This window comes from Flagellimonas crocea, assembly GCF_033441595.1.
GTDB lineage: Bacteria > Bacteroidota > Bacteroidia > Flavobacteriales > Flavobacteriaceae > Flagellimonas > Flagellimonas crocea.
The window spans coordinates 783,425-841,095 of record NZ_JAUZVX010000001.1; the positions used below are offsets into that span (position 1 = coordinate 783,425).

General features: G+C 42.3%; 51 protein-coding genes (1 of these 51 cut by a window edge). 19 read left to right on the forward strand and 32 right to left on the reverse strand.

Going from position 1 to position 57,671, the window contains the following annotated elements:
- Positions 1 to 152 precede the first annotated feature (152 nt).
- The 6 genes from SD449_RS03615 to SD449_RS03640 all read right to left on the reverse strand — a co-directional run bounded on the left by SD449_RS03615 (position 153) and on the right by SD449_RS03640 (position 8,243).
- A complete protein-coding gene (locus tag SD449_RS03615) occupies positions 153 to 1,892 on the reverse strand; it encodes a BspA family leucine-rich repeat surface protein (protein WP_318308806.1) in 1,740 nt (579 codons plus the stop codon).
- Positions 1,893 to 2,213: 321 nt separating this feature from the next.
- Positions 2,214 to 4,001 (reverse strand): BspA family leucine-rich repeat surface protein, encoded by a 1,788-nt coding sequence (locus SD449_RS03620; protein ID WP_318308808.1) that lies wholly within the window; start codon positions 3,999 to 4,001, stop codon positions 2,214 to 2,216.
- A 273-nt stretch (positions 4,002 to 4,274) separates the two neighbouring features.
- Positions 4,275 to 4,568 (reverse strand): hypothetical protein, encoded by a 294-nt coding sequence (locus tag SD449_RS03625; protein ID WP_318308809.1) that lies wholly within the window; start codon positions 4,566 to 4,568, stop codon positions 4,275 to 4,277.
- Positions 4,565 to 6,565: an NAD-dependent DNA ligase LigA gene (ligA, locus tag SD449_RS03630; RefSeq protein WP_318308810.1), complete on the reverse strand. Its 2,001-nt coding sequence runs from the start codon at positions 6,563 to 6,565 to the stop codon at positions 4,565 to 4,567. The genes SD449_RS03625 and ligA overlap by 4 nt, the downstream gene beginning before the upstream one ends.
- Positions 6,566 to 6,831: 266 nt before the next feature.
- Positions 6,832 to 7,758 carry a peptide chain release factor N(5)-glutamine methyltransferase gene (gene prmC / locus SD449_RS03635; RefSeq protein ID WP_318308811.1) on the reverse strand — a complete coding sequence of 309 codons (927 nt, stop codon included), beginning with the start codon at positions 7,756 to 7,758 and terminating at the stop codon, positions 6,832 to 6,834.
- On the reverse strand, positions 7,758 to 8,243 hold the full coding sequence (locus SD449_RS03640) for a GNAT family N-acetyltransferase (protein ID WP_225604665.1): 486 nt from the start codon (positions 8,241 to 8,243) through the stop codon (positions 7,758 to 7,760). Before SD449_RS03640 ends, prmC begins: the two co-directional genes overlap by 1 nt.
- A 31-nt stretch (positions 8,244 to 8,274) precedes the next feature.
- On the opposite strand from SD449_RS03640, the gene ribD reads away from it, so the two are divergent.
- Genes ribD through SD449_RS03660 form a run of 4 tightly spaced genes read left to right on the forward strand, consistent with a single transcriptional unit; the run spans position 8,275 to position 11,400 of the window.
- Complete coding sequence (gene ribD, locus SD449_RS03645; protein ID WP_318308814.1) at positions 8,275 to 9,327, forward strand: bifunctional diaminohydroxyphosphoribosylaminopyrimidine deaminase/5-amino-6-(5-phosphoribosylamino)uracil reductase RibD; 1,053 nt, start codon at positions 8,275 to 8,277, stop codon at positions 9,325 to 9,327.
- Entirely contained in the window at positions 9,320 to 9,922 is a 603-nt protein-coding gene (locus SD449_RS03650) for an HAD family hydrolase (protein WP_318308815.1), read from the forward strand. The genes ribD and SD449_RS03650 overlap by 8 nt, the downstream gene beginning before the upstream one ends.
- A complete protein-coding gene (locus SD449_RS03655) occupies positions 9,923 to 10,786 on the forward strand; it encodes an EamA family transporter (RefSeq protein WP_318308816.1) in 864 nt (287 codons plus the stop codon).
- A complete protein-coding gene (locus SD449_RS03660) occupies positions 10,786 to 11,400 on the forward strand; it encodes an IMPACT family protein (protein WP_318308818.1) in 615 nt (204 codons plus the stop codon). Before SD449_RS03655 ends, SD449_RS03660 begins: the two co-directional genes overlap by 1 nt.
- Before the next feature lie 130 nt (positions 11,401 to 11,530).
- On the opposite strand, the gene SD449_RS03665 is transcribed toward SD449_RS03660, so the two are convergent.
- Positions 11,531 to 11,929 (reverse strand): acyl-CoA thioesterase, encoded by a 399-nt coding sequence (locus SD449_RS03665; protein ID WP_225604668.1) that lies wholly within the window; start codon positions 11,927 to 11,929, stop codon positions 11,531 to 11,533.
- Positions 11,930 to 12,131: 202 nt separating this feature from the next.
- On the opposite strand from SD449_RS03665, the gene dnaA reads away from it, so the two are divergent.
- From dnaA to SD449_RS03680, 3 genes are read left to right on the forward strand one after another with little or no spacing between them, the layout of a single operon-like run.
- Entirely contained in the window at positions 12,132 to 13,556 is a 1,425-nt protein-coding gene (gene dnaA, locus SD449_RS03670; RefSeq protein WP_318308820.1) for a chromosomal replication initiator protein DnaA, read from the forward strand.
- 17 nt (positions 13,557 to 13,573) lie between these two features.
- Positions 13,574 to 14,026 carry a low molecular weight protein-tyrosine-phosphatase gene (locus tag SD449_RS03675; RefSeq protein WP_318308821.1) on the forward strand — a complete coding sequence of 151 codons (453 nt, stop codon included), beginning with the start codon at positions 13,574 to 13,576 and terminating at the stop codon, positions 14,024 to 14,026.
- Positions 14,027 to 14,030: 4 nt separating this feature from the next.
- Entirely contained in the window at positions 14,031 to 14,759 is a 729-nt protein-coding gene (locus tag SD449_RS03680) for an SAM-dependent methyltransferase (RefSeq protein WP_318308822.1), read from the forward strand.
- 47 nt (positions 14,760 to 14,806) lie between these two features.
- On the opposite strand, the gene SD449_RS03685 is transcribed toward SD449_RS03680, so the two are convergent.
- The 4 genes from SD449_RS03685 to dapF form a co-directional block, all read right to left on the reverse strand.
- On the reverse strand, positions 14,807 to 15,451 hold the full coding sequence (locus SD449_RS03685) for a hypothetical protein (RefSeq protein WP_318308824.1): 645 nt from the start codon (positions 15,449 to 15,451) through the stop codon (positions 14,807 to 14,809).
- Positions 15,452 to 15,610: 159 nt separating this feature from the next.
- The gene (gene mltG / locus SD449_RS03690) at positions 15,611 to 16,654 is read right to left on the reverse strand and encodes an endolytic transglycosylase MltG (RefSeq protein WP_318308826.1); all 1,044 of its coding nucleotides are present in this window, start codon (positions 16,652 to 16,654) and stop codon (positions 15,611 to 15,613) included.
- Positions 16,644 to 17,177 (reverse strand): GNAT family N-acetyltransferase, encoded by a 534-nt coding sequence (locus SD449_RS03695; RefSeq protein ID WP_318308828.1) that lies wholly within the window; start codon positions 17,175 to 17,177, stop codon positions 16,644 to 16,646. The genes mltG and SD449_RS03695 overlap by 11 nt, the downstream gene beginning before the upstream one ends.
- Positions 17,165 to 17,947, reverse strand: coding sequence for a diaminopimelate epimerase (gene dapF, locus SD449_RS03700; RefSeq protein ID WP_318308830.1), 783 nt, complete (start codon positions 17,945 to 17,947; stop codon positions 17,165 to 17,167). The genes SD449_RS03695 and dapF overlap by 13 nt, the downstream gene beginning before the upstream one ends.
- Positions 17,948 to 18,081: 134 nt before the next feature.
- On the opposite strand from dapF, the gene SD449_RS03705 reads away from it, so the two are divergent.
- The 8 genes from SD449_RS03705 to SD449_RS03740 all read left to right on the forward strand — a co-directional run bounded on the left by SD449_RS03705 (position 18,082) and on the right by SD449_RS03740 (position 29,308).
- A complete protein-coding gene (locus tag SD449_RS03705) occupies positions 18,082 to 19,482 on the forward strand; it encodes a trypsin-like peptidase domain-containing protein (RefSeq protein WP_318308831.1) in 1,401 nt (466 codons plus the stop codon).
- 125 nt (positions 19,483 to 19,607) lie between these two features.
- Complete coding sequence (locus tag SD449_RS03710; RefSeq protein ID WP_318308832.1) at positions 19,608 to 21,056, forward strand: glyceraldehyde-3-phosphate dehydrogenase; 1,449 nt, start codon at positions 19,608 to 19,610, stop codon at positions 21,054 to 21,056.
- 107 nt (positions 21,057 to 21,163) lie between these two features.
- Positions 21,164 to 21,772 (forward strand): tRNA (guanine-N1)-methyltransferase, encoded by a 609-nt coding sequence (locus SD449_RS03715; RefSeq protein ID WP_318308833.1) that lies wholly within the window; start codon positions 21,164 to 21,166, stop codon positions 21,770 to 21,772.
- Positions 21,773 to 21,862: 90 nt separating this feature from the next.
- On the forward strand, positions 21,863 to 22,540 hold the full coding sequence (trmD, locus tag SD449_RS03720) for a tRNA (guanosine(37)-N1)-methyltransferase TrmD (RefSeq protein ID WP_318308835.1): 678 nt from the start codon (positions 21,863 to 21,865) through the stop codon (positions 22,538 to 22,540).
- Between the two features lie 132 nt (positions 22,541 to 22,672).
- Positions 22,673 to 23,023: a 50S ribosomal protein L19 gene (gene rplS / locus SD449_RS03725; RefSeq protein ID WP_014031354.1), complete on the forward strand. Its 351-nt coding sequence runs from the start codon at positions 22,673 to 22,675 to the stop codon at positions 23,021 to 23,023.
- 622 nt (positions 23,024 to 23,645) lie between these two features.
- Positions 23,646 to 25,865, forward strand: coding sequence for an NADP-dependent isocitrate dehydrogenase (locus SD449_RS03730; protein ID WP_318308840.1), 2,220 nt, complete (start codon positions 23,646 to 23,648; stop codon positions 25,863 to 25,865).
- A gap of 145 nt (positions 25,866 to 26,010) precedes the next feature.
- On the forward strand, positions 26,011 to 28,410 hold the full coding sequence (locus SD449_RS03735) for a TonB-dependent receptor (RefSeq protein WP_318308842.1): 2,400 nt from the start codon (positions 26,011 to 26,013) through the stop codon (positions 28,408 to 28,410).
- 4 nt (positions 28,411 to 28,414) lie between these two features.
- Complete coding sequence (locus tag SD449_RS03740; protein WP_318308844.1) at positions 28,415 to 29,308, forward strand: DUF4249 family protein; 894 nt, start codon at positions 28,415 to 28,417, stop codon at positions 29,306 to 29,308.
- Between the two features lie 15 nt (positions 29,309 to 29,323).
- On the opposite strand, the gene SD449_RS03745 is transcribed toward SD449_RS03740, so the two are convergent.
- A complete protein-coding gene (locus SD449_RS03745; protein WP_318308845.1) occupies positions 29,324 to 30,643 on the reverse strand; it encodes a GntP family permease in 1,320 nt (439 codons plus the stop codon).
- Between the two features lie 57 nt (positions 30,644 to 30,700).
- On the opposite strand from SD449_RS03745, the gene SD449_RS03750 reads away from it, so the two are divergent.
- On the forward strand, positions 30,701 to 30,937 hold the full coding sequence (locus SD449_RS03750) for a DUF6095 family protein (protein WP_318308846.1): 237 nt from the start codon (positions 30,701 to 30,703) through the stop codon (positions 30,935 to 30,937).
- Here the strand turns inward: SD449_RS03750 and SD449_RS03755 are convergent.
- A complete protein-coding gene (locus SD449_RS03755; RefSeq protein WP_404828018.1) occupies positions 30,934 to 31,653 on the reverse strand; it encodes a DUF4294 domain-containing protein in 720 nt (239 codons plus the stop codon). The two genes, SD449_RS03750 and SD449_RS03755, sit on opposite strands and share 4 nt — an antisense overlap.
- 102 nt (positions 31,654 to 31,755) lie before the next feature.
- On the opposite strand from SD449_RS03755, the gene SD449_RS03760 reads away from it, so the two are divergent.
- Complete coding sequence (locus SD449_RS03760; RefSeq protein ID WP_318308848.1) at positions 31,756 to 32,844, forward strand: M42 family metallopeptidase; 1,089 nt, start codon at positions 31,756 to 31,758, stop codon at positions 32,842 to 32,844.
- Between the two features lie 82 nt (positions 32,845 to 32,926).
- Positions 32,927 to 33,475, forward strand: coding sequence for an NUDIX hydrolase (locus tag SD449_RS03765; protein WP_318308851.1), 549 nt, complete (start codon positions 32,927 to 32,929; stop codon positions 33,473 to 33,475).
- On the opposite strand, the gene hisS is transcribed toward SD449_RS03765, so the two are convergent.
- A complete protein-coding gene (gene hisS, locus SD449_RS03770; protein ID WP_318308852.1) occupies positions 33,459 to 34,847 on the reverse strand; it encodes a histidine--tRNA ligase in 1,389 nt (462 codons plus the stop codon). The genes SD449_RS03765 and hisS overlap by 17 nt on opposite strands.
- A 36-nt stretch (positions 34,848 to 34,883) precedes the next feature.
- Positions 34,884 to 35,357: a DUF6495 family protein gene (locus tag SD449_RS03775; protein ID WP_318308853.1), complete on the reverse strand. Its 474-nt coding sequence runs from the start codon at positions 35,355 to 35,357 to the stop codon at positions 34,884 to 34,886.
- 172 nt (positions 35,358 to 35,529) lie between these two features.
- Between SD449_RS03775 and SD449_RS03780 the strand changes: the two genes are divergently transcribed.
- Entirely contained in the window at positions 35,530 to 35,997 is a 468-nt protein-coding gene (locus tag SD449_RS03780) for a DUF4168 domain-containing protein (RefSeq protein WP_318308854.1), read from the forward strand.
- 75 nt (positions 35,998 to 36,072) lie between these two features.
- Here the strand turns inward: SD449_RS03780 and SD449_RS03785 are convergent, their stop codons facing one another.
- From SD449_RS03785 to SD449_RS03865, 17 genes are all read right to left on the reverse strand, one after another.
- Positions 36,073 to 39,564, reverse strand: coding sequence for a T9SS type A sorting domain-containing protein (locus tag SD449_RS03785; RefSeq protein ID WP_318308856.1), 3,492 nt, complete (start codon positions 39,562 to 39,564; stop codon positions 36,073 to 36,075).
- Between the two features lie 3 nt (positions 39,565 to 39,567).
- Complete coding sequence (locus SD449_RS03790; RefSeq protein ID WP_318308857.1) at positions 39,568 to 41,550, reverse strand: fibronectin type III domain-containing protein; 1,983 nt, start codon at positions 41,548 to 41,550, stop codon at positions 39,568 to 39,570.
- Between the two features lie 106 nt (positions 41,551 to 41,656).
- A complete protein-coding gene (locus SD449_RS03795) occupies positions 41,657 to 46,498 on the reverse strand; it encodes a hypothetical protein (protein ID WP_318308859.1) in 4,842 nt (1,613 codons plus the stop codon).
- 403 nt (positions 46,499 to 46,901) lie between these two features.
- Positions 46,902 to 47,144 carry a hypothetical protein gene (locus SD449_RS03800; RefSeq protein WP_318308860.1) on the reverse strand — a complete coding sequence of 81 codons (243 nt, stop codon included), beginning with the start codon at positions 47,142 to 47,144 and terminating at the stop codon, positions 46,902 to 46,904.
- Positions 47,131 to 47,328 (reverse strand): deaminase domain-containing protein, encoded by a 198-nt coding sequence (locus SD449_RS03805; RefSeq protein WP_318308861.1) that lies wholly within the window; start codon positions 47,326 to 47,328, stop codon positions 47,131 to 47,133. The genes SD449_RS03800 and SD449_RS03805 overlap by 14 nt, the downstream gene beginning before the upstream one ends.
- A complete protein-coding gene (locus SD449_RS03810) occupies positions 47,261 to 47,506 on the reverse strand; it encodes a hypothetical protein (RefSeq protein ID WP_318308862.1) in 246 nt (81 codons plus the stop codon). The genes SD449_RS03805 and SD449_RS03810 overlap by 68 nt, the downstream gene beginning before the upstream one ends.
- A complete protein-coding gene (locus SD449_RS03815; protein ID WP_318308863.1) occupies positions 47,493 to 48,284 on the reverse strand; it encodes a deaminase domain-containing protein in 792 nt (263 codons plus the stop codon). Before SD449_RS03815 ends, SD449_RS03810 begins: the two co-directional genes overlap by 14 nt.
- A gap of 91 nt (positions 48,285 to 48,375) precedes the next feature.
- A complete protein-coding gene (locus SD449_RS03820) occupies positions 48,376 to 48,720 on the reverse strand; it encodes a hypothetical protein (protein ID WP_318308865.1) in 345 nt (114 codons plus the stop codon).
- Positions 48,721 to 48,755: 35 nt separating this feature from the next.
- Positions 48,756 to 49,007: a hypothetical protein gene (locus SD449_RS03825; protein ID WP_318308867.1), complete on the reverse strand. Its 252-nt coding sequence runs from the start codon at positions 49,005 to 49,007 to the stop codon at positions 48,756 to 48,758.
- A complete protein-coding gene (locus SD449_RS03830; protein ID WP_318308868.1) occupies positions 48,994 to 50,061 on the reverse strand; it encodes a deaminase domain-containing protein in 1,068 nt (355 codons plus the stop codon). The genes SD449_RS03825 and SD449_RS03830 overlap by 14 nt, the downstream gene beginning before the upstream one ends.
- Before the next feature lie 36 nt (positions 50,062 to 50,097).
- Complete coding sequence (locus tag SD449_RS03835) at positions 50,098 to 50,739, reverse strand: hypothetical protein (RefSeq protein WP_318308869.1); 642 nt, start codon at positions 50,737 to 50,739, stop codon at positions 50,098 to 50,100.
- A complete protein-coding gene (locus SD449_RS03840; protein ID WP_318308871.1) occupies positions 50,736 to 52,217 on the reverse strand; it encodes a hypothetical protein in 1,482 nt (493 codons plus the stop codon). The genes SD449_RS03835 and SD449_RS03840 overlap by 4 nt, the downstream gene beginning before the upstream one ends.
- Before the next feature lie 209 nt (positions 52,218 to 52,426).
- Complete coding sequence (locus SD449_RS03845; RefSeq protein ID WP_318308872.1) at positions 52,427 to 52,792, reverse strand: hypothetical protein; 366 nt, start codon at positions 52,790 to 52,792, stop codon at positions 52,427 to 52,429.
- Positions 52,793 to 52,799: 7 nt separating this feature from the next.
- Complete coding sequence (locus SD449_RS03850) at positions 52,800 to 53,351, reverse strand: hypothetical protein (RefSeq protein ID WP_318308873.1); 552 nt, start codon at positions 53,349 to 53,351, stop codon at positions 52,800 to 52,802.
- A 136-nt stretch (positions 53,352 to 53,487) separates the two neighbouring features.
- The gene (locus SD449_RS03855) at positions 53,488 to 53,898 is read right to left on the reverse strand and encodes a DUF6960 family protein (protein ID WP_318308874.1); all 411 of its coding nucleotides are present in this window, start codon (positions 53,896 to 53,898) and stop codon (positions 53,488 to 53,490) included.
- Between the two features lie 5 nt (positions 53,899 to 53,903).
- Positions 53,904 to 57,329 (reverse strand): fibronectin type III domain-containing protein, encoded by a 3,426-nt coding sequence (locus tag SD449_RS03860; protein ID WP_318308876.1) that lies wholly within the window; start codon positions 57,327 to 57,329, stop codon positions 53,904 to 53,906.
- A gap of 45 nt (positions 57,330 to 57,374) precedes the next feature.
- Positions 57,375 to 57,671 carry the 3' end of a TonB-dependent receptor gene (locus tag SD449_RS03865; protein ID WP_318308878.1) on the reverse strand. Its footprint extends 1,671 nt past the window's final position, so the window shows 297 of its 1,968 coding nt (coding positions 1,672-1,968); its start codon lies off the right edge, out of view — the gene reads right to left on this strand; the stop codon is at positions 57,375 to 57,377.

Sequence of the window (57,671 nt, forward strand, 5' to 3'; positions counted from 1 at the left end):
CCTGACTCCTGACTCCTGACTCCTGACTCCTGACTCCTGACTCCTGACTCCTGACTCCTGACTCCTGACTCCTGACTCCTGACTTCTAAAAAAACAAAAAAACCGGAAAAGCACTTGGCCCTCCCGGTCTGTTTTATACTTATTACATATTCTTAATTACAAAAAACAGAAGCACTATATGTAATGGTCCAATTATTTGGTTCGTTTACAAGTGTATTATAGGCGGGAAGACCGTCTACACAAATATTAACTCCTGCTGCACCTAAAGCTGCATTGGGTTGTACCTCTTGGGCGGCCCATCCGATTAAGGTATTGGAAAAGTTCTGTGCGGACATTCCGCTATCGTCCAGCATAAAATTCATGTTTTCCACACTACTAATATCCCAACCGCCCAAGTTTTGGTCATATGAAGTGGCATTAGTGAACATGGCTTCCATATTCGTAACATTGGAAGTATCCCAACCACTAAGATTTCCATCAAAAGAGCTTGCATCGAAGAACATAAACGACATATCGGTAACATTGACGGTGTCCCAACCGCTTATATCTCCATTAAAGGAAGTGGCACCATAAAACATACTATACATATCGGTAACATTTGAAGTGTCCCAATCACTTATGTCCCCATCAAATGATTCTGCACCCATGAACATATATGACATATTGGTCACACTAGAGGTATCCCAACCGCTTATATCTCCATTAAAGGAAGTGGCACTACGGAACATATACGACATATCGGTTACATTGGAAGTATCCCAACCGCTTATATCTCCAGTAAAGGAAGTGGCACCACGGAACATGAATGACATATCTGTAACATTGGATAAATCAGGAGTATCTGTCGCATTATAGACCATATTGGAACAACCAGCGAAAGCATGTTTAAATGATTGCCATTTTATTGCTCCCCATTTTTCTATACTCATCATTTTTTTAGGTGTTTTGCCATACAGATTGGAGTTAAAAAAGGTCATTGTGGGAAAACTACCTTCAATCGCCACGGTATATGTACCTGCTGTCTCATAGATATGTTCAAATCCATGTACTCCCGAATCAATTACATCCTCAACTGTACCGTCGCCCCAATCAATGGTGAAATCATAATCAAAATTAGAATCCACTCCTATTTTTATGGACTCACCATCAACTTCAGTTTTCCAAGTGGTCACAAAGGAGGCTGGGTCCTCGGCCATGCTCTCAATAACGTTTTCCACGGTAATGGTAATGGTGGCGTCTACAGTTTCCTCGCCATCGGTTACGCTTACGGTAATGCTATGCGAGGTCGCGGTCTCGTAGTCCAACATTTTGCCCTCTGCCAAGGTGAGTACACCGCTTTCAGAAACGGCGAACAGGTCGTTGTCGTTCTCTTTCATTGTAAACGTCAAAGCATCGCCGTCCGCATCGGTGGCCACCACTTGGCCAATTTCGTTGGCCTCGGTAATGTCCTCGGCTGCCATGAACTCTTGGTCGGCCATTTCGGGGGCTTCGTTGGTCGGGGTCACCACTTCGGAAGTCACTTTTATGGTGATGGTGGCACTTGCCGTGTCCTCGCCATCGTCCACCTTAACGGTAATGGCGTGCTGCTCCTTGGTGGCCGCATCAAGCGTTTTGCCGCTTGCCAGGCTCAGGTCGCCCGCTGCGGTGATCTCGAACAGGGCATCGGAGTTCGTTGCAATGGAGAAGGTCAGTGCGTCATCATCGGCATCTGTTGCCGTTACCTTGCCGATAACCTCGGTATCGGAAATGGTCTCCGCCACGGTAAAGGTCTTAGCGGTTATTACGGGCACACTGTTCTCGTCCTCGGAAGGGGTTGGGGGGGTTGGACTATCGTCCTTTCCGCAGGACCAGAGCATGGCCACAACAACTACTGAAAAAAGTATCTTTTTCATAATTTATGTTTTTTATAGATTAAATATTCCGGCAAATTCAGGACTTATCGGGAGGTTTTTGGCCACCAATTGACCAATGCCCTGTTTGGATTGATGGGTGATGGGTTTGGGTTGATGAAAATTACGGGTGAAGGGTTGAAAGGTGAAAGGTGATTGGATTGTTCGATTGATGGCCACTGTTAATTGTTGATTGTCAACTGCATACTGCCCACTGATTGTTGACCACCGTTAATTGCCCATTGTTCATTGTAAACTGCCTACTGACCTCCAAAAACAAAAAACCGGAAAAGCACTTGGCCTCTCCGGTGATACAATATCATTTTATGGGCAAGGCGTATCTGTTATGATCCAAGACTCCGTGTTGATCAAGTAGTCCCTTGCGGTGATCATTGCAGCAAAATCGCAATCCACCTGTAAACCAAGAGCCCCTAGTGTTATATTGGATGGTACGTTCCCATCCTGAGCCCAGAATTGGAGTGTAAGGCCATAAGAAGTTGGAGTCATTCCCGAGTTATCCAACATGCCTTGCATATTCGTTACATTCGAAATATCCCAATTGCCAATGTTGCGGTTAAAAGAGGTGGCCCCATTGAACATATTGGCCATCGATTCTACATTACCTGTATCCCAATCAGCAATGTTACCGTTAAAAGATTCCGCATCGCGAAACATTCCGATCATGAAGGTTACATTTCCAGTCTCCCACGCCACAATATTTCTATTGAAGTCGGTGGCATTTTCAAACATCGTCGTCATAACGTCCACATTGGCCGTGTTCCAATTGTCAATATTTCCATTAAAAGCGGTTGCTCCCCTGAACATATTTGCCATATTGACCACATTTGAGGTGACCCAATCATCAAGATCTTTGTTGAATAGAATTGCTCCATCGAACATATATTGCATTTGCGTTACATTCGAGGTGTTCCAATCGCCAATATCGCCATTAAATGAAGTTGCATTTCTGAATGCATGTGACATATTGGTAACGCTCGATGTATCCCAATCATTTAAATCGGCCGTAAAAGAGACCGCATCCATAAACATTCCCTCCAAGCTCGTTACCTCAGAAAGTTTTGGGGAGTCAGAAGCTTGGTAAAACATATTTGTACAATCGGCAAATGCAAAAGAAAAGTCCTTCCAATTGATATTCCCCCATTGTTCAATGCTCATCAATTTGTCTGCCGTGGAGCTATTGATCATTTGAATGGCCGGAAAACCTCCTTCTATGGCCACAGTATATTCACCAGCAACCTCGTAGGTATGCTCAAAGGTCTCGGGATTCATTTGTATAACATCCTCCACAGTTCCATCTCCCCAATCCACGGTAAAATCGTAATCGTAATTACTATTGGCGCCGATCACTATTTTTTCTCCATCGCTCTGTGTTTGCCATTTGGTTACAAAAGATGCAGGATCATCGGCCAAGCCCTCTATAACGTTCAAGACCAAAATTTTTACTGCCACCTCTATAGTTTCCGTCCCGTCCGTAACACTTACGATAATATTATGCTCAGTAGCCGTTTCATAATCAAGGTTCTTACCTGTTGACAGGGTAAGTTCCCCACTGCTGCTTATTTCAAATAATCCGGAGTCATTGGTATGGATTGTAAATACAAGGTCCTCAAAATCGGTGTCCACATCAGCAATCTCAAAGTTATGGATCAATTCATCGTCGGAAATATCCTCACTTACCTCGAAAACATAATATTCGTTGGAAAAGTGGGGCGTACAATCGCAAATGGTTATCTGGGCAGAATCCGCCCTTTCCCCATCCGTAACCGCTACGGTAATACTACGCAACGGCGTGTCCGCCAAATCGAGGGTTTTACCTGCTTTGACTCCCAATAATCCGGTCGCGGCCTCAATCTCGAACATATCATCACTATTGGTGGTGATGCTAAATGTTAGTTTGGTCCCAATGTTCGAATCATAAGCTTTCACGATGCCCACCGCTTGGTCTTCCGTTACAACCTTCTCCTGTAAATTAAAGGTCTGATCGTATATAACCGGGGGTTGGTTCCCAAACGAGCTCGGTCCATCGTCCCTGCTGCAGGACCAAAATAGGGCCACTGCCATTATCCCTAAAAGAAGTTTCTTAATTCCCATAATCAAGATGTTTTTATTTATAAATACAAGCAAGTTTCGGGAGAACTCATCGATTTTCTAATGCTTGATTGACCTATGGGAGCTTTGGATTGACGGTTGATGGGTTTGAGTTGATGGGGGATTGGGGGGAAAGGTTATGGGTTAAAGGTTATGGGAAACGAATGGTTGGATTGTTCTCACCCTGAAGCGGTCCCTGAGCGCCCGCCTGCGGCAGGCAGGTAGTCAAAGGGACAAGAATGGTTGGATTATTGGTTTTGGTTAATTGTAAATTGATCAAAGGTTGGCCCCTACCAATACTTTCAGTTCCTCTTCCAAGCTATACTCTGGAAAAGGCTTGCCCGCTCTGCCGTACCAATATTTCGCATTCCACTTATCCCCTTCTTTGCGGTGCAGATAAGCATGTATCCAACTGCCCATTGAAGAGCTTATTTCCTGCGCAATGTCATGGGAGGATTCCCAATCGCCCTTTGCATCGAACCAAAGGGATTTTAAAGGCTCTGACCAATCGGATGGAGGTGCGTATTGGTCTAAAGTAGCTTCAAATTCTTCGTACGTTTTTGGTATCATGATTCCAACTTTTCCAAAAATTCCTGTTCTGATATGATGGGTACTCCCAAACCTTCCGCCTTGGTACGTTTACTTGGGCCCATATTGTCGCCTGCCACCAAGAAGCTGGTTTTTGATGAAATGGAGGAAGACACTTTACCTCCGTTATCTTCAATCAATTTCTTTAGGTCGTTACGGCTGATGGTCTCGAACACACCCGAAATCACAAACGTATTTCCTTTCAAAAGTTCCGTTTGATTTTCCAACTGCGCTTCGGACAACGAGAATTGTAGTCCGTAGGATTTTAATCGGTCGATAGTTTCCACATTCGCGGGCTCCGAGAAAAAGCTGACCACACTTTCGGCAATCCGTTCCCCTATCTCGTCTACCGCCACCAATTGCTCTTGCGAAGCTGCCATTAAAGCATCAATATTCTTGAAAGCTTTGGCCAGTTTTTTGGCCACCGTCTCCCCAACATATCTTATCCCCAGGGCAAAAAGCACCCGTTCAAACGGAATGGCTTTGGATGCCTGTACTCCGTTCACTAAGTTTTCGGCAGATTTGTCCGCCATCCGCTCCAAAGGCAATATTTGTTCCTTGGTCAAGGTGTACAGATCGGCGTAGTTGCCAATAAGGCCTTCCTTGAACAGTAATTCTACGGTTTCACCACCCAGACCTTCAATATCCATGGCCTTTCTAGAGATAAAGTGTTGGATTCGACCCGTAATCTGCGGCGGACAACCAATGTCATTCGGACAAAAATGTTGTGCCTCTCCTTCCTTTCTGATAAGCTCCGTGCCACATTCAGGACAATTTTCAATGTATTTTGTAGGTTCGGAATCAACTGACCGCTTGGTGAAATCTACCTTTACGATCTTGGGAATGATTTCCCCTCCCTTTTCCACAAAAACCGTGTCACCTTCGCGCACATCGAGTTTGGCAATTTGGTCGGCATTGTGCAACGAAGCTCGTTTCACCGTAGTTCCCGCCAATAAGACAGGTTCCAAGTTGGCCACAGGGGTAATCGCCCCAGTACGCCCGACCTGATACGTAATCTTGTTCAAAATAGTAGTGGCCTGTTCCGCCTTAAATTTATAGGCCATGGCCCAGCGCGGGGATTTTGCGGTATACCCCAGCTCTTCTTGCTGTTGGATGCTATTAACTTTGACCACCACACCATCGGTTTCATAAGGCAAATCGTGACGATGTACTTCCCAATAATCCGCAAACTGCATAACCTCTGCGGTGGATTTGCACAATTTGGCGACCGTCGGTACTTTGAATCCCCAAGAGCGCGCTTTTTCCAATACTTCAAACTGGGATGAAACGCCTAAATTGTCGCCAGCTATGCTGTACAACAAACACTCCAAGGGGCGTTGGGCCACCAAGGCACTATCTTGAAGTTTTAAACTGCCTGATGCCGTGTTCCTCGGATTCATGTAAGCATCTTCCCCAGCTTCAACGCGCTCTGCGTTCATTTTGGCAAAGCCCTCGAGGGTAAGTATGATTTCCCCTCGAATATCAAATTTCGGTGGGTAGTCTCCCTTCAATTGCAAGGGAACCGATTTTATGGTCTTGATGTTATTGGTCACATCATCCCCCTGAAAACCATCGCCACGGGTCACTGCTTTGACCAAAAGCCCATTTTCGTAGGTGAGACTGATGGAAGCCCCATCATACTTTAATTCACAAGTAAACTCCACTTCGGCATCTCCCAAAATACGCTGAATCCGCTTCTCCCAATCCTCCAAGTCCTCCTTGGAGTACGAATTGTCCAACGAATACATCCGATGGTCGTGAACAACCGTCTCAAAATTTTTGGTGACCATCCCTCCCACGCGCAAGGTTGGCGACGTCGGGTCCTTAAATTCGGGATGTTCGGCTTCCAGTTTCTGAAGCTCCTTGAGTTTCGTGTCAAACTCGTAATCGGAAATGGATGGCTCATCGAGCACATAGTATTTATAGTTGTGTTCTCTTAGCTCTTCCCTTAGCGATTGTATTTGTTGCTCAATGTTCATATGTTATTGTTGGGCTGAGTCCTTTAAAATAATAGTTGAGTCTTTCAAATTTAACATTACAGTTGTATCTATTCGATTTCTAGTCACACGAACAACCGTATCGAAACCATATTTAATAAAATTAGAATCCTTTTCCACCATCAAAGATGGCTCCCTACTATCAAATTTTATTGAATGGATATCCTCACTATTTATTTTGATCTCAGTTCTTTTCTCATTACATGAAATAGTAATTGCTAAAATGAATAATGGAATAATGTATCTATTCATTGCATAATCGCCTTTAACATTCTATAGTTGCCAAACATATCTTTTCGCAGTTCAATTTCTGAAAAATTACGGGTATTGAAAAGCGCTTTGGTTTCTTCTGCCAAATATTGATTGATTTCAAAATACAACTTTCCGTTTTCTGAGAGATGATTTTCAGCAAAACCCAGAATCGCCCTGTAAAACAGCAACGGGTCTTCGTCAGATACAAACAAGGCGGTGTCAGGTTCAAAATCCTTTACATTTCTTTGGATTTCATTTTTCTCCAACTCCCTGACGTAGGGCGGATTGGACACGATTACATCAAACTCCAGATTAATTTCAGGATTTAGAATATCCTGATGCAGAAACGTGACATCCACTCCGTTTGACGCAGCATTTTCCTTGGCAACGTTCAACGCACCTTCCGAAACATCCAAGGCATATATTTTCGCATCGGGCAGGTGTTTTGCCAAAGCAATGGCAATGCAACCGCTTCCCGTTCCGATGTCTAAAATCCGTAAAGAATGGTCATTTCGACTCCGCTCAATGACCATTTGGCTCCCTACCCGAGCGGCAGGCGGGCGCTTAGCGTCCGAATTAAACGGTTCGTCCTTCTGACAATCGTCCAAAACCCATTGCACCAACTCTTCCGTCTCGGGGCGTGGAATCAACACGTTTTCATCGACGTGAAGCTCCAAATCCATAAAATGGGCCGTTCCCAAAATATACTGAAGGGGTTTTTCCAATTTCAGTTCAGACAATGCTTCAAAAAGGGGCTGTTCTTCGTCTTTGTTCAACGTGTATCCAGGCTGAATTGCAAGAATGAACCGTTCCAGATTCAGGTAATGTTCAATACAGGAGTAGAAAAAAGAATCAATTTCCTCTTTGGGATAGATCGCACCCAATTCCTTATGGAAAATATCTTTGATTTCTTTGAGGAGCATTACAGTTTTTTAAGCATCCAAACGGGACAGGAATAATGTCCCGTGTTTCCCATGGGGGCGTCGATATAGTCAAAACCGTTCTTTTTATAGAGTTTTTGGGCGGCTTCCATATAAGGCATGGTTTCCAGATAGCAGGCCTCAAAACCGAATTCCTTGGCCTTGTCCAAACAGGCCTCGATCATTTTGGCGCCAAGGCCTTTGCCCCTAGCTTCTTCCAAAAAGTACATTTTTTGAAGCTCGCACACATTGCCATCGTAGTTGTCCAATTTTGCTACGCCTGCACATCCTATTACCTTGCCTTCGTGCTCCACCACAAAATAGGCGGCCTTGGGCACGTTGTAATTGGAATACATATCGTCCAACGCTTTGTCGGCATAAGCCGTGCCCACCTTGGGAACACCCATATCCTCAAAAACCTTTCGTATTACTTGGGCCACCTGTGCGTTGTCTTCGGGGGTTATTTCACGAATCACCGTATCTCCCATTTTTGTGTTTTTATTGTTCTATTTTTGCGGGGTGAATATACATCAAAAATACATCCTTCGCTGCATTGAACTGGCCAAAAAAGGACTGGGAACCACGGCCCCAAACCCTATGGTGGGATGTGTGATCGTTCACAACGATAAAATTATTGGTGAAGGTTTTACAAGTCCCTACGGAGGGCCTCATGCCGAGGTAAATGCCATTAATTCCGTAAAGGATAAGGGTTTGCTCAAAGAAGCATCCCTTTATGTGACATTAGAACCTTGTTCCCATTTTGGAAAAACACCGCCGTGCGCCGATTTGATTGCCAAACATCAACTCAAAGAAGTTTTTATTGGTTTGCAGGATCCGCACGATAAGGTGGCTGGCAAGGGCATCAAAAAATTGGAGGATGCAGGCTGTAAAGTCACGGTGGGGATTCTGGAGGATGAATGCCGCAAACACCACAAACGTTTTTTGACATTCCAAGAAAAGAAACGACCCTATATTATTTTAAAGTGGGCAGAGTCGAATGATGGTTTTTTGGCACCTGACCCCTCCCTACGAGGTGATAGCCCCGAACCTTTCTGGATCACCAATGCCCATTCCAAACAATTGGTGCACCAATGGCGAAGCCAAGAACAGGCCATTTTGGTCGGAACCAACACCGTTTTGGAGGACAATCCCAAGTTGACGACCCGAAACTGGGTGGGCAAAGACCCTATCCGTGTGGTTTTGGACAGGGGTTTGAAAATTGATCCGAGCTATCACGTTTTAGACAAATGCGTGCGGACCATTGTTTTGACGGAGGTCGAAGATGCAACCAAATATATAAGGGGTATTGATTATGCTGTAATCGATTTTTCTCAGCATACAGCACAACAAATCTGTGATGCGCTCCATCAACAAAACATTACCAGCGTGATTATTGAAGGTGGAGCAAAAACGCTTCAAACTTTTATCGATGAAAACCTGTGGGACGAAGCTCGGATATTTAAGGGTGCTATTTCTTTCAAAAATGGATTGCCAGCGCCCAAATTACAGGGCACTTTACAACATCAAACCCAAATACTGACCGATACCTTATCTTTTTATGTCAATGATTAAAAATATTATCCTCGATTTTGGCGATGTACTCATCAACCTGGACAAACCTGCAACAGCGAAGGCGATGGTACAGCACGGCTTTACCGAAGTGACCTCGAACTTGGAAAGTCTGTTTCAGAATTATGAGAAAGGACTTATGGCTTCTTCGGATTTTTTGGATGAAGTGTCAGCACATTTCCCCAAGGCCACTAGGGAGTATTTATTAAAGGCTTGGAATTCCATCCTATTGGATTTTCCCGAGCACCGATTGGAGTTTATTGAACAGCTTGCAGCGGAAAATCAATATAAGATGCTATTGTTGAGCAACACCAACGAACTGCACATGGATCGTGTTAAGGAACAAATGGGCATGGAACGGTTCAACAGGTTCAAAAATGCTTTTGATGTGTTTTATCTGAGCTACGAAATGGGAATGCGCAAACCAGATGCCGAGATTTTCAACTTTGTTTTGGAAGAGAACCAGCTAACGCCCGAAGAGACCTTTTTTGTGGACGATGTTAAGGAAAATACAGATTCCGCAGCCTTTTTGGGAATACACACTTGGAATCTACAGGTGGGCCAAGAGGATATAACCCAACTAAAATCAAGACTGTAAATGGTATACCTGCTTCTTAGTGTTCTGAGCTCTACTTTGATTTTTGTGGCCTTTAAATTGTTCGATGTCTTTAAAATCCAGACACTTTATGCCATCATTACCAATTATGTGGTTGCGTGCGCAGTTGGCTTCTTTTTATATGATGGCCCCGTTGGCGTGAGCGATCTCGCCCATAAACCATGGTTGATCGGCCCTATATTATTAGGAGTACTTTTTATTGTGATATTTAATCTGATGGCCCGTACGGCACAAGTCTCTGGGGTTTCCGTAGCCTCGGTGGCCACCAAGATGTCGTTGGCCATTCCTGTGATCATGGGAGTTTTGCTGTACGGCGAACGTTTAAGTGCTATACAGGTCATTGGGATTGTTTTGGCCCTGGTTGCCGTGTATTTGGCCTCCATAAAAGAGAAAAGCATCAAGATTGCCCGTAAGGCACTTATGCTACCTTTACTGGTGTTTTTGGGATCGGGCGTAATCGATACCAGCATTCAGTATTTTGAGGAAATCCATTTGACCGATGAGGAGATTCCCGTGTTCTCTTCCATGGTCTTTGGCTTTGCAGCCTTAACTGGATTTATATTTATTGGAGCGAAAGCGGTAAAAACTTCATTGAAAGTCAACCTGAAAAATATTTTGGGTGGCATTGCGCTTGGCGTGCCTAATTATTTTTCCATTTATTTTTTGCTTCGTGCCCTGCGTGAGGGCATTTTGAGCAGCGCCGCCATCTTTACCTTAAACAACGTTGCGATTGTAATGGTCTCCACGCTCGTCGGAATATTATTGTTTAAAGAGAAGCTCAGTCTTAAAAATTGGAGCGGTGTCCTGTTGGCCGTTTTGAGCATAATATTGGTAGCTTTGTTCTGATGGAGAAAGAAGAAGATGTTTACAGGACCGTCACCAAACCTTCACCAGAGATTTTATATAAGGACCGAAAGAGTAAATTTTATGCTGAGGTCCATCCCATTACTTCGGAAGATGATGTAAAACCGATTGTGGAGGAACTCCGAAAAAAATACCATACGGCAAATCATGTTTGCTATGCCTGGCAATTGGGCACGGAAAACCCAACGTACAGGGCCAACGATGATGGCGAACCGAACAATTCCGCTGGGATGCCCATTTACGGACAAATACAATCTTTTGATGTGACCAATGTATTGATTACCGTCACTAGAATCTTCGGTGGCACCAAACTTGGGGTCGGCGGATTGATACAGGCCTACAAAATGGCTGCCCAAATGGCGTTGGAAAGTGCCAAAATCGTGCAAAAAACCATTAAAGCGCAAATGCGTTTACAATTTGAGTATCCAGTTATGGATATTGTGATGCGGACCATCAAACAGAAAGATTTGGAAATTGTTTCCCAAAAAATGGAGTTGGATTGTGAACTGGTAATTTCGGTTCGATTAAGCGAATCGGAAGAAATCTTTCAACTTTTCGATGAAATGCACGGTGTCGATGTGATTATGATAGATTGATTGAAACAAGACCGCTTTGCTGTTGGATAAAAGAACGCTGCGCTGCTAGACACTAGAACAAAGACCTCCACATTCCGACTCCTGACTCCTGACTCCTGACTCCTGACTCCTGACTCCTGACTCATAAAAATCAATCTTCCAATTTTTCCAAGATATAATCAGGACATTTTATGGGGCGTCCCGTTTTTTTATCCATAAAGGCCAAAACGGTGTTCGCGGTGGCCAATAACTCCCCTGCCTCGTTCAAAAGGTCATAGTCGAACTCAATCTTGACCATGGGCTTTGATTTCAATTGGGTACGCACCGTCAACAAATCATCATAAACCGCAGACTTTTTGTAGTCAATATGTAAGGAAATTACGGGTAACATCACCCCGTTATCCTCCATGCTTTTGTAGGTGATTCCCATGGCCCTTAACCACTCTACTCGACCCATTTCAAAATACTGCGCATAATTACCGTGGTAAACAACCCCCATTTGGTCGGTTTCTGCATATCGAACCCGAAAAGAATATGAATTTAGACCCATTTTTAACTGAAAAATTATATATTTAGAGGCTTGCTTATTTTGAGGGTAACATGCGAAAAAAAAACAAAACTTTCAATGACAATTTGATTTTTTTTTTAAAAGATTTGTTCACATATTTGTCGCATCCAATAAGCATCTTATAATCCTTTAGATGCTTGCTCTTAAGTATTAAAGCTAACCATAAAAACAAGGAAAAACTTCTATGAGTGCTACTGCTAATTCCGTATGGAACAACTGTTTGGCTTTTATCCAAGATAACATCCAACCGCAGGCATTCAAAACATGGTTTGAGCCTATCAAGCCGATGAAGCTGACCGATAAGGCACTCAGCATTCAAGTACCCAGCAAGTTTTTCTACGAATGGCTCGAAGAACATTATGTAAAGCTTTTAAAAGTTGCCCTAACACGTGAGTTAGGAACCAACGCAAAGCTGATCTACGTGATAAAAATGGAGAACAAATACGGCAACAAGGAACCTTTTACGGAACAGATACCAAGTTCCAACCGTACTGCTGTAGGACCACAGGAGTTGGATGTGCCGATTACCTCCAAAAGTCCCGAACTAAAGAATCCATTTGTTATTCCTGGAATTCGGAACATCAAAATCGAATCCCAGTTAAATCCCAACTATAATTTTGATAATTTTCTGGAAGGCGACTCCAACCGTTTGGCAAGATCGGCCGGGATGGCTGTGGCCAACAAACCCGGAGGAACATCCTTTAACCCTTTGTTGGTTTTTGGTGGCGTTGGATTGGGAAAGACTCACTTGGCCCATGCCATTGGAGTTGAAATAAAAGATAAGTACCCAGAAAAGACGGTACTCTACATTTCGGCGGAGAAATTCACCCAACAATATATAGAGTCCGTAAAAAAGAATACCCGAAACGATTTCATCCACTTTTACCAGTTGATAGACGTACTTATCATTGACGATGTACAATTTCTATCCGGAAAATCTGGTACACAGGACGTTTTCTTCCATATTTTCAACCACTTGCACCAAAATGGCAAGCAGGTAATCTTGACTTCGGACAAAGCTCCGGTGGACATGCAGGATATTGAACAGCGTTTGCTCTCCCGTTTCAAATGGGGTCTGTCCGCAGAATTGCAAAGTCCCGATTACGAGACCCGAGTATCCATCTTGAAGAACAAGTTGTACCGCGACGGTGTGGAAATGCCGGAAGATATTATCGATCACGTGGCCAAGAACATCAAGACCAACATTCGTGAACTGGAAGGTGCCATCATTTCATTGATCGCGCAATCATCTTTCAACAAACGTGAAGTTACCTTGGAACTGGTCCAGCAGGTCGTAGAAAAGTTCGTCAAGAACACCAAGCGCGAAGTATCCATCGATTATATCCAAAAAGTGGTCTCGGATTACTTTGAAATGGATGTGGCCACGCTTCAATCCAAAACAAGAAAGCGCCATATTGTGCAAGCTAGGCAATTGGCCATGTTCTTTGCCAAGAAATTCACCAAGGCATCTTTGGCCAGCATCGGTTCCCAAATCGGAAAACGTGATCATGCAACCGTGCTCCATGCATGCAAAACGGTGGATAACCTTGCGGAGACCGATAAGCAATTCAGAAAGTACATCGAGGATCTGAGCAAAAAGTTCTCCTAATTTTTCACAACATATTTATGAAAACCAAAGTTTTGATGGTCTGCTTGGGCAACATATGCAGGTCACCTTTGGCCGAAGGCATTCTGCAATCCAAAGTGGACCCCGATAAAGTATTTGTGGATTCAGCAGGTACCGCCGGTTATCACGTTGGCAACCCACCTGATAAACGCTCTATTGCCGTTGCACGCAAATATGGTTTGAACATTGCCCATCAGAAGTGTAGAAAATTTTCCAAACAGGATTTTTTGGAGTTTGACCATATCTACGTTATGGACCGAAGTAACTTTTCCGATGTGGCCAATCTTGCCAAAAACCAAGAGGAGGCGAAGAAGGTAAAATTGTTGTTGAGCGAGGTTTCATTAGGGATTAATGAAGTACCCGACCCCTACTATGGCGGGGATGATGGTTTCGAAAATGTATACCAAATGATAGATAGCGCTTGTGAGGCAATTGCGAAAAAACTAAATTAAGCCCATGGAAGAGGAAAAACCTGGTTTGGTAGTGGGCAAAATCTATCTGATTCCCACAGCTTTGGGAGACAACGCTCCCTTGGAGGTGCTGCCCATTTCGGTAAAGGGCACCATTGAAAGGATCAACCACTATATCGTGGAAAACGAAAAGACGGCCAGGCGCTTCATAAAAAGGGTGAGCCCTAGCAAATCGCAACCTGATCTGCATTTACAATCCTTGAACAAGTATACCAATCCAGAGGAGATACCTTCTTTTTTGGACCCTTGCATTCATGGGTTCGACATCGGTGTGCTTTCCGAAGCAGGATGCCCCGGAATCGCTGACCCTGGAGCCGATGTAGTCCGGGTGGCGCATCAAAAAAGAATACAAGTGGTACCGCTGGTGGGCCCCTCCTCTATTTTAATGGCCATGATGAGCAGTGGTATGAACGGCCAGAACTTTGCGTTCAACGGCTATTTGCCCATTGACAACTCAGAACGAAAAAAAATGGTGAAAGGTTTGGAACGATTGTCCCGTGAAAAAGGACAGTCACAAATTTTTATGGAGACGCCATACCGAAATGATAAATTGCTGAAAGAGCTTATAAAAACCCTACAAAAGTCAACCCGACTGTGCATTGCCTGCGATATTACGTTGCCTACGGAGTTCATCTCCACCAAGAGCGTCCACGAATGGAGCGAGATTACGTTGGACTTGGACAAACGACCTACGATATACATTATCCAAGCATAAAAAAAGCCCCGAATTTCGGAGCTTTCTTGTTTTACATCATGCCGTAGTTATACTTTGGCATTTTTCTGTTGCTTGATATTGGAAATGTCGTAGCCCGCAAATTTTTTCATGTAGTACGAGATATTACTTCCGTAAGCATCAGTTACATCGATTTGTCCATAAGATCGTAGATACTTCTTCACGTTTCCGGCCCCGGCCAAATGCGCGGCTGCCAAAATTCCGGACTCGGTTATCTTGATACCGCCCAGGGTCTTTCCATTAAAACGCTTGATGTCCCTTCGTAAAATCCATTTGTTACGGGCAATATTGGCTTCAAAGGCCTTTTCCTGAAGTTTTGGATTGTCCAAAAAATCTTCCGTATCGTAAACACCGATAAGGTTAAGGGTACTGCTACCAAACTGGTATTTACCCAAATAGCCCAATGTGTTTACTCTTTGATATTTACCCTGGGATTCTTTAAAAGCAAGCGCTTCTTTAAAGCCATTGAAAGCTTTACCCAGAAAAGGAGGTGTTACCTCGTCCTCGTCAAGAAGTGGAATGGAATCCAATGGTGCAAAGAATTCCAAATTGGTCGTAACCTTCAATGATTCAGGAATTTCAACATTCCCTCTTTTCATTATGGTATATGAACCAAAACTTGTCAAAACTACGATCATGGCAAGATGTAGAATAAAACCTATCCATCTTTTCATAATGTTCATATTTGTGATCTCAATACATATACGTATCAAAAATCAATTTGGCCGGCAAATATAGGTGGAGTTTGTAGAATGGGTACCTTAAAGCTCATAAAGATTTCTTAAATGAGCCTTAAAATCCGTTAAATGGATGAAAATCAACGATAAAGAGTCTTATCTAAGGACTTTTTGTTCATTCAACCATCGGGTGTACTGTACTTTATTTCGGTTATGTTGCGCCAAGGTTTTGGCAAACATGTGATATCCGAAGTTGGAAACATCGGCCACAAAATAGAGATAATCGTGCTTTTCTGGATTTAAAACAGCGTCTATTGACGTGATATCCGGCATGGTTATCGGACCTGGTGGAACACCTGTGTATTTATAGGTATTGTAAGGTGAGTCCATCTCCAGATCACGAAAAAGGACTCTTTTAATAATGGTGTCGTAATTGCCCGTTTCCTTTTTGATGGCATAGATTACCGTGGGATCGGCCTGGAGCAACATTCCTTTTCGGATTCGGTTCAGGTACACGCCCGCCACTCGCGAACGCTCATCTACTTTGGCGGTTTCTTTCTGTACTATGGCCGCCAGGGCAGTGACTTCATTAGGCGTTAAACCTAAGTTTTTTGCCTTTTGCAGGCGTTCTTGGTTCCAAAAACGATCATATTCGGTTTTCATCCTGTCCCTAAAACTTTTAGCGTCGGTATTCCAGAAAAATTCGTAGGTATTGGGAATGTACATGGCCAGTTTGGTATCGTCATCAAACTTGGATTCCTTTAAAAAACTGGAGTCGTTGAATGTTTCAAGCAAGGACAAACTATCCGCTTCAATCTGTTCCGCTACCCTTCCCGCCAACAGGGCCAATGATTCTTGATTATTGAACGACACTTGAACAGGGAGATTGGCACTTCGAAGCGTATTGATGATATCGTTGTTGTTCATCCCCTTTTTCAGCGCATACTTGCCTGCTTTAATGTTATTGATGTACCCTTTACGTTTGGCCACAGCTTCAAAAGTGGATACATCCTTCAATAAGGGTTCCAAAGAGGTCTTAACATCGGAAAACGTGGCATCTGAAGCAATGTAGACATAGGCTTCATCATTATTGAACTGGGTATTGGGACTAAAAATGGCACTGTAGATTTGGTAGGCCACAAAACCACAAATCAATAAACCAAGGATGGCGGTTGCCCAAAGTACTTTTTTAAGATTCATTAGGGTTGATCTTTTGATACATTATTTCGTTCTTGAACCCTTTACTGGTTCTTATCCATTCTTTTTTGATGCCGATTTCTTCAAACCCCATTTTTTTGAACAAATGGATACTGGCTTCGTTATCTTCCAAAATATTGGCATACAGTTGATGCAAATCCAACGTGGAAAACGCATAATCACTTAAAAGCGACAGAGCTTCAGCTCCGGCACCTTTATTTCTGTTATTAGGCTCCACAATCACAATACCGATACCCGCCCTACGGTGTTTAGGGTCAAAATCGAACAGATCGATCAAACCGATACAGTCATCCTGATGATTGCTGATGCACAATCGCAACTGCTTTACCTCGTAAATATCCCGGTGGGCATTGTCCAAATACAGTTGCAGTACTTTTTTTGAATACGGCTTCAAGGTACCGCTCACCTCCCAGACCGATGTATCGTTTTCCAATTGATAAAGAAAATCGAGGTCGGAAGGCTCCAAGGCCCTAAGGTATACGTGTTTTCCTTTTAGATCGAGCATTCTATGGTTCCTTTAAATACTTGAACGGCCGGACCTTTTAAAAAAATATTGCTGTATTTGCCATCCTTTTTCTCAAATGTAATGGTAAGGTCACCTCCAATGGTATGGATATGCACTTCGTTCGAACTGGTTTTGCCCGATTCATACATGGCCAACGCAACAGCGGTAACGCCAGTGCCGCAGGAAAAAGTCTCGCCCTCCACTCCCCTTTCGTACGTCCGTACATCAAAAGAGTTGTCCTTGGTCTGTTCCACAAAATTGATATTGCTACCGGATTCTCCATAGATTCCGTAGCGGAGTCTTTTTCCTTCCTTTTGTACATCGAACTTTTCCAGCTCCTTTACCATTTGTACATGGTGCGGGGAACCGGTATCCAAAAAACTGTGGTTTTGCTTCTCGTGTATCCTGTCCACATCGATCATCTTCAAGTTAACGATGTCTCCTTCCACGGTAGCATGGTGCAACCCGTCCACCGCATTAAAAGTGGTCTCCTTTTCTATTACTCCAAGGTAGTTGGCGAATGCGACCAAACAGCGGCCTCCATTACCACACATACTGCTTTCGGCCCCATCTGCATTGTAGTAAACCATCTTAAAATCAGACATATTGTCATTTTCAAGAAGGATAAGTCCATCTGCTCCTATGCCAAATCTTCGGTCACAAAGTTCTGCGACCAACTTGGTATTGTTTTTGGGAAATACATGTTGACGGTTATCGATTATTACAAAATCGTTCCCTGTTCCTTGATATTTAAAAAACTGTAGTTCCATAATCATCTACAAAGGAACAAATATATGGGATTCTTTAAGGTTTTTTTTGTAGTTAAAACAGCGTTAAACAAACCAAGCCCGAAATTGAATTCCTTTAATTTTGAAAAAGCTTAATGTTAAATAATTATTGAATTATGAAGAAAATAGCGAGTTTATTCCTAGTATCCGTATTTGCAGGGGCAATTACACTGGGGGCTTACAAATTATTTTTTGAGAAGGAAAGCTATAAATGGGTCACCTCAGGAGAAGAAGTACCATTTGTGACGACCAGTAACTTGGATACTTCGGCCAAAGGCGCCGGAATCAACGAAGTTGATTTTACCTTGGCCGCCGAAAAAACGGTCAACTCTGTGGTTCACGTAAAAAATATGACCCTTACAAGTAGAGGTCCATCCAGTATAGCGGAATTCTTTTATGGTTATGAACGCCAACAGACCCCACAAGTGGGGACAGGGTCCGGCGTAATCATTTCACCCGATGGATATATTGTAACGAACAACCACGTAATTGCGAATTCGACCGAATTGGAGGTCACCTTGAACAACAATAAATCTTACGAAGCAGAAGTCATTGGAGCGGATGCAGAAACAGATATTGCACTTATAAAGATTGACACTGAGGAGGCACTGCCCTATTTGGCCTTCGGAGATTCCGACAACGCAAAAATTGGCGAGTGGGTACTTGCCGTGGGAAATCCTTTTAACCTTACCTCTACGGTAACTGCCGGGATTGTGAGCGCCAAGGCAAGATCTTTATCGCCCAGAAGGTCACAATCCTTTATACAGACCGATGCAGCCGTTAACCCAGGAAACAGTGGGGGGGCCTTGGTAAATACCAATGGGGACTTGATCGGAATCAATACCGCCATTACTTCGCAAACAGGCTCCTATGTAGGATATGCGTTTGCTGTTCCCAGTAATATTGCCAAAAAGGTGGTAGAGGATATCATGGAATTTGGAAATGTTCAAAAAGGATTGTTGGGCATTAAAGGTGGAGACCTAAATCCTGAAGCAGCCATGGAAATGGGCGTTGATGACCTAGAAGGTGTTTATATTGCAAGTGTTGAAGAAGAATCCGGTGCCGATGAGGCAGGCTTGGTCGAAGGCGACATTATAAAACAAGTGGACAACATTACGGTGCGTAAATTTTCCGAACTCTCTGGATATTTAAATTCCAAAAGACCTGGCGACATTGTAGAGGTGACCTTGAAAAGAGATGGTAAAAGTATCGTTAAAAATGTAACCCTGAAAAAACAGCTTAGCATTATATTGCCCGGTACAGGATTCACTGTTAAAAATCTGTCCAAGGCGGACCAGAAAAACTTTGGAATCTCCAAAGGAGTCAAAATTACCGATGTTCCCGAAACTTATTCCAGATATGGTCTGAAAAATAAAGTCATTATCGAATTGGACGGTGAACCCATCAACAATATTGATGATGCCAAGGAACGTTTCAGTGAACTGCCCAGATACGGAAGAACCAGTTTTACCATGATCAATGAAAATGGTGAAAAAGAACATATGATCCTTCAATAAAGTGCAAAAAAGACACTTAAAAGCGCCTTGGAACGGGGCGCTTTTTTTATGTCCATATGCTTTACGAAAACGTTTGAAATATATATTTTTGCCGCAAAATAAACTATACAACTGCAACCATAACCATGAGCGACATTTCATCATACGAAAAGGAACTTGCCTTTCAGGCAGATAGACGAAAAGCAACTACTGAATTCATCAAAATCATTAGCGATCTATGGTACGACAAGGCCATTGAGGTGGTATTGTTCAAAAACCAGATCATAGATAAAAATGTAAGCGACATTATCAACCTGCACGAATATGCAGGGGAGTTTGTACAAAAACCCATGTCCATTTTTGATTCTGTTGAAATATTAAGGGCCATCAACGACATCAACCTCCCTCCTGCCAAACTTGATATTGGAAAATTGACCTACGAGTACAATTCCAGCCAAAACACGCATCTTAACGTAAAGGCTTTTGTAATCGATAAATTAAAGGATGCCCAATCCTCCAAGGCCATAAAGCCCAAGGATGTGGTGTTGTACGGTTTTGGACGAATTGGACGCTTGGTGGCCAGGGAGCTTATGGCAAAGACCGGACGTGGCAGCCAGCTCAGGTTGCGTGCGGTGGTAATACGCGGGCCCTTGGACCGTGAAACACTCGAAAAAAGAGCTGCTCTCCTAAAAACCGACTCCGTTCACGGCCCATTTACAGGAACCGTGGATGTAGATGAAAAAAAAGAGGCCCTTATCATCAATGGTACCACGGTAAAATTCATAAGTGCCGACCGTCCCGAAGATATCGATTACACCAAGTTCGGAATTTTCAATGCACTGGTCATTGATAATACCGGGGCTTTTAGGGACAACAAAGAACTATCCAGACATTTAAAATCCAAAGGGGCCAGCAAGGTGCTTTTGACCGCACCCGGTAAGGAAGTACCAAACATCGTACACGGGGTCAACCATAAAGATTTTGACCCTGACAAGACCAAAATATATTCAGCGGCCTCCTGCACTACCAATGCCATAACCCCTATCTTAAAAGTAATCGAAGATTCGTTGGGCATCAAAAAAGGGCACTTGGAAACCATACATGCCTATACCAACGACCAAAATTTGGTGGACAACATGCACCAAAAGTACCGTCGGGGCCGTGCAGCCGCCCTGAACATGGTGATTACCGAAACTGGAGCCGGTGAGGCAGTTGCCAAGGCACTCCCCTCACTAAAAGGAAAACTGACCTCAAACGCCATAAGGGTTCCCGTTCCCAATGGCTCTTTGGCCATTCTGAATTTGGAAGTAAAGAACAAAACCTCAAAAGAAGGTATTGATACCATCATAAAAAAATATGCCCTGGAAGGGGACTTGGTGGAGCAGATAAAATATGCCTTGAGCAACGAGCTCGTTTCTTCGGATATCGTAGGGACCACTGCCCCATCCATTTACGACAGCAAGGCCACCATTGTTTCGCCCGGGGGCAAAAACGTGGTGCTCTATATTTGGTACGATAATGAGTATGGTTATTCGCATCAAGTAATCCGATTGGCAAAATATATAGCAAAAGTTAGGCGTTATACTTATTATTAATGGAGAGCGAATTGTTCAAAGAAGCCATTTTCTTTTTTTAATATTGGTTTATTGATGTAATTTCGTCCCACCCTTAATCTAAATGTAACACGAGAACACAATTGAACATGAAGCATTTACGAATTTTATTTGCAGTTGCCCTACTTGCACCCTACTTTTCTTCCTTTGCACAGGAGGAAACCTCTGATGAGCCTCAGGACATGACCATTAAAGGTCAGTTTGAGGTTATGGAAAGACAGTCCACCAACTATAGGTCGGGAAATGGCGTCCCCTATGAAGTCGTTAAATTGTCCACGCTCAACGATTTAAAGAGCAATATTTTTGATACCATCAATTCGGCGTATGAATCCATAAAGGATCTTTCCGCAACCATTACTGCCAACAACGCCGAAATCGAAGACCTGAACAACAAATTACAGGACACCACCAATAAATTGAACACGGTTACCGAAGAGAAGGACAGTATTTCATTCTTTGGTGCCCTGATCAGTAAAGGGACCTACAATTTTATTCTATGGTCCATTATTTTTGGACTGTTACTATTGTTGTTGTTCTTTATATACAGGTTCAGAAACAGTAATTTCTTGACCCAGCAGGCCAAATCGGCCCTCGCTGATCTAGAGGAGGAATACCAGAACCACCGAAGAAGAGCCTTGGAGCGCGAGCAAAAAATAAGCCGACAGCTTCAGGATGAGTTGAACAAGCAGAAAAAATAAGAACCAAGGCTTCCAAATGGAAGCCTTTATTTTTGCAAGAGAGTTGATTTAGGTTTCATTACTTTTGCCGTTAATTCAACAACAGTACCCATGCGGATTGATATTATCACAGTGCTTCCCGAACTCTTGAAGAGTCCTTTTGATGCATCCATCTTAAAGCGTGCCATAGAAAAGGGGTTGGTAGAAGTCCATTTTCACAATCTAAGGGATTATACCACCAACAAATACAAGCAGGTCGATGATTACCAGTTTGGTGGGGGCGCAGGCATGGTGATGATGATAGAACCGATTGATAAATGCATCTCCAAATTGAAATCCGAAAGGGAGTATGATGAAATCATTTACATGACTCCCGATGGCAATACCCTAAATCAAGGAATGGCCAATGAGATTTCCATGAAAGAGAACATTATTGTACTCTGTGGTCATTATAAAGGTGTGGACCAACGGGTAAGGGATATGTTCGTGACCCGTGAAATTTCCATTGGCGACTATGTGCTGTCCGGCGGTGAACTGGCAGCGGCCATATTGTGCGATGCCGTCATACGATTGTTGCCCGGTGTATTGAACGACGAAACCTCTGCCCTAACGGATACTTTTCAAGATAATTTATTGGCTCCTCCGGTGTACACCCGTCCGGCAGAATACAAAGGCGTGAAGGTCCCGGAAATATTGTTGAGCGGTAACTTTCCCAAAATTGAAAAATGGAGAGAGCAAAAGGCCATGGAAAGAACAGAGGAAAGAAGACCCGACCTTTTGAAAAAATAAGCAGCAAACCGTTCCAAAAAGGTAAAAAACCACTTGCTATTTCTAAATATTGCATTACTTTTGCAATCTCAAAATCAACCTCTGACGAAATACGTGAAAGTTGGTCTTGTAAAAACATTAAAAAAGATACAAATGGAATCGTTAATAAAATTTGTTGAAGACGAATTTGTTCCAAAAAAAGAATTTCCAAAATTTTCAGCTGGTGACACCATCACTGTTTATTACGAAATCAAAGAAGGTGAAAAAACACGTACCCAGTTCTTCAAAGGTGTAGTAATACAGCGCAGGGGAAGTGGAGCCACCGAAACTTTTACCATCCGTAAAATGTCCGGTACTGTGGGCGTGGAAAGAATTTTCCCGGTCAACATGCCTGCTTTGCAAAGAGTTGAAGTAAACAAAAAAGGTAAAGTACGTAGATCTAGAATCTTCTACTTTAGAGGTCTTACCGGTAAAAAGGCCCGTATTAAAGAAGTTAAAGGATAATCCAAATCCTGAACAAACTGAAAAAGCACCCGAAATCGGGTGCTTTTTTTATGAACAATTGTTAATAACCATGGTTTATATCGTGTTGATTTTTAATCCTTTATAAACTTGCAAAATCTGGTTTTCCGTACTACTTTAGACAAAGATATAATAGTGGTACCATCACGACGATATCGATTTAAAGTTGACGTTCTTTAAACCTGTGGATTTCCTTTTTTGTAGTTGGTAACACTACTAATCACTAAAAGGAATTTCAAATTGGAAGATGCTTTGCAAAATCCGAGGAGAAACAATAAGTTTTATGTGCGAACGGAAGAGCAATTTTTCGTTTTGATAAAATTTAGGAACACCACAGCACACTTTGAAGCATGTAGTTTAGTTGAAAGATTAAGAACATCGCAAAGTAAACGTCGAAGGGGCAAAGATGCAGTGAAATAGACTGTAGTTAGGTACCACCTAGCAAATCTTAGTCCTATCTGAAAGCCATATCCTTAGTAAAAACAGGGATATGGCTTTTGTTTTTAACAAATTCCTGCCAAAATCCAACACTTTTACCAATATCCATTCGTTCTTCACCGTCCATAAATTGTATATTTGCAACCGCTCAAACAAATACATATAAATGGCTAAACTTTATTATACCAAAACGGATGAGGCTCCAGCCTTAGCAACATTATCTTTCCTACCCATTGTAAAATCTTTCACCGAAACCGCCAATATTACCGTAGAGACCAAGGATATTTCTTTGGCCGGTAGAATTGCCGCCATGTTTCCAGAATTGTTGACCACGGAACAGCAAATACCCGACGACCTGTCAATTTTGGGCGAACTTGCCAAAACCCCGGAGGCCAATATCATCAAACTTCCGAATATCAGTGCTTCTATTCCACAATTGAAGGAAGCTATTGAAGAATTACAAAAGAAAGGCTATAAACTGCCCGATTATCCGGACGAGCCCAAAACGGATGAGGAAAAATCCATAAAGGCAAAATACGATAAAGTAAAAGGTAGTGCTGTAAACCCTGTTCTCCGCGAAGGGAACTCGGACAGGCGAGCACCAAAGGCCGTAAAAAATTACGCAAAGGCGCATCCCCATACCATGGGCGAATGGTCCTCCGATTCCAAGACACATGTGGCCACCATGTCCCACGGAGACTTTAAATCCAACGAAAAATCGTTGACCCTATCCAATGCGGACGAAGTCCGTATCGAATTGGTAGGGACGGACGGTAGCACCACCGTGCTCAAGGACAAGCTTGCCCTTCTAAAAGGTGAGGTTATCGATGCCACGGTGATGAGCAAAAAAGCATTGGTGGAATTCTTGACCAAAGAAATCGCCGATGCAAGGGAAAAGGGCATCTTGCTTTCCCTGCACTTTAAAGCCACTATGATGAAGGTCTCCGACCCCATCATTTTTGGTCATGCTTTGGAAGTATATTTCTCTGAACTGTTCAAAAACTACGGGGATACTTTTGAGAAATTGGGAGTCAATCCAAACGACGGACTGGAAACTTTGTTCGATAAAATTGGAAAACTGCCCGAAGATCAACACAAAGAAATCGAGGCGGCCATCAAGGCTAGCATTGAAAATGGACCTGATTTGGCAATGGTAAACTCTGACAAGGGAATTACCAACCTTCACGTACCAAGTGATGTGATTATCGATGCATCCATGCCCGCCATGATCAGAAATTCCGGTAAAATGTGGGACAAGAACGGAGAGCTTCAGGACACCAAAGCGATTATTCCCGACAGCAGCTACTCCGGAGTGTACCAGGCCACCATTGATTTTTGCAAAGAGCACGGCGCTTTCGACCCTACAACGATGGGAACAGTTCCCAATGTTGGTTTAATGGCCCAGAAAGCGGAGGAATATGGTTCCCACGATAAAACCTTCGAAATAGAAAAAGCCGGAACGGTAAAAGTGGTAAATGCTGCTGGCGAAACATTGATAGAGCACGCCGTGGAAGAAGGCGACATTTGGAGAATGTGCCAAGTTAAGGACGCCCCAGTCCAGGATTGGGTAAAATTGGCCGTTTCCAGGGCAAGGGCCACAGGTACCCCTGCCATTTTTTGGTTGGATGAAAATAGGGCCCACGATGCCGAATTGATCAAGAAAGTAAATCTTTATCTAAAAGACCACGATACATCTGGATTGGATATTAGGATTCTTTCCCCCATCGAAGCTACCAAGTTCACCTTGAAGCGCATGAAAGAAGGAAAAGATACCATCTCCGTATCCGGTAACGTATTGCGGGATTATTTGACCGACCTCTTCCCTATTTTGGAAGTTGGAACCAGTGCAAAAATGTTGTCCATTGTTCCTTTGATGAACGGTGGAGGATTGTTCGAGACCGGTGCAGGTGGTTCAGCTCCCAAGCACGTAGAGCAATTTTTGGAAGAAGGTCACTTGAGATGGGATTCGTTAGGTGAATTCTTGGCATTGGCCGTTTCGTTGGAATTCTTTGGAGAAAAGAACAATAACCAAAAAGCACAGGTGCTTGCCGATGCTTTGGACAAGGCAACCGAAGAATTCTTGAACCAGGACAGGTCACCATCCAGAAAGGTAAACGAAATAGATACCCGTGGAAGCCACTTCTACCTTGCATTGTACTGGGCAGAGCAATTGGCCAAACAAGACAAGGATGGAGAACTAAAAACCATATTCGGCAAAGTTTATGAGGCGATGTCCGCTAACGAAGCGAAAATTACCCAAGAATTGATAGATGCGCAAGGTTCGCCAGTGGATATTGGAGGATACTATCTCCCAGACCCAGAAATGGCTTCAAAGGCTATGCGACCCAGTTCAACCTTGAACGGTATTTTGGATTCCATTGGATAATCAAAATAGAATAGAATGACATGTAAAGGCAGCCCAAATTAGGCTGCCTTTTATTTTTCAATACGACAATGTTAAAATAAACGAGGTACACAAATTTTGTTTTCTCCCTAATCCATTAATTTGTATTTTTAAAAAAATCAATCGAATGCCCAGACATTATCTTGCATTGTTGCTAGCCCTGTTTGGGCATTTTTTCGTACTGCAGGCCCAACAAAAGTATACGCTGAGCGGTACCATTTCCGAGGCCGCAAGTAACGAATCCCTCATTGGGGTAACGGTTGCCATATCAGAATTAAAAACAGGAACCACTACCAACGAGTACGGTTTTTATTCCATAACGCTTCCAGAGGGAGAATATCAAATCATAGTGAGCTATCTTGGATTTCAAGAAGTGGTAAAGACCATCACCCTGAACCAAAATATTAAGCTAGATTTTAATTTGACCGAAAAAACTGAGGAGCTACAGGAGGTCGTGGTCACGGACAATGTTGAAAAACTGGACATCCGAAAACCGCAAATGAGCGTCACTTCGCTTGCCTCCAATACCATCAAACAAATTCCAGTGGTGCTTGGCGAATCCGATGTTATAAAATCACTTTTGCTTTTGCCCGGGGTGACCAGTGCGGGAGAAGCTTCGTCAGGCTTCAACGTGCGCGGGGGCGCAGCGGACCAAAACCTTATCCTACTGGATGAGGCCACGGTATTCAATTCATCCCACTTGTTTGGTTTCTTTTCCGTATTCAATCCGGACGCGATAAAGGATGTAAAACTCTTTAAGGGCGGAATCCCGGCGAGATACGGGGGCAGGGTTTCCTCGGTTCTGGAAATCTTTCAAAAAGAAGGGAACAGCAAAGAATTAAAAGTAAACGGAGGTATAGGTGCCGTGGCCGGCCGATTATTGGTAGAAGGCCCCATACTAAAGGATAGAACCGCATTTTTAATCGGGGGAAGGGCGTCCTACGCCCATTTGTTCCTACCCCTTTTTGATGTGGACAACAAAGCCTATTTCTATGACCTGAATACCAAAATCAATCATAAAATCAACGCGAATAATAGCGTATATCTTTCAGGCTATTTTGGAAGGGACCTATTCAACATTAGTGACAGGTTTGTAAACGTGTATGGCAATGCCGTTGGCAATTTTAGGTGGAACCATTTATTTTCAGAAAAACTGTTCTCCAATCTTTCGTTGATCTATTCAGATTATTATTATGGGTTAGAGCTTGATTTTGTGGGGTTTGAATGGAATTCAGGCATTCAGAACTTTAACGTCAAGTATGATTTAAAACACTACCTGAATGATAAACTTCAGCTCAACTATGGGATAAACAGCATATACTATGTATTCAATCCAGGGAAAATTGTACCCAATAGCCCCGATTCCGGTATTGTGGAAGAACAGCTCACCAAAAAATATGGCAATGAAAATGCTATTTATGCAGATATTGAACATCAAATCACCGACAATTTAAGTGTGGAATACGGATTAAGGGTAAGTCAGTTCAATAGATTTGGTCAAGATAAATTGTATGTATACCAAAATGACAATCCTGTAGCATTTGACCCCTTTACCCTTACCTATCGTGAGGCAGAACCAATTGACACCATACAATCTTCAAGGAGCGAGACTCTCAAGACCTTTCTGAATTTGGAGCCAAGAATATCCATGTCTTATACATTTCGGGAAAATAATTCCATAAAGGCAAGTTACACGAGGCTTTCACAGTACCTTCATCTATTGTCCAACACCAGCTCCCCTACTCCTTTGGATGTCTGGACGCCCAGTGGGCCCTTTGTCAAACCGCAATTGCTGGACCAATATGCCGTGGGGTATTTTAGGAATATCAAAGGAGGGACGTACAGTTTTGAAACCGAGGCGTTCTACAAAACCATACAGAATAGAATAGATTACATTGACGGTTCCAACCTCATCGCCAACAACGCTATAGAACAGGTTATCCTAAATGGCGAGGCAAGAGCTTATGGTCTTGAACTATTGATCAGAAAAAACGATGGTCGATTAACGGGTTGGTTGGCCTATACCCTGTCCAAATCCGAACAGCGGACGCCGGGAAGGGATTTGGATTTTGATACGGGCCGCTCCAATTTGGAAACAGGCATCAATTTAGGGGACTGGTATAATACCCCATACGACAAAACCCACGACCTGTCCCTCTACGGAAGTTTTGAACTCAACGAAAAATGGAGTTTCAACACCAATTTTATCTTTCAGACCGGCCAGCCGACAAATTATCCTATAGGGCAATTTGAGTTTGAAGATATCAACGTTCCCTATTATGGACTCCGAAATAAAGAAAGGCTGCCCAATTATCATCGTTTGGACGTTTCTGCCGTTTTGACCCCAAAAAGGAACAAGCGCAAAAAGGTACAGTCAGAATGGGTTTTCAGCATTTATAACCTGTACAGCCGAAAAAACGCGGCGGCCATCAATTTTAGGGAAAATGATGATACAGGGCGAAACGAGGCCGTTCGCACATCTATCTTTGGAATCATTCCATCGGTAACCTATAATTTCAAATTTTAGTGGTATGAAAAAACTAGTAATTTACATATCAGCTTTTATTGTGATGACCTCTTGTGAAGACGTGGTCGATGTGGACCTACCGGAAACGGAGAACAAATTGGTGGTAGATGGGCTCTTAAGGGTAGACAAAAGCCAGGAATTTATCGACGTAAGAATTCGTATGAAGGATGCCAGCAATTTCTACGATGAAAATGTACCCACCCAAGTAGAAAGTGCTATTATAACCTATGGAAAACCTACAGGAAATGGACTGTTTGAGAGCATAGCGTTTTCAAGTCTGGCGGAGGAAGCGCCTGGAACGGGTGTTTATGTGCCCGACCCAAATTTTTCCTCCGATCAGCGCATCAGGACCTCTGCGGCAGTTCCTGGAACAGTTTTTATTCTCCAGATTTCATATCGGGACAAAAAGTATTACGCACGGACCGAATATGCACCTACCGTGCCCTTGGACAATCTGGAGCAAGGAGACGACACCCTGTTTGATGAGGAGGAAACCGAAATCATTGTCACTTTTACGGACGACCCGGATAGCGATAATTATTATGTGTTCGATTTTATGAACGGTGAATTCCAAACGGTAGAAGATGAATTTTTCCAAGGACAACAATTCCAATTCTCGTATTTCTACGATAAGGAGTTGGAAGCCGGGCAAAATGTTACAGTAAGTATCTTGGGCGCCACTCAGGAATTCTATAATTACATGGATCTGGTACTGGAACAAACAGAGAACAACGGAGGCGTGTTCCAAACACCTGTTGCCACGGCACGGGGCAACGTATTCGATATTACGGGTTTGGACAATATCAATATTTTTGACAATGTGGAGCGTCCCAATGATTTTGCCCTGGGCTTTTTTGCAGTCGTCCAAGAATATTCCCAAAGCATTACCATCGAATAGAAAAAGCCCTTGCTTTTAAACGATAAAGTATAGTAAAATCACCATTGCAATCCCGACCAGACCCTGGACCAAGGTTCCCAACGTATGTCCGCGCAGCGCCGTTTTAACCTTCATATTGGAAAACTGTGAAACTACCCAAAAATAACTATCGTTGATATGTGACACCGTCATGGCCCCTGCTCCGATGGCCAGAACAGCCAAGGCCTTATCAGTAATGGAAACCAAACCAAAGGTTTCCAACAGAGGTGCAATGATGGCAGATGTGGTAATAATAGCAACGGTTGATGATCCCTGAGCCGTTTTGAGCACTGCTGAAATCGCAAAAGCTATCAAAAGCCCACCGACTCCTGTGCTGGACTCCAAATTAACGATGGATGCAATATCCATAGTTCTCAGAATAGCACCAAATGCCCCTCCTGCTCCGGTTATCAGTACAATGGCTCCCGCTTGCTTGAACGCTTCGGGAACCCACTCCTTTTTCTCTTCCGAAGGAACGTTTCTACCCAACGCAAAAGCAAAGAAAACCCCGATCAACAATGCGATTACCGGACTGCCCAAAAAACCTAAAACAGAGAAGGCCCAACCATCGCCCAACGGATGGGTCGGGTAATCTGCAACAGACTTCAATGCTATCAAAATTATCGGTACCAATAAGGGCAAAAAGGCTTGAAAAGGTTTTACCGTAGATGGAAGTTCCTCTTTAGTTTCCGTGGTTTCCAAAATCCCATCTTCCTGCAATGATTTTCCGATGAACCTCGCCCAAAAATAGCCTGAAATGGATACTGGTATTGCGACCAAAAGCCCAAATATCAGCACCATTCCCAAATCCGCATCCAAAATGGCGGCAGCGGCCAAAGGCCCGGGTGTCGGTGGCACAAACACGTGAGCGGAATATAACCCTGTGGCCAAAGCAATGGCAAAAACAAGCACGGGAATGCCCGTTTTTTTACTGATGGCTTTATTTAATGAGGAAAGTATAATATACCCCGAATCGCAATACACTGGAATGGAAATGACAAAACCCGCCAAGTTCATTGCCAAAGGCGAACGCTTTAGGCCGATTATCCCCAAGATGCTATTGGCCAATACTTGTGTGCTTCCCGTTTTTTCAAGGTAAATGCCAATGACCGTTCCAAACGCGATAACCAATCCGATTCCAGAAAGCGTATTTCCAAAACCCTCCACCATGGTGGACATTATGCTTTTTGGCGCCATGCCCAAGAAAAAACCAGAAGCTATTGCTGCTATGGTCAGCGAAAAGATGGGATGCATTTTAAACTTTACGGTAGCAATGACAATGAACAGGACGACCACCCCAAGAACTAGTAATTCCATAGTTGATTTTTAGTGCAATATCCTTTAAATATAAGCTAATATTCCTACTTTGGTCCCATGAGAAGAACGAACAAGGAACTTCTGGTAAAAGGATTAAAATCATTTGGCTTTACGGTACTGGCCATGTTCATGGGACCTTTTTTAATCTATGAAGCATTTAAAAATGAAGGGCACCCCTTCTATTGGCCCGTTCTCATTTTAGGAATATTGTGTGCAGGAACCGCAATCTATCTGGGGTTTCGTTCGGTAGGCATCGTAATGGATGCCGTTTTTGGGAAAAAGTCAAAAGATTAGTTCCTTGTGCCGGGAGGCCCATTTTTCCATTTATTGGAAAGCTGGGCATAGTCATAGTCCAATACCGACTTTTGCCTTTCCAATCGGTTTGCCGCAAAGGCCCGTTGCAAAATGTCCTCTATCAAATAGTCCTCATGTACTTCTTCGGGCCGGAATTCCTCTTTTAAACTGATCTTGAACAAACTCGCTGTAGTATTGTACCAAAAGGCGCGCCATCCGCTGCGGAGTTCTTTTACCAGGTCGAAAGCAGTCTCCCCTGTTTGTCTATGGATCAATTTGACCAAAATCTGTCCTTCGGTACGGGTAAGTTTCTTTAACTCTTCGGAAAACTCGCCCTCGATATATTTTTGGACCTTACGGGTATATTTTCTCTGATGCCTAGGTTTTTTGATGAGCTTTAAGCTGTCGTTCAGCTCCACCAATCGTTCGGCCGCCAATTTAGCATATGGGTAAACCTTCAGGGTTTTTCTTCTAAGAATGTAGTAACGCAATTTATCTTCCCGACTGGCAAAGTCCAGTTCTCCGAAAATATAGACCTCTTCCAGCTCAATGGAACTCATCAAAATGGAATCCCCTTCGAACCTAATATAGTAGTCCTCTATGGAATCATTGGCAATCGAATCCATTGGTGTTTTAATAGAGTCCCCTTTCGATTCTTGGGCCCATCCAAAGCCATAAATCGTTAAGAAAATAACTAAAAAACAGATACGTAGCATCATATTTCTTTGTCAAAAGTCTTGCCAAAAGTAAGTATAAAGGTGTGATTTGGCTATTAAATAAAAGTGAATATTCTTAAGTTTGTGTTCTAAATCAGATACATGTCAAAAGAGAAAATCATCAACGAAAAATCCCTTGAGTTTTTAGAAAAATACCTAAACAACCCATCACCGACGGGTTATGAATGGGAAGGTCAAAAAATTTGGATGGACTACGTAAAACCTTATGTGGACGAGTTTATCACGGATACTTATGGCACGGCCGTAGGTGTCATCAATCCAGATGCAAAATATAGGGTGGTTATCGAAGGGCATTCCGATGAAATTTCTTGGTACGTTAACTATATTACCGACGAAGGATTGCTTTATGTAATCAGAAATGGCGGTAGTGATCATCAAATCGCCCCATCAAAATGGGTAGACATCCATACCAAAAACGGTATTGTGAAAGGTGTATTTGGATGGCCAGCTATCCATACCAGGAACAAGGAAAAAGAAGAGTCTCCAAAATTGGACAACATTTTTATCGACATTGGCGCCAAGGATAAGGAAGAAGTGGAGAAAATGGGCGTCCATGTGGGTTGCGTAATCACCTACCCTGACCAATTCCATATTTTGAACAAGGACAAATTTGTTTGCCGTGCCTTGGACAACAGAATGGGCGGTTTTATGATCGCCGAGGTTGCTCGCCTGCTCAAGGAGAACAAAAAGGAGCTACCTTTTGGATTGTATATTACCAACTCGGTCCAAGAAGAAATTGGATTACGTGGTGCCGAAATGATCACACAGACCATAAAACCAAATGTTGCTATTGTTACCGATGTTTGCCACGATACCACCACTCCAATGATCAACAAAAAGACGGAGGGCGAGACAAAGATTGGTGATGGACCTGTAATTTCTTATGCGCCAGCGGTACAGAACAAATTACGTGAGCGTATTTTGGAAACTGCGGAATCCAAAAAGATTCCATTCCAGCGCAATGCATCATCACGCTACACCGGAACTGATACGGATGCTTTCGCCTATAGCAATGGTGGCGTTGCTTCCGCTTTAATATCGTTGCCCTTGCGCTATATGCACACTACAGTGGAAACGGTTCACAGGGACGATGTGGAGAACGTTATCCGTTTGATTTATGAAACTTTATTGAACATCAAAGAAGGGGAAACGTTCAGTTATTTTGATTAACTGATTATTTTTCATCATCCCGATATTAAAATTTGTCGCCTCGAAAGTTCTTCGGGGCGACTTTTTTTTATCTTTATGTGATATGGATGAGCAAGTTGACATTTTGGACGAACATGGAAAACCTACAGGGAAATCCTGTTTAAAATCAGAAGCGCACCGGAAGGGACTGCTTCATCCAACGGTACATATTTGGCTGTACACACCCGATGGACGAGTATTGATTCAACAGCGCGGCAAAGATAAATCTACCCACCCCCTACTTTGGGATGTTTCCGTGGCCGGGCATGTTTCCGCCGGGGAAGAAATTGTTTCTGCTGCCATTCGCGAAGTGGCGGAAGAAGTTGGACTTACCATTTCGGAGTCAGATTTGGAACCTTTGGGCACTTTCAAGGCCATTCACAAAATTTCCGAGGACTTTATTGATGCTGAATTGCACCATATCTTTTTGTGCCAGCTCAGCGTTCCCTTGAACCAACTCATCAAACAGGAAAGTGAGGTCGAAGATTTGGCGCTTATACCGTTATTCAAGTTCGCTGAGGAAACCTGGGGCTTGGCCAGTGTTGGCAAGTATGTACCACACGGACCCACCTATTACAAAACAATCATTAAGGAAATTAAAAGTCGGACTTGACTTTTTCAACAAATGCTTCCAGAGCATCCAAATTGTAATCCTTCTGGTCGCCTGTCTTCATATTTTTGACCACAAATTTACCGTCGGTCAACTCTTGGTCTCCCAAAAGAATTACATAGGGCACTCCTCTTTTGTCGGCATATTTGAACTGCTTCTGCACTTTGGTGTCCGTAGGGTATAAATCCGCTCTAAGACCTTCTTTACGTAGTCCTGAAACCAGTTTTAAGGCAGCTCTTCCCTCTTTCTTTCCAAAATTGAGGCAAAGCACATCCAAAGATGAATCCAAACTTTCAGGGAACAGGTTCAATTCTTCCAAAACCAAATAAATACGGTCCAAACCAAAACTGATGCCTACGCCGCTCACATCTTTTAGTCCAAAAATACCTGTAAGGTCATCGTAACGGCCACCACCACCAATAGAACCCATTTGTACACCTTCGGGTGCGGCAACTTCAAAAATGGCGCCAGTGTAGTAATTGAGCCCGCGAGCAAGGGTAACATCCAATTGAAGGGTTGCCGATTGAAGTTCAACCATATCAACGGTAGAAATAATCTCTTCCAGTTCGGAGACACCCAACATTCCAATTTCGGAATCGGCAAGGATAGATTTCAGTTTTTCCAATTGCTCGGACGCGGTTCCAGTCATCTCAAAAAGAGGTTGTGCTTTGGCAATGGCCGGTTCGGAGATACCTTTTTCCACCATCTCCGCTTTTACTTTTTCCTCTCCTATCTTGTCCAATTTATCCAGAGCGACAGTAAAATCTACCAACAAATGCTTGGCTCCTATCACTTCAGCGATCCCTGATAATATCTTTCTGTTGTTGATTTTGATGGTGGTCCCTTTCAGGCCCAAATCAGTAAAAACGGCATCGTACAACTGCACAAATTCAACTTCTTGAAGCAGAGAATCAGCTCCCACCACATCGGCATCACATTGGTAAAACTCACGAAAACGCCCCTTTTGCGGACGGTCAGCGCGCCATACGGGTTGGATTTGATATCGCTTAAATGGAAAATCAATCTCATTTTGATGCATCACCACATAACGGGCAAAAGGAACGGTAAGGTCGTAGCGTAGGGCCTTTTCTGAAATTTTCGGCGTTAAAGAGGCTGAATTCTTTGAACTGTAGGTCACATCATCCACTTTGGAAATAAAGTCACCCGAGTTCAAGATTTTAAAAATCAAACGGTCGCCTTCATCCCCATATTTTCCCATTAGGGTTTCTGAGTTTTCAAAAGACGGGGTCTCTATCGGTTGAAAGCCATAGCTTTCAAAATATTTTTTTATGGTTTGGATGATATGGTTCCGTTTGGAGACCTCTGCAGGTGAAAAATCACGGGTTCCTTTGGGTATGGATGGTTTTTGTGCCATGTGGTTTTAAATTCTCGTGCAAATATACGCTTTTGGTCAGTGTTCCATAATCTGTTCAAACCACTGGTACAACTCTCCTTTGGTAATAACGGCCCCTTGTTTGATCAGCTCAAACTTATCCACATTCTTATCCACACCGTAGGCCTTGGAAGCTGATAGATATTCCACAAAATCGGATTGGTAATTACGTTTAAACCAGCCAAAACCTATCTCGGTCCTCAAATCGATTTCGGGATTTAAAATCTTGACAGAGAGCAACTTCATTTCCTTCTCTGTAAGATGGAAAAGATGCATGTGTTTTTCCGATACATTTTCAAGATACTCGACCTTGTTCAACACTCCTTCCCATATCAAATCGCTGAAAACATCGATTTCATCCTCCGCCACTTCAGGCTTTTCTTTTTTAAGCGTGTCCCATTCATCCGCTGTAATGGATTGGGTAGCCAAAAAGTTAATGAATTCGGGGTGGAGTTCCTCCAATTGTTCCTTTGTCAGACGTTTGTATTTCATCCTGCAAAAATATAAAAGGTAGTGGAAAACCGTATCCTTTTCAACATAAGAAAACGCTCAAATCCTTTGTTTACGCCATATTGCTTTAAGTTTACCTTAACCTGGAATTTTTGGCAGGCCCTTTTTATTATTGTAGTTTCGGAAATTAACATTTATTAAAAATAGAAATAGAATGAGATTTTTAAATCCTTTTAAAACTTTAGTGGTCTGCATAGCAACCATAGGTGCATGTGCTTTCTCACATGTGAACGCGCAGGAGCAGTTGGAGGTCAGCGATGCGGAACTGAATAAAATTGCAACTGCTTTTCCAGATATTCAACAGGTGAATATGGAGGCACAACAAAAAGTTATGAAAACTGTTGAGGAGAGTGGGTTTGAGCCCAATAGGTTCAACGAACTGTACCAAGCCGCTGCTTCCCCAGAAAAGACCATGGATGTAAGCGATGAAGAAAAAGAAAGATTTGGGAAGCTGATGAACGAAATTCAGCAAATGCAGGTGGGCTTCACCCAGCAAATCGAAAAAATCATCAGTGATGAGGGCATGACGCTTGACCGATATCAAAAAATTGCGATGGCACTGCAACGGGATACAGAACTACAGAATCGTTTGAGAACACTGCTTGAGCAAAAACAGCAATAATCAACTTTTTCTTGTACATAAATAAAAAAATCCCGAGCGAATGGCCCGGGATTTTTTTTGCTATGAAATGGCATTTTATATAAGTATGATTTTTTGAATGGAGCTACCAAATTGTGTCTCCAAAACCACAATGTACAAACCCGATGGCAAACCCGATATGTCCATTGGGATTTCGTATTCATCTTTACCAAATGCCTGCTCTTGCCCAATTAAATTATTGTTGGCCAATCCAAATACTTTTAAGCTGATATCACCAGGTATCCCTAAACCCACAGCCACAGTGAACTGACCGTTAGATGGATTGGGGTAAATAACAAAGTACTCTATTTTTTTATTGGTTTCCTCTTCCAAAACATCATCCGATATTCCATCGCCTTCCAAAACCAAAATTTTCTTTGTTTCTGTTGATAAGCAATCACCTCGATAAGCTTGTACTCCCACTTCATATTCACCAGGTTGGTTAAAAACTAGCTCCAACTCATCTGAATTCATACGCAACACGATTGCTTCTTCCGGCACCACCCATTCCAATTCGTCGGGAATTGGATAACTGAGATCTACTGCCAACACCGTTTCGCCCGCCACTATTTGGCTGGACATTGCAAATTCTGCATTGGTTTGGTCTGGCTGGCCCAATATTACCGAGGTTTGGTATTCACATTGGTTGCTATCCTTCACAGTTACCTCATAGGTTCCTGATTCCAACGCTTCAAAAAACGGATTTTCTTGAAAATCAACGCCATTGTTTATAGAGAAGATGTATGGAGGTGCTCCCCCTGATGCACTAACCTGAATATTTCCTTCGTTACCAAGAAAACATTCTGTTATATTAGGTATCCCACTCGCAGTCAATTCTTGATTTGGCTCGGTGATTTCAACCAACTGGGTTACTGCTGGCACGTCAGAATTATCGGTAACTGAAAGTATGTAAGTGCCGGCGGAAAGACCGGAAATTGTTTTTTGGTCAGAAGCGGTAAAACTGATATCGCCTTGTTTATTCCATTTGTAGGTAAAAGGAGGTATTCCCGTCACATTTGCAGTAATAGAGCCTGTAAAGCCTCCCTTGCAGTTTACATGGGCCGTATTGGTTCCAACAATGGCAAGAGGGTCAGGTTCGGTTATTTGTATTGGTGTTTCCAAGGTAGCTTGACACCCCAACGCATCGATAACAACTACCTGATAGGTTCCGGCTTCCAACCCTACCAGATTCGTATTGGTAGATTCAAGTTTTGGTTCATAAGGTTCGCCATCTTTTGTCCAATTGAATGTGTACGGTGGCGAACCATTGTCCAAAGAAATCTCAAAACTTCCATCCTCCTCCCCGTTTAAAGAGACATTGGTTTGGGAAATCATTTCCACCGTAAAGAAACCTTCGGGCTCTTCGATGACAATAGGTTGGTTTTCATTGGTTACTTGGCATTGCCCATCTGAAACAATATAGATGTATTCGCCAGCTTCCAAATCGGTTCTAATGGGTCCGTCTTGCTGCGTATCCAACCAGCTGACCGTATATGGCCCGCCCGTACCTCCTGAAATATCAAGTTCTATGCTTCCGGTGGCCTCATCCTTACAAACTACATCGGTTGTATTGACCTCAACACTGAGCAAAGGATTCACATAATCAAACAGATAGACTTCCTGCACCTCACTGTTGCCATTATCGGTAACGGTTACGGAGTATTCGCCCTGTCCCACGTTGATGGATTGTGTGGTTTCCCCGGTGGACCAAAGGTATTCGTACCCGCCATTGGTCCCTCCGCTTGGGTTAGCCTCAAGAATCCCTACATCGCCCTCGCAGGTTATTTGCAAGGTTTCTGTGATTTCAACGGATAAAGGGTCCAATTCCACAATGTCTTCGATTGGCGGCTCCACCTCGGTAAGGCATCCTGTTACTGCATCTTCAATGGTCAGCGTGTAGCTTCCCGGTTGCAATTGGTCTAAATGGTATGGGTTCTGCGGCTGAAATAGATCACCATCTTTTTCCCAATGCAGGATATAATTTCCGCTGCCCCCAATAATATTATCGATGCTTATTAACCCCGTGGGCAGATAATTCGGGGGGGTGCCCGGCTGGAATACTTGATGTACATCCAGCAGAGGGCTTGTATTTTCGATACCAACTTCAAATTCTTGGGACTCATAATCACAATCGTGACTATCGGTCAAGGTTAAGGTATAAGTGCCTTCTGGCAGATTGACCAAATGGGTATTGGTTGAGCCTTGGGGCAAAACGAAATCGTTCCCGTTTCTCTTCCAAGTAAAAGTATAGGGTGGGGAGCCTCCAGAGGGTGTTATGGCAATTTCGCCGTCGTTGCCACCTTCGCAGGTAACGTTTATGATTTCATTCGCGTCAATCTCGAAATCTGGAGGATCATTGATAACTATATCTACAAAATCACTTTCAACAGTTGGAAAGGCATCCTCATCAATAGGTCCAACAATCCATTTAACCCCATAGGTGTTTGCCGGTAGTTCATTGTTCTGAAAAACATATGTTTTATTTTCAAAATCATCCTTTTGTAACCCCATAATTTCAGTAGTTGTAAAATTATCATATTCATCAATACCAGTCTTTTCGTAAACAAGAATTGTCATTTTTTCCTCATCGGTCAGTGCATGGTCAAAAGTGATAGAAAAACCGCCATCAAGTCCTCCAGGGCAGGTGACTGGGCTGGGTACTGGGTTGGGAATGATTTGTTGGTCAAGATCTGGGGGCTCTGGACTTATTTCGAATGAATAAAAACCTATTGTCCGTTTTTCCGAATGTACACTTTCCGCTGGAATTGCATTAAAAAACTTAATATAGTGACCTGAACCCTCAGCATATATACTAAACCTTAACAGAATGTTTCCTAAATTCTTCAAGTTTTCAGGTAGTAGAATATCCAACTCCTCAGCTGTGATGCTCAAGGGAAACAGACTTTTGATTTGTGGATCGTTTATAGGCTGCCAATTAGGATTCCCTTGTACCAAATATTCCCAATGTCCATCTTCCACTTGTACACCTTCTCTTTCAAACAATAATTCAGAATAGTATTTTGAAATAGATTCATTCGGTTCCGTACTCGGTTCATTTGCCAATAACCAGCTTTTGGCATAACTTTTAGCTTGACTCCACGAATAAGTGTCCAAGCTCTCTGAGTTTGCATTACCGTATTCGATTGTTTCCCCGTATTCAATTAATCTATCATCCCTATTCTTTCTTGCATCGCACCAATCTGTCTGCCAGTCATTGGTAAATTCATCTGTAAGATAATTGTTGGAATAACAATAGCTTTCAGCAAAACCATCATTGTTTTGATAATCCAGGGCATAATATCGGGTTTCAAAATAGGATAATTCTAAGTTTTCATTGTTTGTGGTATAAAAATCATCTATTATTCCACCATTGCTACTGGTTAATCCTAAGTTGGGATAAGATATATAATGGGTCCAACAATTTTCACATCCATTATGCCATTCCTTAAATTCATAATTCAATCGAATTGTGTACAGTGCATTTTCCTGACTACAAATTTTCAACGAACATAAAAAACCTAACAGAATGAACACGACTTTTCTTTTCATATTTCAATAGGTTACTTCAATTTCACTCCACTCACTTATACTTCCATCAACAAAAACCGCTTTTATACTGTATCCATAATTGGAATTTGGGATGAGTTTCCTGTCAATAAATTGGCTTGTGGAAGGCTCAAAGGTTTGAAACAAAGTGTAATCATTTCCACTTTCCTTTTTGTACATCTGTATTTCCAATACATTGGGTTCGTTATAGCGCCAACTCAGTGCTATATGCTTGTTTTCTCTATCTACCTCTGCATAGAATCCCTTAATTTTTGGCTTTAGCAACGTTTGCGGCGTTGCAATGGCAACCAAAGGAGAAGGTCTGCTTTCCAGTCCAACTGTGTTTATAGCCGTAATGGTATAGCCATATCGGGTATTGGGTTCTATTTCAAGGTCCTTAAACGCTGTCAACGAAGTCTCTTCGGTTTCCAAAATAGGTTGCCAAAGACCATCTTGGAGCCCTAGCTGCTTCCGGTATATGATTTGTTTGGCAATCTTGTCAGACGAACTTGGTGTCCACTTTAAAAGAACCGTATCCCCCAACAGTTCATATGCTGTAAAAACAGGGCTAGTGGGCGGCACCCGACTGGGTCGCTCTAAGACCAAGGTGTCCGAGGGTTCGGACTCATTGTAACGAAGATCGGACGCCACGATTTGATAATACACCTTACTCGTAAAGGTTTTAGTATTGATGGTATCCTGAAAATGGGTTTCCAGTACTTCTCTTTTGGTCAGCCGAGTGAATTCTTGGTTTTTCCGGTCAGCGCGCAACACCGTGTACCCCTTCAAATCCATCTCCGTATTGGGTTGCCAAACCAGTTGTACCACGCCAAGCGTATCCACTGTACCTTGAAGTCCTATTGGTTTATGAGGAGGAATGGAATCCACAGGCTGAATCATAGCTGGTGAAGAGTCTTGGTAGTCTCCTGCAATTCCATACGCCCTTACCTTAAAGTAATTGATGGTCTCCAGTTCACTATATTTAAAGCTTCTTACTTGCTTATCCAACGCTGTGGCCACTGCTTTGTAGGGGCCGATGGCCTTGGGTGCTCTGAGCACATCAAATTGGGTTAACTTCCATGCTTCATCTTTTGGAAAATCCCATTGCAACTCCACTTCTTTCTCTGAAATAATGTTGTTTGATGTAAATTGTGGAATCGCCAAAAGTTCTTCAAAGGCAATGACCGATGTTGTATCGGAAGGTGGGCCGGTTTCATCGAACAAAGTTCTTCCCCGTACCCGATACCAATACTTTTTGCCATACTCTTGAATACTATCCGTATATGAAATACCGGAAACTTTAGTGACTGCCAATTTGGTTATGGGGGCATCATTTATTTTTTTAAATGTTTTACCGTCATTGGATCGTTCTAAATCATAGCTGGTATAATAATCCAGTAATGAATCGTATTCCCAGATCAAAACAAAGGCTTTATTATAATAATATCCTGCAAAATCAAATGGTTTAGGAAGATTGTGCACCTCAATGGGATCAACCAGTACCCCATTGTACCCCCCTTTTAAGTTTTCTGACGCATTGGCCAATTTGATGTTATAGAGATATTTTTCATTTGTTTTAATGCTTGCGTCAACATAGCCCATTCCAGCATATTGTGCTACTTCAAAATCTTGATCAACTGCAAACATTGAAAAAGCAAAGCGTTGGTCTAATTCTTCGCTTTCATTGATTACTTGCATAAATAAATTGTCATCGTTGCTGTTTGTATTAAAACTTTCCCCATAAATAGCTTGAGCAGTTATCGCGGCCACATCATTACTTTGAACCATTTCTCTCCATTCCAATAAAGGTTTTGGTTTTATAGGCCCTCCCGAAAGTATCTCTACCTCACCACCTAAAACTGGCTTCCCATCTCGTTCAATGATGTGTCTTTCCAAGATGTATCCATGATCAATTCCCGACTGCCACGATATTTTGTCCGTAGCACCCCATCTTATAAGTACCCTGCCTTCATTCATCCTATGCCTCATCACTATATTTGAATGAATTGTATCTGTTGGCAGATTTTGTCCTGTTACTTGAAAAAACACAAAAACCATAACGCAAAGACAGACCAAGCAATTTGTATTGTACTGACTAGAAGGTATTTTCATAATCTAGCTTAAATGAATTCCCTGTTGTGTTTTTTGGAAGCACGTACCTAAACCTCACCTGATACTTTTCTCGTTTTATAAATGGAAACCTTCCCCAAATGATATAATCATACTTTTCATATTTTTCCAAATTCCTTATTTGGGGCATTGTATATCGATACGCTATTTGTATCCGAAGATTTGAGTAGTCGGAATAATATGCTTTTGGCAACGTCCATATATAAGGAAAGTGACTTTTTAAGTAGTCGGGGTACATATTGTCCATTGTGTAAGCTAGATATGTGTTGCTTACCATCATTGGTCCTTTAGGCGGTATTCCCCAAATGGCTTCATTTCTATTTACCCTAATTGTCCCATCCAATGGGTATTCCTCATATAATAAAGGATTGATTTCATCTCTAAAGTATCTATTATTGGATAGGGCTTCGGGATGTATTAATGGTTCGTCGTCCGTATATTGATTTCCAATCAAGTCAACAATACCAAAAGGTTCGTAGTCATCCATCCTAAGATGTATTCTTCCAACATTGGCAATTCCACGATCTTCTTGTGAATAGCTATCCAAAGAGGTAGTGAATCGATTGATTTTAAGTGACCTCATCTTTTCAGTAAATGTATCGTACCTACTTGTGGTAAATGAGAAATCCAACCTACTTACAAAGGCCCCGCTCTTGGCACTGCCGACCAAGGTATTGGTGGAAATTTCCAAATCATCCGAAATTTGATGGAACTCTTCTTGGGTCATCACCAAATTTTCTTCCACATCGCTCGGATTCAACGTAACGAGCGCATAAGTGTAGGTTGTTTCATTATCTAAATCGGGAATGGAGAAACTCAATCTTTTTTGTGAGGCGATGTATTGAAAATCCGCCTTGATCTTGTTCCCGGATTCGTCCAAAAAGTACAGTTCATCCCTATATCCGTTTCCAAAAAGGTACTCCTGCCCCGAATGCAACTGAACAAATCCCTGATTGCTCTCCTTGGGCAGCATGTAGGTTTGGTCCACCACGGGATACATATACTCAATGTTGTTTCTGGGAATATAGGTTGGAGCGGTGCCCGTGGTAAATGTGATTTCCTTCTCCTCAAAGATGGGGTCGCCATTTTCCCGGACCGTTATCCAATTACTTCCCGTCTTCTGTTGGAAACCGACTTTTACCTTTACATATATTTCTTCTTCTGGAGGAAGAATTTCAAAAGGTTTGAACACCAAAAGGTCTTGTTCTGGATTAAATTCAGATTCTCCCTGAATAGGGTTCCCTTGATTTGTGATGACAAATTCCTCTAGATGCACCCTGTAGGTTTTCCAGCTCTCGTCACCCTGTATCAGGAGTTCACTTTCCATTGGGGCATTAAAAGCTACTTGTACGGCATCGAAAACATCAACATCGGTATAGCCGTTTCCAGGCATGACATCCGAAATAATGACAATGTCCTGCAAGCCGGACTTGCCTACAATTTCACATTCTTCACCAATGATTACCTTTAGACGTGTTCGAATACTGACCACTCCCAACACCCTCACATCGATACCCGCATAGCCTTTAATGAACCATGGATTTGGCAATTGGGCCTGGGCCAAAACCGCGAGTCCAGCTTTTAGAATGGACACCCTTTTTCGGATTCCGAACAATTTTATCTGAGCCCCTATTTCTCCTTGCAAAAAAGCGTACAATTGCCCTGTGGCATACCAGCCATCCATGCCCAACGGCCCTGCTTTTCCAAGACAATGTGCATCACCAAAATCCCGCATCATCAAATCGAAACCTACTCCTGCACGAACACTGGCATAAACTATTCCCCAATCAATTTCTTTGCCCACGGAGAAGGATGCGCCGAACGCATATCCTGCACCTTCCGCCAAATTTTGATTGAAATTGCGGCCAAATATGAGCTCATCGCCCTTGAGATTCAGAATATCGATGACATTTTGGGGCGGCCTTGCCGGGTCGGGAAGAACGGTACCTGTCATAAAATACAGGTCCACTTTTGCCGTAAGCGGTCCAATGGGAATGCCCTGTAATCCAAAACGTTTGTATGGGGTTCCCACATAAATGTACCAATCTTCGGGAGCGTTGTAGAATTCCAAATACCCCAATCTGTTCTTCTCCCCTGCTCCCTTGATGGGGCCGGCATTCAAGAAAACATCGAACATGCCCCAGTAGGTGCGATTTTCGAAATCAAAATCGATGGCCACTTGGGCGGCAAAGAGTTCATTACCGGTAAGTACTTCGGGAAACACATGATCGGCAAAGTACTGAATGCCTTCACGGTCTATGGAAAGCTCGTGGAAATTGGAAAGCGATTGTTCCTTATCAGCCACATTTTGTTGCATATCATCCACAGAGCCAAAAGGATCTCTTGATTGTCCTCCCCCTTGGATAAGGGCTGCTGCACCATAGAATCCCAATCTGCTTAAACCGCCCCCGTTTGCCCCTGAGTTAAAACTCATTTCTATAGCGGCCAATCCGGTAAAAGCCACTCCTTTTTTTACTTCAAAAGCCGCCAATGCCTTGAATCCAAGTTCAATGGTATCATCAGGAGCATAATATATGCCGGACATGGAGCCTGCATTGTCGTTTAGCCCGGATTTACGCATATGGTGGTATACCCCTCCCCCAATATCGTAAATGGTAAAATTCTGATTGCTTGAATTTGTAGGTCTGCCATGGGCATCTACATACCAGTAGCGGTAGTCTCCCGTGTTTCCGAACAAACCCCGAGCCCCGATTTCTATTCCCAAACTTTCGGAATATAAATCCAGCTCTCCGGCAAAACCTTTTCCATAGACGGCACTCTCCCTAAAAAATGCCAATCGACCACTGAATTCAAATCCTTTTCGGGTCACATCCACCTGCACCTCACTAACTTCGGTGGTGTCATATTTCCATTTTAAATAATCGCCATCCTCCAATTTGCCAAAAATATGGACCCTTACATCCCCATGTATTCCGGATTTATCCAAATTGATGTAACTGTTCAATGACAATCTGGCTTCATCATTACCGATGGTTTCAATGGAAACATCATAAACACCCAAATCAAACCCGGCAATTGTGGGAGAGGCGATGGTATCCAAATAGCCGGCATATCCAATGGACAAATAGGGTCGCTCTTTGGTCTGAATATGCAGATCTTGGAATTTAAGCCCTGAAAATGTCAGTAATTCTTCGTCTGAACCTGATACCTGGGCATTTTGTTCTGGGTCGAATGCCATTATCCCGGAAAGATTGGCCTCTGGATAAAACTTCTTGTCCTCCACCTCCAAATTGATGTAAGACTCCTTAAAGATTCTAGCTTTTGACCTGAAAATATTGAAGGGAACGTCTTCTTCCACCTTAACCTTCACAAAATAATCCTGATTGGAAGAGATGACTCCAGAGTAACCCAATTGTCCACCAGAACTTTCCGAATCACTTATGGGCAAGACGATTCTTCCGCTAAAACCGGCTTTCATAAAACGGTTCACCTTTAGGTCAATAGTCAAAGAGTCCAAAGAGTATTGCCATTTATTGGCATTTCCCTCATCGATACCGATAATGTTGGTAGCAAAAAAATCGCCGGATACCCCAAAATTGTCCAACAATAAGTGCTGGGCACCAACAGTGACGCGTTCCTCCGAATTATTTTTATTGAATTCCGGAGGCAGGTAAACTCTTACTTCTTCAGCGTAAAACCCACGCCATAAATTTTCGTTCCCCGGAACCAATAGCTTTTGTGCTGTGTACAGTTCCGGAAAATCAATACTGGCAGCATTGGCGGTATCGCTCAAGTCCAGCACGGTGTTCTGCATTTTAAAGCCCCAATTGGGCAAAGCCCTTAGCTCGAAGGGCGGCAGGTCGAGCTGAATCAATAGGTCGTTTATGTTGTTGGTATGCATGGAGAATCCCGCCCCTACATAACTATCGTTCCCAACAACATGTTCCCCACTACCAGGTGCTGTTTTGTCCGGATTTTTGATGTCTCCATTTTCGGTAAGTGGAATGGCCACGGTTTTGGCAATACGAACATCGGCACTTAGGCCCAATTCCCTAACTTTCCCCTCGCAGTCGATGGTGATGTAGGTTTGGCCGTTGGCCTGTCCATTAGGGTCAATACCCCCCAAAAAGGTGAGCAGCCACTGCCCTCCTCCCATTCCCACGGGAACATCGGTCAATAGATTAAGTGTAGCTTCCTCATATATGCCCCCGTTTTTGGAGATGCGTATGTTGGTGGCACTGAACATGAGCTCTGTTTTGAGTTCGCCAAGCTCTACTTTTGCAAATAGATCAACCTCGGTATAGGTGGGGTGGTACTCCATCCGGAAGATGCCCAAGGTAATGTAGGAATTGGATTTGTTGGAAGAATCTTCGGAATCGGGGGCAATGTTCTGCTTTATTCCAACGGGCAGCTCTACTGCTTGCTGTCCTCCTATGATTTGGATAAAACGCTGTTCATTTTCTATGATCTGAAAAACTTTTTGGGCATCATCCAATATTTTTTGTGTTTCACCGTCCACGTTGAACTGCTGGGCCACGTACTCCGGCGAAAACTCGGCCACATTATCGAACATTCCGTAGTGAAGGTCCATATGGGCCGGTTCCAGTTCCGGAAAACTTCTGAATCTGGTTTTGGATTCCTCTTTTTTGGATTTCTGTTGCTGCCATCGGTCCATCAAAGCTGCCACATCGGTCGAATCCGTTACAGGGAAGGCAAGTTGACTTATCGATAATGTATGGGAAGGGTATGTATGTTGTTTACCCTTGGTCACCGAATCCAATGGTATGGGTGTTGCCCATGCGGTAGCACACCATAGCAGTGATATAACAAGTAGGTTGGTTTTCATATAGTCTTGTTTCCGCAGCATTTTAAAAACGAGCGGACTAGGAGGAGTAAGTAAGGAAATACTTTACAAAATAGAGGGGATGGATTTACGGATGCCCTGTTTGAATTGACGGATGCCCCAAACGAAGCAACGGATTATTGAAAACAACCCTTTTTGGGTTGTCTTTGAGCTCCTGTTTTAGGAATAATTCCCAAAAAACAGTTTTGGCATTTCAGGAAATACTTTTGTTTTTGGAATGAGCTACCCCTTGCTTGAGTGTCCCGCTCGTATCTATTTATTTTTAAAGTATCTCAAAGAACTTTAGATATGATAATTGGCAATCTCTTACTCATACTCGGCACGAGCGGGACGCTCGCGCTAGCGGGGGGTTAATAAAAGCTTCTGTGAATCAGAAAAATCAAACTTATTTCCGGTTATTATCCTGATTAAATTTTTGCTCGAATATAGCCAACTTGTAACCGAGTGAAAATAAATCTTTCTCTGAATAATTATCGGCCACCATCCTGCAATATGGTACTTGGTCAAAAATTGTTTCAACGATTTCAAAATCTGTTCCTTTGAATTTATTATGGTTCTGAATTGCCTTTTCCAAAAGTACTGGGTAGGTAACCATAAATTTAATATCAAGTTTTTTAGTTGATGCCATCTATTAATGTTATTTCAATATTAGGAAACATATTGCTGAATTGTTGTATCACTCCCTGACAAGAAGCACAATAAGGATTCTCTGATACTATTTTTACGAACCTGTAAAACCTCTTTTTACCAGTCGATTTCTCCTTTTTGCCTAAAATGTTGTGAAGTAGAGCCAAATTGATAACCAAGAGCAAAAATATCTGACATTTTATATTTTGTCACTTTAATTCTTGCAAATACAACTTCATCATAAATAAATTTTACAATTTCAAAATCTGTCTTATATGTCTTATTGTAGTTCTCAATACTTTTTTTGATAAGTACATCATCTCCTGTAATAATTTCAAATTCCAAAGGCTTATCTAATTCCATCGATTAATATTATTTCAATATTTGGGAACATCTCACTAAACTGTTGAATAATGCCCTGACATGAGGCGCAATATGGGTTCTCTGACACTATTTTTAAAGTGCCTGTCACATCTGAATAAGTCTTTCCTTTTACGCCTCCTAAATCATCAGCTAGCTTGTTCAGCATTTTATATTCTGAATCAGTATTTCTAAGCCATGTTGTGCCATTACTTCCCGTAACATGAATAGCATCAAAAATTTGAGGCTCAATATCAGTATTAGCAGGACCACTCTTCCATACTTTATTATCAACCCCATTTCCTTTTACAGTGCCTTCCAAGTAGCCATAATTTCCTCCTCCGGTTTTTCCAGTTCTGTAATCCCTAATTTTATTTAGGGCATCTTTTATTTCGTCAACCGAGGCAAGTTTCGACTTTTTCAGCGAACCTATCAGATTTTTATTGTCCGCACAGCTTCCCAATGCATTAATAAAAGGCTGCTTCCTACTAGCTTTCAGCCCGTCAAAGGCTGCCTGTATTGCATCGTCAGCAATTTGTGGGTTGGCTGCCCTAAAAGCATGCACTGCATTGATATTGTCGATACTTTTTAAAGAAGTGCTTCCATTTGAAAGTATTTTCCAACTCCCAACCAGCTCAGGATTCTCCGCAATCGCCTCGGCAAATTCCTTGTCCACCAAGTCATCACTTAGCTTCTGGAGCTGTGCCGTATCTAAGTCCAATCTCTTAAGAACGTCCAGCAACCGCAGCACCTCATCCTGCAGCTTGGGCGACTTCTTCAACGTTTGGTACAGCAAATCCGCACCGGTGGCAGAGATCAAGCCCAACTGCACCCAAACACTTACCTTTTGCCAATTCTTGCAAAGGGCAATGTCAAGATGCTTTTATTTTATATTTTATTTCATTTATTGATTCTTTCAGATGTTCAATTTCCTCAGCATCTAAAAACTCATCTAATTTAACTGGTTTTAATTTTTCCATATGTAAATAAAACAAATCAACCAAATTAGGTTTGATTACCTTATTTAAAGAAAAATTGACTTCTATGTATTGAATTAAACATATAAAGTTGTTTAGTATATTTTCTTCTTCTGGAAGAAACCAAAAATCCTCGAATACTTGATGAATTGCACTCTCTATTGGAATTCCTTGTGTAATTGAATTAAAAAAAGCTCTATAAAACGCTGTTATTAGTTGAAAATATTTCCAATTCTCCATTCTTAAAAATCATTTAATATCAACTAACTTGTTAACTACCAGTCTATTTCTCCTTTATCCCTTAATTCTCTGATTTTTGAGCCGACCATTGAACCAAATAAAAATATCTTGTCTATGGAAATAGTAGAGACATCTATGTAGCTAAACATCACACCATCAATATCGATAGATTCTTTATAAACTATATTCTCTTTATAAACTTTATTAAAGAGATGTACTAAATCTAGAATCAACTGGTAATCTCCAGTTGCTATATGCAATATACCTTCGGTTCTATCTAACTCCATCAATTAAAATTAATTTTAAATTTGGAAACATTTCACTAAACTGTTGAAGAACTCCTTGACAGGAGGTACAATAAGTTCGTTCAGATATTACTTTAATTTCTCCAGTAATATTAGGATACGTGTTGCCTTTAACCCCTCCTAAGTCGTCGGCCAATTTATTGAGCATTTTGTATTCCGAATCTGTATTTCTGATCCAACCTCCAACTTCTGTAGCATCAAAAATTTGTGGTTCTGTAATCGGGTCGGCTGTACCACTACTCCAAAGTTTATTATCTATAGAGTTTCCATTTATATTTCCTTCCACATAACCAAAATTTCCACTAGATGGTTTGTTTATTGACATCCTATGATTAGCTATTCTTGTTGTCGCATCAGCTATTTCATTTGCGTTACCTCTTCTTACTACACCCACAAAGCCCTCTAAAAACTCATCCCCCTTATTAGTCAATCCCAACCGCAACACCTCGTCCTGTAGCTTGGAAGATTTTTTTAGCGTCTGGTACAGCAAATCCGCACCAGAGGCCGAAACTACACCCAACTGCACCCAAGCACCTACCTTTTGCCAATCCTGGCAAAGAGCACTATCTTGCTCGGAGCCTTGGCAAATAATATTTGCAGCGGTCGATGTGATATCCGCAGAGGCCAAGGCTATCCTAAAAGCCCTCGCCAACCTGGTTCCTTCGGTCAAGGCCAGTTTAAGTTCCCCTGCACCAAAGACCAAGGAGGCCACATCCAGAGCAAACGTCATCTGTTTTAAGATGCGCTCGTTTTCTTTAGCAATTACACCTTTTATAATAAAAATAAAAGGTATCTCAGATGCCTCCCCGTTAACAGTAAAAGTACGGAATATGTCAGTTTCGGGAAAAATGTCCTGAGAAATATTGAACCCAACTCCTTGGCCACCTCTCCCCCAGTGGCGATGTTGGCTGCATCGATGACTTCCTTGAACTGTTCCAAGAATGGCAGGGTGATATAGCCCCATCCCGAAAAATGGCTGTTGCTTCCACGGACTTCTTTTCTTTCTCTGAAAGCCCGTGGATAATTTTGATTTCAATATGTCAAAGAACTTTTCCTGTTATAGCTTTAGAACTTAATACTCCCCATTCATAAATTCTACATAAGAAAACTCTGAGATAGAAGTACCTATCTTATCAGTTGGATATGGTTTTTTCACATTGTTATATAAATCGTATTCAACATAGTCGGTTAAAAACCAATCTTCTTTTTCGTTGGAATAGGTATATGTTAATATGCATTCTGTGACCACATCTGCGTTTAAATTCAATACTATTCTGTTATCAACTAGTTCAATCCGCCTTAAAGGGTTTCCTTCATAATATTCTTTGACAGCATCAATCTTAGGGTCACCAACTTTTACGCTTGGGTCATAATCCTCAAACCATAAAGGATAAACATTATCAAGCTCTCTAAATTTGGTGAACGTACTATCATTGACTTTTTGATAAACAACTAATTCTGTTTGTAAACCATTAACCAATTCGTCACCTCCCTTTTCTATGGCCAAATCTTGTATTCCATCAATGTTAAAATCAAATTTATTAAAGAGGCTATAAATCATCTCATTTTCTTTAATGCATATTGATTCAGGTAATTCGTTTTCAATCCACTTAGCCCAAACATTTTGATAACAGTGTTTACTAGTTTGATTCTCTTGGGCATTGCAAGAAAAACAGGCTATAAATACTCCGGTTATTATAAATTTAAATTTCATTTTTTATCGCATTTATAAAGTTTAATATCTGAAGTAAGTCTATCATAATTTTGCTTTCTCTCACTTTTATGGTGGCTTGCAGTATTTACTTTTTTGGTAACTTCATATGATGTCATATTGTCCAGAATTGAAATAGGTTTAAAATTGTTCAAAAACCAAGATGTTGCAGAATAAATAATAGATTTGGTATCCGTTTCTAATTCATCTGGATTTGCTTCCCAATCAAAAGCTGTTCCATAAGTTTCATTTGCCTTAGTAGAAGCATCTCTATAATTCTTGCGCCCTGTTAGTTGAATAATTCCACGTCCTCGATATTTCCACCCATCACCATCTTCATTGTTGCCATTTTTATTTTTATAAACCAAATTGTATAAATTCTTCCCATTCGTTTCACTATTTATTCTTTTTAAATTATAGATAGCCGTTGAATCTTTACTTTTTGAAAAGGATTTAGGAAATGAAATTGACCGTGAACCTCTTGATTTAGTTATTTTGTCGGTAGATGCTTTGTACTTTGTTGAGATTGTATCCTCTGGCTTTTCAATGTACCTATGTAGGCATCTATTTGAACTGATGTAATCGATGTATTTTTCATCATCCCAAAAGGATTGAGAATATATCACTTCCTGAGTATTATTCTCAGTTTGTTTTCCAAATGTTTGATATATATTTAATAACGTAAACCAATACCCTTCTGTAAAATCGGTGAAATTATTACACTCTAATATGATTTGGGAAAAGAAATGTGCATGTTGTTTGCACGTTTTATACCCACCACCTTTTAACGCCTTTGTGAAAATTTCTGCGGTATTAGGTGTTAATTTTTCACTTTTAGAGCCTTCAAATATCTTTTTTAGTTTATTTACAGTAATGGTCAAATTCCTACCACAAACTTCACAGCAATAACCACTGGCACATTCCTTTTGCATTCTAAACTCATGTTTATAAATGGTATCATTCATCTTGAGTTCTGCCAAATACTCCCCTGAAGAAATTGAATCAAAGTTCACTTCCCAGTCTTCATTGTATTTCACGCTTTGCCAACCATCCTTGCTTGGAAAAAACCTATCCTTGCCTTCATCATTCGGGATTATCTTTAATTTCATTTCTACAGTTTTTGTAGCTGTAGAATCCTCTTTATTGTACCTAAACTTTAATTTGTTACATTCTTTCAAGATGTCGTTGTGCTTGTCAAACTTTACGATACTATCGCAGTAATAGATTTTAAAATCCTTATTACTTAGACCGTCTCTTGCAATTGCCGCTATCTCCCTAATCCGTTCCCTACGTTTGGCATCTGCGGTCTTGATGTCAGCGATTTCTTGTGAGGACAACATTTGAGTGGTTACCAAGCTGCCCTCCATTTTTAGAGCGTCCAGCTCCTCTTGCAACTCAGGTGGTAGATTTTCCTTGCCTTCAATTTGGTCTATCTCTTGTGCGATGGTCGAGAATTCATAGGTATTTATCTTAGTAATCACCTCTTGCTGCTCTTCCAGCGTTTCTGCCTCGGCCAGTTCATCCAGTAATTTTTCCTTCTCTTTAAAAATTTCATCCCCCGCTGGTGCGAGCGTCCCGCTCGTATCTTTAATCTCTATGTTATGTCAAAGAACTTTTATCTAAAAATTAACACAATCACTTACTCATATTCGGCACAAGCCTAGAGGCTCGCTCCAGCGAGGGGAAAAACTCAATACTTTTCAGGATTGTCCAGACCCCAAGGGTTCCAAATAGTTCTTGTTACCTTCAATTCATTTACATCCACCCAAATGTCTGCTTGACCATCATACATTCCCAAAGTGTTCTCATCTATTTCCCAAATATTGACTATTGTATTTTTATCAAACTGCCATAAAATACCTGTAAAATCAGCAATAAAAACATTTCCGATTATTTTTTTTTGTTCATATTCCAAATCTTCTTTTTTTGATCCAATCATCACGGCTATCTTATCTTTTTCAATAAAATTTATGTATTGTCTAATCCTTGCTGGAAATTTTATATTATAACCAGATATTCTCATAATATTATAATCTTCTATATACACATTTGCCATATCCACTTTAATTAATTATTTGTTTAAACCAATATATCGCTTCCTTAGAATAATTTGAAAAACCTTCAATTTGAATCTGTAATCCTCCTCCTTGCCCCCATTTGTTCCCAGCGGCCTGTCCTTTCCAGATGGTCACGCTCTTGGGCACCTTTACCAAGGAGGCTTTTGTGGGAACCGCGGGCAATGCATACACATCCTTGAGTTTTTCCATATCGCCCATCAATTTCTTGTAGTCCTCAATGGTCATCATCCATCGCCCCACTTCATTTTTACCGTAGTGCAATCTAACAAAAAGGGCGTCTTCGGCAAGGTTTATCTCATCGGCAAATGTTCCAACTTTGTAAGGGGGCACATATTTTTCAAAATCCACGTATTCGGTAATGTACTCCAGTTTAAAATTTTGGTTGGCTGTTTTGGCGCCCCATTGTTTTATGGATGCGGATTTTATAATGGTTTCGTCAAGCCTGGCAAAAAGTTGCTTGACTTCTGATATACTGAGGTTATCCCACTTTGCGATCAACCCGGCAATATCGTCCCCGATTTTACCGATATCATCCAACTATTTTAACGATTTCAAACTCAGCCCGGCAAACTCAGGTAACAATACGGTAGCTATATTGTTCAGCAAGGTATTGTTGTCCGCTGCCATCAATTCTTCCGTGAAATGCCCCGCGGCCATCACAAGGACAATTTCTTTATGTATTGATGGGCATCAATTCGTTCTCAGAATACCTTTTTGATTTTTTTTTCCCATTTACAGTTATATGGTAATAGTACTTTTGATCTTTATGGTGCCAAAAAAAATCATCAATAATTGCTTCAACATCTGGTTTGCCTATTTGAAAAATTTTCTCATTCCATTTAAACTTAGGAGTGGGCATTAATTGCTTAATCGCTTCTTTTTTTACACGATATTTATGGCCTTTATTTTCTACTACTAAATAATCATCTTCATTTCCAACACAATGGCAAATCATATTGATCGGATTACTTTTAAAATTATCCACATCCAACGGATGAACTAAATTCAGTTTGTTGATTTCTTGAAATTCGTCTTTATAAAAAAGCAAATCAAGCCATAACCATTTATTTAAAAACTCTTTCATAATAGCTAATTTGAAAATGGAACAAATCCTTGAAAATCATCTGCGAAATTATTGTGAGAAAATTTCTTGTTGAATAATGGTTGGACATTTTGTAATGATTGTGTGGATGGTTTAAAATGACCTGAAACATTATCCACTTTATATATTTTTCCTGCTCTAAATTCAATAATACCAGCTGTTTTAACCACTGGGTCAACACCTCCGATTAATGTAGGATGTGGGGCTTTTCCATTAAAAGGAGATATGCCCTTTGCTCTTGTACCAATTATTATATTATCAGCTTCGTCAACTACAAACATGTACTGACCATTTAAAATACTTTCTGCTTTTTGGTTCAATTTCATAGCACCTGAAGGGTTTTGAATTAATTCTGAAATATTTTTAGCTGTTGGGTTTTTTAAGTAATTACCATTTACTATAAGCCCTTCAATTTCATCAATGGATTTTAAGGCTTCATCCACTTTAAATAAACGAGTCGTAGATGTGGGTAATTTATTGAGCCAATTTAACGATTTCAAACTCAGCCCGGCAAATTCTGGTAGCAGCACAGTGGCAATGTTGTTCAGCACCGTACTGTTGTCCGCTGCCACCAATTCTTCCGTGAAATGCCCTGCGGCCATGGTGGGCATCAACAAAGATTCACCTTGCCATTTGGTGTGCACGGGGGCGAACACTCCATAAAACCCGTAGCTCTTGTCCGTAGTCTCGGATGGGGCTATGGCAGGGTAAACATCATACCTGTGCACCACATAGCCTACTTCGTATTGGTTGCTGCCTTCTTGGTAACCGCAATAGCTCACTATACGTGTTTCCAATTGTTGGGGGCTCAGCTCGCTGTAAAGATCAATGGGCTCCAGAAGAAATGCAGGGCTTTGTTCGATTTCCTCGGTTGTCCAGTGGGCAAGCCCTATTTGGGTAAGGGATTTTATATAGTCCCCCAAATATTCAGTATCTATCTTTTTAAAAAGTCCCCTAAACATTTCCGGCTCCGATATGATCTGGCCATAGATATAATCCTTATCAAGAGCATTGAGGATGTTGATCACCGAAAGGTTTTCGTTGGTGTTGTCGTAAAGGGTAAAGGGTGCCGATATATTACAGTTGACCAAGGAAATAAAATCCTGATACAGTTGTTCATTGCCGATTTCCTTGGCCACATCGGGCGGTATGGTTTCGTACACAACATCCAAATCGTTGCAGTCCCCGTTTGCAGATGTGATGGCCTTGTTGTAAATTTCCTTTGCGTAATCTAAATCAAAAGCAAAACCAAATTCCTTCAAGAGCAGTTCAAACTCCAAAAAGCTCTTGGTCCATATTTTTATGGCACTGTCCGTAGAATCCACATATTGGAAATCCAGATAGAACCCGGTATGGAACATATCATCTGGGTCTATTCGCAATACAACACCATCATAATTGCCTTCTTCATCTATAGAAAGATTGATTTTGCCACTCTTTTTCAAGCTCACGTAAATGCCTATCTGCTGACCATTTATGGTATATTCCATTTTATGGTCTTCCAACAAAATATTCCGGATGTAATAGTCTACCTTTTTGTAATCGACCTGATGTTTCCTAGCTATTAAATTGGTTTTTATAAAAGAAATCAGTTTATCAATTTTAACCACGTCACTGATTTCTTCCCCCCTATAACTCTCCGCCTTTTGTATACTCTTCTCAAGATCATTATAGGCCTGCTGTTGGTTTGCGGTATTATAACCATCTGGGTTCGGCCCTCCCTGAGTGGCCTCATCTATCAAGTCTTGGCTAGAAGCATTATAGGCATTATGGTTGGCTGCCAGTTCGTCCCTTACATTTTGGGGAATGGATTCATCGGCCAACAGTTCATCTACGTAACTTTCCTGTTGCTCGTTTTCAGTTTCGAGTTGCTCAATTTGTTCTGGCGTTCCCGTAAAGTTTTGGAGCAGCTCTCGTATGGACGAAGCAAGCCCCCCAACCGTCTCCACCACATCACCTGTGTCCACAATATTGCCCAGAGTGGAGTCGAACTCGGTAATCACGGTACCTTGGGCGAGCTGCCTGTCCGTGTTTACCAATATATTGGTAAAGTGCACCGCCAGTTTTATGCTGCCCAAATAGGGCAAGCGGGTGAAGCCCCTGCCCGTAAAGTAGCCGTTGCCGCCGTGCACCTCGGTGGCCACCACCTGGAAGTCGCCCGCGGTAAAGCTCTCGCCAACGCCCAACTGGGGCAAGGGGTCTTGGTTGGTAATATCAACACTTGGCGAAACCCCGCATTGGTACAGGTCTTCCTCCTCGGTCTCCAAATGGGTGGTAAACTGCCTTAGGGGGCTCCAATCGCTCTCGCCCACGGCACAGATCTTTTGTACCTGGTATTCGTAGGTGGTGCTGGCCCGTAGGTCCCACAAGGTGGTCCAGTTGGCGGTGGTCTGGTTATGGAACCATGCATTATCGTTGCCCTTGGCGCGGTACCTTATCTTAAACTGGGGTACGCTGGTGCTGTTGTCCTCCCAAAAAATATTGGCCTGGTTGGCGCCCCTTACTTCATGATATATGCCATTGGGTATGTAGCAGCCTTCAATATGTTGGAACGAAAAAATTTGGCTATACCCTTGGTTCTGGAACATACCAATGTCCTCTGCCCCTTGTTTTGCCTTGGCCTGTACACGCCAAGCGTAGGTCCTGTTGGGCAGCAGCATGGGGTCGCCCGGGCCGTACACATAGGTGGTGGCACTGGTAACAGTGGTAAACAAGGGCGTGGAACCCAGAAAAGCGGCCTGTGGGTCCATGGCGTTGTCCCAAATCTCCACCAGACTGAGCTCGTACTCTACTTGGCTTACGTTGATGTGCCGTGGCGTCCACTGGAACACGATGTTCTGGGGGCTACGCTCCACGATATCACTCCCATTTTCGGGCAACACCAAAAAGGGCGGACTGTTCTTGAACACGTTTATGGTAGTACAGGCGTTATTGGAGAGCCGTTTGCCCGTGAGCACATCGAACACCTGAAAACAGACTTGGTAAACGCCATCGGGGATGGGGCTGCCGTACACATTGGGGGCAATGCCCGCTAGGTTGCCGAACTCAAAGTACGGGGCGAGCAGCGTGTGGTCCAGCACGGTGGGGATACCTCCTTCCAAATAGAGCGGCGTGGCCCCGATCACATTTTCACGGCTCTGAAACCCGATACCGTTACCATTGAAGGATACCTGCAAACGTACCTGCCTATCGGAAATCTGAAAGTCGTTGAGCACAATCTGTACCCGCAGCGGACCGTTCAGTGCGCCTGCATTGGCAAAATCGGAGAAATTGGCGGGTGCGGGCGGTATGGCCTGTGCTATCACTTGCACGGGAAAGGATTGGGCAAAGGTCACGTGGCAAAAGAGCAACAGGAAACATAACGGAAGACAGTGCAACCATTGTCTTTTTGTGGTGTGGGCGGTCATTTTCATAAGTAGGTGTTTTAAACGGCAGCTTTGGGGCGGCACTGCCTATGCTTATTTTTTCATCTTGTTTAAGTCCTCAAAACGATGTAGCTCTTCCAAAAAAGCAATCGCCGTATCCTTTAATCGATTAGTATTTTGAGAGCGCTCCATATCTATCAACATTTGGTCGAGCTCATCTCGTTTTTCCTGAGGTAATTGTTCGTAGCGGGATTGCTGCAACACATTTCGTAATTGTTGTACAATCTCTTTAGGGGTTCCGCTGTACACCACGTCCCTATAGCGGAAAGTCAACAAATTGTTCTGTGGAGGGCTTTGTCCCATGGAAGACGGTGCATTATTCTTTCGTTT

What these genes read in the sequence shown, in the direction of transcription:
- SD449_RS03615 (WP_318308806.1), bottom strand. Translation starts at nt 1,892, where the DNA reads ATGAAAAAGATACTTTTTTCAGTAGTTGTTGTGGCCATGCTCTGGTCC.
- SD449_RS03620 (WP_318308808.1), bottom strand. Translation starts at nt 4,001, where the DNA reads ATGGGAATTAAGAAACTTCTTTTAGGGATAATGGCAGTGGCCCTATTT.
- SD449_RS03625 (WP_318308809.1), bottom strand. Translation starts at nt 4,568, where the DNA reads ATGATACCAAAAACGTACGAAGAATTTGAAGCTACTTTAGACCAATAC.
- ligA (WP_318308810.1), bottom strand. Translation starts at nt 6,565, where the DNA reads ATGAACATTGAGCAACAAATACAATCGCTAAGGGAAGAGCTAAGAGAA.
- prmC (WP_318308811.1), bottom strand. Translation starts at nt 7,758, where the DNA reads ATGCTCCTCAAAGAAATCAAAGATATTTTCCATAAGGAATTGGGTGCG.
- SD449_RS03640 (WP_225604665.1), bottom strand. Translation starts at nt 8,243, where the DNA reads ATGGGAGATACGGTGATTCGTGAAATAACCCCCGAAGACAACGCACAG.
- SD449_RS03650 (WP_318308815.1), top strand. Translation starts at nt 9,320, where the DNA reads ATGATTAAAAATATTATCCTCGATTTTGGCGATGTACTCATCAACCTG.
- SD449_RS03655 (WP_318308816.1), top strand. Translation starts at nt 9,923, where the DNA reads ATGGTATACCTGCTTCTTAGTGTTCTGAGCTCTACTTTGATTTTTGTG.
- SD449_RS03660 (WP_318308818.1), top strand. Translation starts at nt 10,786, where the DNA reads ATGGAGAAAGAAGAAGATGTTTACAGGACCGTCACCAAACCTTCACCA.
- SD449_RS03665 (WP_225604668.1), bottom strand. Translation starts at nt 11,929, where the DNA reads ATGGGTCTAAATTCATATTCTTTTCGGGTTCGATATGCAGAAACCGAC.
- dnaA (WP_318308820.1), top strand. Translation starts at nt 12,132, where the DNA reads ATGAGTGCTACTGCTAATTCCGTATGGAACAACTGTTTGGCTTTTATC.
- SD449_RS03675 (WP_318308821.1), top strand. Translation starts at nt 13,574, where the DNA reads ATGAAAACCAAAGTTTTGATGGTCTGCTTGGGCAACATATGCAGGTCA.
- SD449_RS03680 (WP_318308822.1), top strand. Translation starts at nt 14,031, where the DNA reads ATGGAAGAGGAAAAACCTGGTTTGGTAGTGGGCAAAATCTATCTGATT.
- SD449_RS03685 (WP_318308824.1), bottom strand. Translation starts at nt 15,451, where the DNA reads ATGAAAAGATGGATAGGTTTTATTCTACATCTTGCCATGATCGTAGTT.
- mltG (WP_318308826.1), bottom strand. Translation starts at nt 16,654, where the DNA reads ATGAATCTTAAAAAAGTACTTTGGGCAACCGCCATCCTTGGTTTATTG.
- SD449_RS03695 (WP_318308828.1), bottom strand. Translation starts at nt 17,177, where the DNA reads ATGCTCGATCTAAAAGGAAAACACGTATACCTTAGGGCCTTGGAGCCT.
- dapF (WP_318308830.1), bottom strand. Translation starts at nt 17,947, where the DNA reads ATGGAACTACAGTTTTTTAAATATCAAGGAACAGGGAACGATTTTGTA.
- SD449_RS03705 (WP_318308831.1), top strand. Translation starts at nt 18,082, where the DNA reads ATGAAGAAAATAGCGAGTTTATTCCTAGTATCCGTATTTGCAGGGGCA.
- SD449_RS03710 (WP_318308832.1), top strand. Translation starts at nt 19,608, where the DNA reads ATGAGCGACATTTCATCATACGAAAAGGAACTTGCCTTTCAGGCAGAT.
- SD449_RS03715 (WP_318308833.1), top strand. Translation starts at nt 21,164, where the DNA reads ATGAAGCATTTACGAATTTTATTTGCAGTTGCCCTACTTGCACCCTAC.
- trmD (WP_318308835.1), top strand. Translation starts at nt 21,863, where the DNA reads ATGCGGATTGATATTATCACAGTGCTTCCCGAACTCTTGAAGAGTCCT.
- rplS (WP_014031354.1), top strand. Translation starts at nt 22,673, where the DNA reads ATGGAATCGTTAATAAAATTTGTTGAAGACGAATTTGTTCCAAAAAAA.
- SD449_RS03730 (WP_318308840.1), top strand. Translation starts at nt 23,646, where the DNA reads ATGGCTAAACTTTATTATACCAAAACGGATGAGGCTCCAGCCTTAGCA.
- SD449_RS03735 (WP_318308842.1), top strand. Translation starts at nt 26,011, where the DNA reads ATGCCCAGACATTATCTTGCATTGTTGCTAGCCCTGTTTGGGCATTTT.
- SD449_RS03740 (WP_318308844.1), top strand. Translation starts at nt 28,415, where the DNA reads ATGAAAAAACTAGTAATTTACATATCAGCTTTTATTGTGATGACCTCT.
- SD449_RS03745 (WP_318308845.1), bottom strand. Translation starts at nt 30,643, where the DNA reads ATGGAATTACTAGTTCTTGGGGTGGTCGTCCTGTTCATTGTCATTGCT.
- SD449_RS03750 (WP_318308846.1), top strand. Translation starts at nt 30,701, where the DNA reads ATGAGAAGAACGAACAAGGAACTTCTGGTAAAAGGATTAAAATCATTT.
- SD449_RS03755 (WP_404828018.1), bottom strand. Translation starts at nt 31,653, where the DNA reads ATGCTACGTATCTGTTTTTTAGTTATTTTCTTAACGATTTATGGCTTT.
- SD449_RS03760 (WP_318308848.1), top strand. Translation starts at nt 31,756, where the DNA reads ATGTCAAAAGAGAAAATCATCAACGAAAAATCCCTTGAGTTTTTAGAA.
- SD449_RS03765 (WP_318308851.1), top strand. Translation starts at nt 32,927, where the DNA reads ATGGATGAGCAAGTTGACATTTTGGACGAACATGGAAAACCTACAGGG.
- hisS (WP_318308852.1), bottom strand. Translation starts at nt 34,847, where the DNA reads ATGGCACAAAAACCATCCATACCCAAAGGAACCCGTGATTTTTCACCT.
- SD449_RS03775 (WP_318308853.1), bottom strand. Translation starts at nt 35,357, where the DNA reads ATGAAATACAAACGTCTGACAAAGGAACAATTGGAGGAACTCCACCCC.
- SD449_RS03780 (WP_318308854.1), top strand. Translation starts at nt 35,530, where the DNA reads ATGAGATTTTTAAATCCTTTTAAAACTTTAGTGGTCTGCATAGCAACC.
- SD449_RS03785 (WP_318308856.1), bottom strand. Translation starts at nt 39,564, where the DNA reads ATGAAAAGAAAAGTCGTGTTCATTCTGTTAGGTTTTTTATGTTCGTTG.
- SD449_RS03790 (WP_318308857.1), bottom strand. Translation starts at nt 41,550, where the DNA reads ATGAGGCATAGGATGAATGAAGGCAGGGTACTTATAAGATGGGGTGCT.
- SD449_RS03795 (WP_318308859.1), bottom strand. Translation starts at nt 46,498, where the DNA reads ATGAAAACCAACCTACTTGTTATATCACTGCTATGGTGTGCTACCGCA.
- SD449_RS03800 (WP_318308860.1), bottom strand. Translation starts at nt 47,144, where the DNA reads ATGGCATCAACTAAAAAACTTGATATTAAATTTATGGTTACCTACCCA.
- SD449_RS03810 (WP_318308862.1), bottom strand. Translation starts at nt 47,506, where the DNA reads ATGGAATTAGATAAGCCTTTGGAATTTGAAATTATTACAGGAGATGAT.
- SD449_RS03820 (WP_318308865.1), bottom strand. Translation starts at nt 48,720, where the DNA reads ATGGAGAATTGGAAATATTTTCAACTAATAACAGCGTTTTATAGAGCT.
- SD449_RS03825 (WP_318308867.1), bottom strand. Translation starts at nt 49,007, where the DNA reads ATGGAGTTAGATAGAACCGAAGGTATATTGCATATAGCAACTGGAGAT.
- SD449_RS03835 (WP_318308869.1), bottom strand. Translation starts at nt 50,739, where the DNA reads ATGAAATTTAAATTTATAATAACCGGAGTATTTATAGCCTGTTTTTCT.
- SD449_RS03845 (WP_318308872.1), bottom strand. Translation starts at nt 52,792, where the DNA reads ATGGCAAATGTGTATATAGAAGATTATAATATTATGAGAATATCTGGT.
- SD449_RS03855 (WP_318308874.1), bottom strand. Translation starts at nt 53,898, where the DNA reads ATGAAAGAGTTTTTAAATAAATGGTTATGGCTTGATTTGCTTTTTTAT.
- SD449_RS03860 (WP_318308876.1), bottom strand. Translation starts at nt 57,329, where the DNA reads ATGAAAATGACCGCCCACACCACAAAAAGACAATGGTTGCACTGTCTT.